Here is a 57,671-nt window from a genome sequence, read left to right as displayed (position 1 = left end):
ATGGGGAAGATGCGAATGAAAAAGAGTTTTCACCGCAAGTTGATTATTGGCTATATTGTGCTGCTGTTCGTCGTGGTGATAGCGGCAGAGATTATGGAAAAGAAATATGATCGGCAGCCGCCTCCTAAAGCACCGGAAAGTGCCATGGGATTTGATTTGAGATATGCGATTGAGCAGAGATCTGCAATACCTGAAAGGCTTGTCGAAGCAAAAAGAACGCATGAAGTGAAAGGAGAATTCTCAATTCCTAAGTTCTACGAGGGTGCCTATATTCTGATTGAGCGGACATCGGAAGAGAGCAATACAATCGAGGAAACGGTCTATAAACCCGAGCTGTTTGCCGGATATGATACGTCTTATGGGGGGCTCTATGATTTATCAGATCAGCTGAAAATCGAGCTGCCTGTGTGGGATGATCACTCGATGCGTGTGCCACGGCAGCCGCAGAATCATATTCAATACACGGTGTATCACGATTCTAATATGCTGAATCAATTCAATCACCCCCACAATAAAAGCAGTAGTTCCAGTGCCGGCGTGACAACCGGCATGACGTCCGGCATGATGACGATTCACCTAGTCATACCTGAATCCATTCAGCTGGAAATTCCCGAAACTGGTGATGAGTATGAGCAGTATATAGAATTACTGTAAATGAAAAAGCTGTCCTAAAAATTCAGGACAGCTTTTTAGATCTCGGCCCACCGCGCGGCGCTCCAAACAAGCGGCCCACCGCACCAAAAAGCTTCACAAGCGAGCCAAAGACTGCGGCGACCGCGCATTTAACCCGCTGATACGCACCAAACCATGTATTGAACGAACCAAACTATGCTTTCACCGCACCTTTCCGTCAGATCCTGCGTAAAAATACACCATATTAAAAGACTGTCTGCAGCTCTGGAAACGAGCTTGCTGACAGTCTTTTGTGTTATCCGCGCTCCACAGGCATTGAGCAGCATCTGAATGAGCCGCCGGATTTAATGATTTCAGAAAAGTCGATTTCGATGACTTCAAAACCATTTGCACGCAGAGCACTGTTTACTTTTTCATTTTGCGGCAGGCTGAATACTTTTCCGTCGCCGATCGATAGAACGTTTGTCCCGAGTGAGAATTGTTCGTCTGCTTCAACTTCAATTAATTCGAATGAAGCCGCCAGTTCGTCCAGTGTTTCCTGATCAAATGCAGGAGGGAAAACCAGTGCCTTCTCAGATGAAAGGATATTGAACACACAATCCAAGTGTAAATAGCGTCCGTCGAAAGGAATCCGTTTGACTGTGTACTCAGGAAGCTTTTTTTCAAGCATTCGGACTGCTTTCGCAGATGTGCGGCTGCTGATCCCAACGTAAATGGTATTTTGATCCACGATCACGTCGCCGCCTTCCATCCGGTCGGTAGCAGACTGGTAGGGGATTTCCTCCTCAGAAAGCCATTCCTTAAGCGGTGCTTCTTCTCCCTTGCGGATGTCAGCCGCCAAATCTGCGACAAACACTTCGTTTCCGATTGTAAAGCCAATATCCCGGGTGAAAACTTGTTCTGGGAATTCTTCAGATGCAGGAAGAGTAATGACATCTACATCGTTTTCCTTTAATAATTTCTCGAACTCTCCATGCTGTTTCATTGCACGTTCTTTATTAATATTCTCATCTTCATATTGTTTTTGAACTTCATTTATCGCTTCATCAATTGCCATGAATTTTGGCGGGCATAGAATAACCCGGCGTAACGTATCGTATTCTGTCATGCACTGTATAGTTGATGGTTTCTGTAGTTGAGCTCCCAATATTCGTGCGCCTCCCATTTTGAAAGTACAGTGTCCTATTCCCTGTATTCATAATAATAAACATCCTTTATTAGCAATATTTTGAGGATTAAGCCGCCGGTTGGGAACGTAAGATAATAGATGATAAACTGATGCAAAATGAAGGGTGGAGGGATTGTAATGAAAGCAATTGTGAAACAGAGTGCCAAACCGAATGATATCATGCTGACAGAAGTACCTGTTCCTGAATTCAATGAGGAAGAGATGCTGATCGAAATACGTGCTGTCGGTGTCGGAATTCATGATGAATATTTTCTTCCCAGTGACATTTCCTATCCTTATCCAATCGGAATTGAAGCGTCAGGAATAGTCCGGAAAGTTGGTTCGGATGTAGCAATTTACAGCCCCGGAGACCGCATTGCGTTTGTTAGCATGATGCAGCAAAAGGGTGGAACCTGGGCAGAATATGCGGTGGTTCATAAAGATTCACTTAGTTTCAGGATTCCTGAGGATATGAGCTTTGAACAGGCGGCGGCTATTCCAGTGGCAGGTAACACGGCGTTGAAAGCAATTGAATCATTGGAACTGGATTCTGGCGATTCATTGTTCATTGCAGGTGCGTCAGGTGCAATCGGGACGTTCTTGATTCAGCTTGCCAAACAAAAAGGCCTGCATGTCGCTGCTTCAGCTTCAACGAAAAATCATGAATACATGAAGACGCTTGGGGCGGACTATACAGTCGATTATCATGATGCAGACTGGCAGAAAGATGTTGGGAATTGGGTGGCAGGCGGAGTGAATGCGGCAATTGCGGTTCAGCCGAACACTGCTGCAGACAGTATGAATACAGTAAAGAACGGCGGGATGATCATCAGTATTTCGGGTGATCAGGTCAATGGGGAACGCCAAATATCAGCGCAAATTGTTTCACATCAGCTGGATATTAAGCGTCAATTGGACAAAATGGTAAGCGATATCGCAGATGGTTCCATGGAAGTGGTAATAGAAGAAGTTTATCCATTCATGGAAGGCTTTGAAGCGCTGAAAAAAACGCAGACCCGGCATGCGAGGGGTAAGCTAATTCTTTCGATGGATAAATGAACGGTAAACAGCCGCTACTAAATGGCTGTTTTTTTAAAATTACACATATCGATTCCGTCTCTCTTTAACTATGTTACACTAATAGTATCAGAAAATTCTTGAATAGGGAGAGGATTTCATGTCGTTGTTGAGAAGGACGGGAATGTGGCTTGTCATCATGCTATTGGCTTTATCAGGATTATCTTTCGGACAAAATGTAAGCGCATCCAATCCACAGGAAGTGACGCGGGGAGAGTTTACAAAAGCCATTGTTGAAGCACTGGATTATGAGCTGGGTGACGGGACAAGTCATGCGTTTACGGATGTGGACAAAAGTCTTGCATCGTTTGTAGAAGCTGCTCAAAAACATGGACTGGTAAAAGGCACAACAGCCACTACGTTTAAACCGAATCAAAAACTCACTCGTGAACATGCATTTTTGATTGCATCAAGAGCAGTAGATTCAGACGAGTCTTATCCAGTCAGTTTGTTGGACAAGTTTAAGGATAAAAAAGCATTTAAAACAAATGAATCGCAAGAACTCGCAAAGAGTGTAGGGTTAAATATTTTCCGTGGTTATCAAGACGGTACCGCGAAACCTCAAAAAGTTATTATTAAAGGACAAGTAAAGAAAATTATCGACCGTGTGCTCGAAGTACAGAGCCAGCATCCAGGCACACCGTCGGATGACACGGTAGACTTACGAATTATGGGGACTTCTGATATTCATACAAATTTTGTGAATTACGATTATTATCAAGATGCTCCGATGCAGGAATACGGGCTGGCTAAAACGGCGCTGCTGATTGAGGAAGCGCGGAAAGAAAACCCGAATAACGTCCTGCTTGATAACGGAGACTTGATTCAAGGAACACCGCTTGGAGCGTATAAAGTAAACGTTGATCCGCTAAAAGACGGGGAAATGCATCCTGCGTTCGCGGCGTTCAATATATTAAAATATGATGCCATGTCTTTAGGGAATCACGAATTCAATTACGGCCTCGAATATTTGCAGCGTGTGATTGACGGTGCAGAAATGCCGGTCATCAATGCAACGGTGCTGGATGCAGAAACAAAGGAAAATAAATTCGAGCCTTATGTGATGCTTGATCGCAAAGTAAAAGATGCTCAGGGACAGTCACATGACTTGAAAATCGGTGTGATCGGTGTAGTAACACCAGGTATTATGGGCTGGGATAAATCGCATCTCGGAGGAAAAGTGATTGCGGAAGACCCTGTTGTTTCAGTGAATAAATTCCTGCCCAAAGTGAAGAAAGAAGGCGCGGACATTGTAGTAGTTATTTCTCACTCAGGAATAGGTGATGAGACATACACACCGGGAGAGGAAAATGTCACGTATCAGCTGTCGGAAATCGATGGCGTCGATGCTATTTTGACAGGGCATGACCACGGTTTGTTCCCTGGTAAAGACTATGCGCAGTTAAAGAATGTTGATTTGGAACAAGGTAAGATTAACGGCACTCCTGTCGTCATGCCCGGCAAGTTCGGCAGCCATCTGGGAATCATTGATTTGCAGCTTGAAAAGGCAGGAGATGATTGGAAAGTGGCCGGCGGTAAGGGCTTCTTGCGGGAAATCGACAAGGAGTCGGATAAGGTGGATCAACGTGTGATCGATGCGGTGAAGGAAGCGCACGAAGGAACGATCGAGTATGTGCGCAGTCCGGTCGGTGAAACGAAATCCCATATTACAAGCTATTTTGCACAAGTTCAGGATGACCCTTCTGTGGAAGTGTTGACACAGGCACAGACGTGGTATGTAAAGAACGAACTGAAAGGAACGGAATTCGAGAAGCTTCCATTGTTGTCTGTAGGGGCTCCATTTAAAGCGGGCGGACGCAATGGCTCCAACTATTATACAGATATTCCTAAAGGAGAAATCGCTATCAAGAACGTGGCGGATCTGTATGTACACGACAACACAATCGTCGCGCTGGTCATGACGGGGGCAGATGTGAAAGAGTGGCTGGAAATGTCAGCAGGCCAGTTTAATCAAATTGATCCGGCTTCAAGTAAGGAACAGGTATTAGTCAATGATGATTACCGTTCATATAATTTCGATGTTATTGACGGTGTGACATATGAAGTGGATGTAACAAAGCCTGCAAAGTATGATCCAAGCGGTAAAACTTTAAATGAAGAAGCCTCACGTATTGTCAATTTTAAATATGAAGGGAATCCGGTGGACCCGGATCAGAAATTTGTGCTTGTAACGAATAATTACCGTTCAAACGGTAACTTCCCGGGTGTGCGCAATGCTTCGGAAACAATAGAGTATGCGTATGAAAACCGTGAAGCGATCATGGATTATTTAATCGAACAGAAAACTATCGATCCTACGGCAGACAATAACTGGACATTCGTGCCGATTGACGGCACACCGAATACAGTTTTCATCTCAGCGGAAAAAGCGAAGAATTTCATTACAGAAGGAAGCGGGATTAAATATATCGCACCTACTCAGGATGGTTTCGCAAAGTACTCGATTAAATTGAAGTAAGCACAGTTAAAGTGACGGGAGCCTTCCGGGGTTCTCGTCACTTATTTTCATTTCCTGTATGGTAAAATATATTCTATATGAGTGTGTTGCTGAAAGGTGAGAAATGAAATGAAGATAAAAGAACTTGAAATATTTGCGATTAGATTACCTTTGATCGAACCCTTTGTCATCAGTTATGGAACATACCATGATATGCCATCTATTATTGTGAAACTGACAACGGATACGGGGCACATCGGCTACGGCGAAGCTGTGGCGGACGATCACGTAACAGGTGAAAGCTGGGAGAGTACATTTGCTGTGATTCAGCACACGCTAGCCCCCCGTCTAATTGGTGCGGACCCCAGCCGTTTTGAATTCATTCATGAACTGATGGATCAGGCGATTTATGGTGTTCCGACAGCGAAGGCGGCTGTCGATATCGCTTGTTTTGACGCTGTCGGAAAGGCGTATGGAGTGCCAGCGTACAATCTGCTCGGGGGAAGATACCATGAGAAATTTCCAATCACGCATGTATTGAGCATTGCCTCTCCTGAACATATGGCGCAGGAAGCTGCGGAACGAGTCGAAGAGGGCTACGGTTCATTGAAGATGAAAGTCGGCACGAATGTGGCGGAAGATGTAGAACGGATTCAAGCTGTGCGTAAATGTGTTGGAGACGATATCGCAATTCGTGTGGACGTCAATCAAGGATGGATCAACAGCGCGAATACACTGCAGGCGATGAAGCAACTGGAAGCCTGTGGACTCGATTGGCTGGAGCAACCGGTGAAAGCGGATGATATTGATGCAATGGTGGAAATTAAAGCGAAGACATCAACACCTATGATGATCGACGAAGGCTTGCGCGGAGTTCGGGAAATGCGGGAAATCATTGCGAAACGTGCAGCGGACAAAGTGAATATCAAGCTGATGAAATGCGGAGGGATGTACCCTGCGATGAAGCTTGCACATATGGCTGAAATGGCAGGAATCGAGTGTCAGGTCGGTTCGATGGTCGAGTCGTCTGTCGGTTCTGCAGCTGGATTCCACGTGGCATTTTCGAAAAAAACGATGACGAGTGTTGAGCTCACAGGCCCGTTGAAATTCAGCAAAGATATCGGTAATCTGCAATATGACGTTCCTTTTATTCACCTAAATGAACAGCCTGGACTCGGGGTGGACGTGGACGAAGAGGTGCTGGACGAATTGACGGTTCGCAAAGTGAAGGTAACGGGATGACTTCATTGCAGACAGATATTAGCTTTCTGACGGAAGAGCAGTTGCCGGACATTATGGTGCTGCAGGACAAAGTGATTGCCGTTTTGGAGAAACCGGAATTTCTGCAGCCGTTAACAGAGGACGAGTTTTTGAATATTTTACGCGGCAATGGCATGATGGCTGGTGCTTTTGTGGAAGGTCGGCTAATTGCATTCCGGGCGATGTTGGATCCGGGAGATGATGAGGAACATTTAGGAGTGGATGCGGGTATTCCTAAAAATGAGCTATCCAGCGTTCTATATTCAGAGGTTTCATGTGTGGATCCAAAGTTTAGGGGAAATGGGTTGCAAACAACACTCGGTAAATGGTTGTTGGAACGGGTGGATACGGAACACTATCGTTATATCTGTTCAACGGTTGCGCCGCTTAACATACCAAGTCTGAAAGATAAGTTTGCACTTGGTTTGCGAATTGGAGCACTGAAAATCAAATATGGCGAAAAGCTGCGCTATATATTGTTCAGGGATTTGCGTGCAACTGTTCAGACTGATCAACCCGTTGCATCCACTGTAGTTTTAATGAACGAAATTGTAGAACAGCAACAGTTGCTTAAGGAAGGCTGGATCGGTTCGAAAATGGAGCGGCGTGGTAACAACTGGTACGCCGTGTATGTAAAGTAACATAGCAGAAAAGACTGTGGGGCAAGTTTACAGTCTTTTTGCTGATTAGAACAGACAAGGGCTGAATTCATATGAACTCAATAGTTTATGGTAAAATTAATTCACTACAAATGAAAGGTTGATTTCCTTTATGCGAAATTCTTCTGTTAAATTGACATCATTATCTTCAAAGGGAGGTTGTGGCTGTAAAATTGGCCCCGCCGACCTTGCTGAAGTTTTACATACATTGCCTCCTGGCCTATCTGATCCTAACTTGCTTGTCGGTCTTGACACGAGCGATGACGCCGGAGTGTACAAGCTTAGCGACACAATGGCCATCGTACAGACGTTGGACTTTTTCACGCCGATTGTTAACGACCCGTATGATTTTGGACAAGTAGCAGCAGCGAACGCAATCAGTGATGTATACGCGATGGGCGGCAAGCCGATCACTGGATTGAATATTGTAGCCTTCCCGATTCACACGCTAGACCGCAATATCTTGACTGAAATTTTGCGCGGTGCCGGTGATAAGCTGAAGGAAGCTGGTGCAGTACTTGTCGGAGGCCACTCGATTGACGATCAGGAGCCGAAATTCGGTATGCAAGTTACAGGAACAGTACATCCTGATAAAATTCGTACGAATGCAGGAGCTAAGCCGGGAGATCGTTTGATTTTGACAAAACCGATCGGCGTAGGCATCATGACAACTTCATTGAAAAATGAGTTGCTGACAGAAGAAGAAATTACCCTTGTCACGAAGGTGATGACGACGCTCAATAAAACAGCTGCTGAAGTGATGAATGATTACAGCATTCATGCATCTACGGACGTAACAGGTTTTGGCCTGCTTGGTCATGCATCTGAAATGGCTAAAGGAAGTGGCGTCTGCCTGCGCATCGATAGTGAGAAGGTGCCTGTCTTGCCGCGCACAAGAGAGTTGGCAGAAGCAGGTTCAGTACCGGGTGGCACAAAAAACAACCACGCGCATTTGGAAGGTGACGTCGATTATCCAGAGTCGATGGATCAGATTGGGCAATGGATTTTATGTGATGCCGTGACTTCGGGCGGCCTTCTTGTGGCAGTCGCAGGAGAAGAGGCTGAACGTCTTCTTGCTCAATTACGTGATCAAGGCGTCGACGCACACATAATTGGAGAAGTAACAGAAGAGCAGGACGGAAGAATTATTGTGCAGTAAATCAGGGAGATGGTGAACGAAATGGTTCGAGAATTAACATTGATAGATGCATTAGAACTGCAGAAAACGAAATCACATACGCTAGTCGATGTCCGCTCTCCTAAAGAGTTTGAAGAAGCAACGATTCCTGGCAGTCTCAACATTCCGGTCTTTTCGAATGAAGAGCGGGCGGAAATCGGTACGTTATATAAACAAGTCGGCAAGCAGGAAGCAATGGACAGAGGACTTGAGATTTTCTCTGCGAAGCTGCCTGCGTTCATTGCAGAGTTCAGAAAGATTGATACGCCCATTACGGTCTACTGCTGGCGTGGCGGCATGCGAAGTAAAACAGCAGTGACAGTGCTTGAATTGATGGGTATCCGCACTAATCGTATAAGCGGCGGAATTCATACTTACAGAAAGTGGGTCATCCAGCGTCTTGAAGAGCCCTTCAAACCGGAGCTGATCGTGCTGAACGGTTATACAGGAAGCGGCAAGACGAAAATTCTGCACAAGCTGATGGAAGACGGCTATCCTGTGATCGATTTAGAAGGAATGGCAGGCCATCGTGGTTCAATTTTCGGTCAGATCGGTGTGAAGCCTAATAATCAAAAGAAATTCGAGATACTGCTGGCGGAAAAGTTAGATCGGTATGCAGATGAACCGTATGTGTTCATTGAAGGAGAAAGCAAGCGTATAGGACAAGTGCATATGCCGCCTCTTTTGTTTGAGCAAAAAGAGAAAAGTCCGCAGTGGATTATACAGCTGCCGACTAAAGTCCGTGTCGATGAAATTATGTCTGAATATGAACCGACAGAGCGCCCTGAACAGTTTTTGGAGGCATTCAAGCTGATCAAGAAGCGAGTTCATCAGCCGATTGCTGCAGAAATTGAAAGTGATTTGGAAAACGGACGATTTGCTGAAGCTGTCGAACAGCTGCTGACAAACTACTACGACCCGCAGTATGAATACTCTGTTGCACGCTTTGCTGTTACAGGAGAGCACGTTATTCAGGTGGAAACTGTGCAAGAAGCTTATGAAGAATGTTTGCGCAGATATAAGGAATTAAAGAAGTAGCGCAGCGTGGCTGTCGGAATCCCTTACTGTTGGGGATTTGCCGGCAGCCATCTTTATTGATAGCACGATGATCATTAATGTTGCCCAGATGCTCATGAATCCCATCCACCGCTCATGCACAACGGACGGCCGCTCATTAGCTCTCCCTACATGATCAATCGGGACAGCCGCACGCTCGTACAGCTGTCCTGCGTGATCATAACACTCCGCGTCGCATATCCACCAGGTTTTGCAGCCAGATAACTGGGGTATGCCTAGATATATATTCAACTAGATAAACAACGAGAAAAACTGCCTAAGAAAAGAGGGGCGAGCCATGATTGAATTAAAAACTACTATGCCAGGCAAAAAAGCATTATTCGGTGATGCGTGTAAAGTTCTTGAGGAACATGGAGTGATCATCGGGGGGAACTGGGACTTTGACCGGGGGAACTTTGATACGATATTGAATCAGGACGGCGGCGAGTCCGTTTATTTACGACTGCCTTTCGATGTAGTCGACGGTGTAATGGATGAAGACAGTGCAATGATTTCATTCGGTACACCATTCATTATTAAGCATGTAGTGAATATTGGATTGGACGATGACGACAGTCCGGTTTTGGCGGCTGCGGGCCTAGACCAGTTCCAAACGCCGCAGGATAAAGATGCACCGATTGTATACGATGAAAAGTGGGTGCATGAAGGGCAAGATCTAATTGCAAGATTTTCCGATCATCCTATTTTTATCGCACCGTTAGTATAAGTGCATATACAGACGCAGAATGAAAGCAATCCCTTGTACTAGGGATTGCTTTTTTCTATGCGTGCTAAATAAAGATTCTGCTGTAGGTGCCATGAGATATGATAAGATGGATGGAATGTTAGTGCATCAAGCCTACAGCTAAATAGACAGACTAGAGAGGATGGACAAACGAATGGCAAGACAGCGAGATTACTCACAATACATTCAATCAGAAGATGCACAGGAACAATTATATAAGCGATCTTTGATTGTGGTCATGATGTCTCAAATTTTTGGTGGAGCTGGAATTGCAGCGGGAATAACGGTAGGAGCATTGTTGATTCAGCAGATGACCGGGAATGAAAGTTTGGCAGGTATGCCGATTGCACTCGCTACATTCGGTTCGGCTTTCTCAGCCTATCTGGTCGGAAGAATTTCACAGCGATATGGTCGCAGACTTGGCTTAGGGGCAGGCTTTATTTCGGGAGGCATCGGCGCGCTTGGCGTGATTATCGCCGTTATTATAGGAAATCTTACGGTGTTATTCATTTTCCTGTTCATTTATGGAGCGGGCACGTCGACCAACCTTCAGGCACGCTACGCAGGAACCGATTTGGCTAACAAAAAACAACGTGCCACTGCAGTCAGTATGGCTCTTGTTTTTACTACGGTGGGCGCTGTTGCGGGGCCTAACTTGGTTATACCGATGGGGCATGTGGCGGACTACATCGGAATCCCAACGTTAACAGGCGTATTTTTATTAGCAGGAGTGTCATATATCCTGGCAGGTCTCATATTTCTTATTTTCTTGCGTCCAGATCCACTCCTGGCGGCACGGGCAATCGAATTGGCTAAGACAACGACAAAAGAGCATGCAAATGAAGGGGAGTTTATTCATGAGCATAAAGCCAGCCGAATGGGTATTTGGACAGGCGCGATTGTCTTAGTACTGTCCCATGCAATTATGGTTGCTATCATGACGATGACACCAGTTCATATGCAGCATCACGGTGCTTCATTGGAAGGCATTGGTTTGGTGATTGGCCTTCATATTGCAGGTATGTATCTGCCGTCAATCTTTACTGGTATCTTGGTGGATAAAGTAGGCCGGCCGGTTATGGTAGTGGCGTCTGGCGTGACATTAGCGCTGTCAGGTATTCTTGCGGCATATGTGGCGGGCGGATCAGTTTTCTGGATGTCTGTGTCGTTAATTTTGCTCGGAATAGGCTGGAACTTCGGATTGATCAGCGGGACAGCAATTGTTATTGATTCAACAGATGTTCTGACACGTGCTAAAACACAAGGTAGTATTGATGTGTTTGTGGCGCTTGCAGGTACTGTGGGGGGTCTCGCGTCAGGCTTGGTCGTTGCATTCTCGGGTTTCGCGATGCTTGGCCTTCTGGGAACGTATATCGCTCTGCTGCTCATTCCGCTGATTATCTGGGTGCGCTTGAAAGAGAAGAAGTCGTCTGTAAAAGTCTCATAAACCCTATAAAGCAGTAATGGATTATTTCCGGGGAAATACTGCTTAATTCTGTATAAAACGACATTTCAAAATCAGGGACCATATTTCATTTCTTTGCATAGATTGATATCGAGTAAAGAAATGGAGGAATCGATGTATGAACCCACAGCGTGAAGAGAATTCTTATTGGGTAAATCACTGGCAGCATCCGCAGTACCGTAGAATTTCTATGGAAGAGGCAAATGAAATTGCATTAAAAAGAGTTCCGGGACAAGTAGTAAAATCGGAACTGGATTTTGATGATGGCCAGTTGCTGTATGAAATTGATATTCGCACGGAAGAAGGTCAGAAATTTGAAGTGAAAGTGGATGCTGTTACAGGGGAAATCCTACGGGTGAAATTGGACTGACAAGCAATCAGACGGGAGCTCGTTTGCTTTTCCTAAGCTGTGATTCTGTGTAGAATAAAGTTAAAATCTTACACAGAAAGCAGGTAATCATATGTTCACTGCAACGGACTATTCAAGCAACCCAAAAGAAAAATACACACAGCTTGCTTCACAGCTGAATGCGTTAATTTCAGATGAACCGAATGTGTATGCCAACTTAAGCAATGCATCTGCTTTACTGAATCAATTTTTCGACCGCATTAACTGGGTCGGATTTTATTTGATGGACAACACAGAATTAGTGCTCGGTCCTTTCCAAGGATTGCCGGCATGCATTCGTATTCCGCTTGGAAGAGGCGTCTGCGGAACAGTAGCGCAGACAAAAAAAGGATTGGTCGTTCCCGACGTCAATGCATTTCCGGGCCATATTGCGTGTGATGCGGCTTCCCGTTCAGAAGTTGTGGTACCGTTGGTAAAAGACGGCGAAGTGTTCGGGGTGCTCGATATAGACAGCCCAGAATTGAATCGATTCACGGACGAGGATCTTGCAGGACTTACAGTAGTCGCAGATGTTCTGATGAAGCATATAAATTAAAAGAGCGGCCTTGAAAGTACATCTACTTTCAAGGCCGCTCTTCTCATGAAATTAGTTTTTTCTGCATAGCTACGCGCCAGTCAAGTCGTCAACGGCACCAAAAATCTCACGAACGAACCAAAGAAAGCCGCTGCCGAACTTACACCAGCCGTAGCGCACCATACTTCATACGCTGAGAAAGACTGCGAATTTACATACCCAATATCCAGGTGATAAAGATGACCACAATTGCGATGGGTGCAAAATAACGGACGATTACTTTCCACAGGGAATGAATGGCAGGATTCATCTGTAATTCTTCCGCTGTATCTTCTTTAGTCAGTATAAAACCGACAAATAGTGAAACCGCCAGAGCACCAAGAGGCATTGCAATTCTACTTGTCAGGATATCGGCAAAATCAAAAATGGAATTGCCGAATATCTGAACATCAGATAATAAACCGAACGATAAGGCACTTGGTATACCGACTAAGAAAATCAGCCCTCCAAATACCCATGAAGCGCGTCTTCTGCGGTCATGCTTTTTGCGAATTCCTGTCGAAACGACAATTTCTAGCATGGCAATCGCTGAAGTCAGCGTCGCGAACAGCATCAAGATAAAGAAAATAATCAAAAACACACTGCCAAACGGAATTTCATTGAAAATTGCTGGCAGAATGACGAAAATCAATCCCGGCCCAGCTTCAGGAGAATGTCCAAGTGCGAAAACTGCAGGGAAAATGACTAGTCCTGCAAGAATAGAAATTCCGATGTTAAGTATCGATACGTTAAATGCAGATTGACCCAGCTTTTCTTCTTTTGAAAGGTATGAAGCGTACGTCATCATCGCTGTCACTCCAACACTTAGGGAAAAGAATGCCTGCCCGAGTGCGACAAGAAAAGTAGTTCCGTTGAAATAGCTCCAGTCCGGAACGAATAAGAATCGGACACCTTCCATTGCGCCGTCGAGTGTCAGCGAACGGATTGCCAGAATGATAAACGACAGAAATAATAGAGGCATCATCCATCGGCTCGCGCGTTCAATTCCACCCCGTATCCCGCTCTGCACGATGAATACCGTCAATGTCATAAATAACGCCTGCGCAATTAGCACTTCCCATGGATTTGCAATCGTCGTGTTGAACAGTTCACCATAATCCATTCCACTAAGTTTAAACGTAAAGGCTCTCGCCAAATACGATAAAATCCAACCTCCCACCACGCTGTAGAAAGACAGGATGATAAAGGAAGAAGCAAGCCCCATCCAGCCAACCCATGCCCAGTTTCGACCGCCCGAAAGCTTATTTAAGGAAGTGACCGCATCAGCCTGTCCGCGTCGCCCAATGACGAACTCCGCCAATAAAATCGGCAGTCCGATCAGTAAAGTACAAATTATAAATAACAGCACAAACACGCTGCCGCCGTTTGTTCCCGCCATATAAGGAAATTTCCAGATCGCGCCTAATCCGATTGCACTGCCGGCAGCTGCCAGTATAAAACCGATCTTGGAAGTCCATTGTTCACGCTGTTTCATATACATCCTCGTTTCGTTTACATAATCATAAATTTACTAAATACTATCATGATTTTGGAAAAAAAGCGATGCCTATAAGGTGTTTGATAGTTTCGAAAATATAGTTGACTATTTTTTGCTTTGGTGTAATATTACACCTATAGATATAAAATGTAACCATGAGGTGAGTGTGTGAATCAGCAAGAATTAACAGATTTGATATCGCTTAAGCTGAGGGTTGTGCGTTTGGAAAAAGAGTATTCTCAGCAGAAGATGGCTGATGTATTGGGACTTTCAAAAAAGACATTGATCCAGATTGAAAAAGGTCGGACAGCAGCGAGCTGGACGGCTGTCATTGCTGTATGCGCGCTGTTCCGTGACAGTGATGTCCTGCAGGCGACGGTAGGCGGCGATCCACTCGAAGTTTTGGAGACGATTGCACATGACGGAATAGACCAGCCGATTGATCAGTCGATGGGCGGGAAAGTATGGTGGCGGGAAATCGAGAAAAATGGCCGGTTCCGCCTCCAGCAAAATGTAATTAGCCAGCATTTTCGTATTTTAGATGAAGAGCATTATCGCTGGTACAGTTCATTTGACGAAGAAGAAGCGAGGCACCGTTTAAGTGAGTTGAAATAGGAAGGGGAGAGCGATTTGGCAGCAACAATAATATTTACTGTGGTTTTTCTGATTGCGCTTTTATTTTTCGGCGGATTTGGCTTGCTCTATCTGCTGTTTACCGGTCAGTTTCATTATATTCCGCTGATGATTGCGGCGTTTGTTGTTTTATATGTCTGGATTGTAATGATGATCAATCATTCCTTCCATACGAAACAGCGAAAAAAGGTATTTGGCATTTCTGCAGCCGTAATTTTGGTCTGTGCATCGGTATGGCCGATTTATCAGGCATATAAAGACAGCATTCCTACAATGAGTGCAGAAGTTGATATTTATTATTATGAACCGTTTGGAGACGATTCGCAGATTGCTGAGCTAGACGAACCAGCGACACTGCAGCTTCAGGATCAATTACCAAGAGTTGACGGAGCGACGGCGCTTTATCCGCTGTATGCCTCTTTCGTTCAGGCAGTCTATCCCGAAAAGGAATATAATCCGTATGACAGTGAAGTAATGGTCAATAAAACACCGGAAGCATACAAAAATTTAATTGATGGAAACGTGGATATGATTGTTGCGCTTGGTCCATCTGACTGGCAGATCAGAATGGCTGAGCAAAAGGGGCTGAAACTGGAATTAACGCCTATTGGCAGGGAAGCATTTGTTTTCTTTGTCAATCAAAAAAATCCGGTAAACAGTCTGGAACTTGAACAAATTCAAAATATCTATGCTGGAAAGATTACGAACTGGAAAGAAGTCGGCGGGAAAGATGAATCGATCCGCGCATTCCAGCGGCCTGCCGACAGCGGCAGTCAAACAGCCCTCGAAAGACTGATGGGAGATATACCAATTATGGAGGCGCCGGAAGAAAACGTGCCTGAGGGAATGGGCGGCATCATCAAAGAAGTATCAAAGTATCGAAATTATAAAAATGCGATCGGCTATACATTCCGCTATTACTCAACGGAGATGGTAGGGAATGATCAGATTAAACTGTTGGCAGTTGACGGAGTGGAACCGACAAAGGAAACAATCCGCTCCGATGAATATCCAATTTCATCTGAATTCTATGTGGTGACAGCCGGAACGAAAAATCCGAATGTCGAGAGGTTCATTGAGTGGATCGTCTCTGCGCAAGGTCAGGAATTAGTGGAGAAGGTTGGCTATGTGCCGGTGAAGCAGCCATGACGAAAAGTGGGATTTCGATCGCCGTCTGCATGCTGACAGCCACTGTTTTAGGGGTATACGGTCAGTGGATTGCCCGGTTTTTGACGGACGAACCAATGAAGGCCCTGTATTATCTGACCGCCTGCACCGTAATCAGCATGATTTTATATACGGTCAGCTATATTTTTGCGTTTGTATGGCTAAAGAATAACCAGATGAATGTATGGAAAATGACAGGTGTTTTCTTAGTCATCGTTATCATTGCTGTGCCGGTTTCGATGTTTTCCTTTTTGGCAACGGTTATGTGGTGGGGATAGGACGATAGCGTATGAAATGAGGTACTGGAGATGAAGAAGAAACCGTTGCTGGCCATCTTGTTAGTTGTCAGCCTGGGGCTGAATGTGTATCTTGGGATATCAGGTTTTCTGAAAAGCACGTACAGTACGGATATAGATGATCAAGAAATTTTGGGGGAAATGACAGTGATGATGCTGCAGAATGAAGAGTATCAAAACATAGCAAAAAAAGAAACAGTCCATTCTATTACCCAGCGCGTCAACCGTTTTAATGTCGCTGATCCTTCATCTGTCGTTCATTATGAGGTGCATGTTTCTACTGATCAGCAAACCTATACGTTTTATTGTGAAGATGAGGCTTGTACAAATGTTTCATTGGGAGGCTGGTCGTACTCCCGCTATAAAGAAGAACAGCCTTTATTGCCTTTGAAAAAATAAAATTATAATGTAAAACGGCGTACCCGGATTATCCAGGCACGCCGTTTTTCTTACTTACTGCTAATCTCATATGTCTTTTCAACATCAATACAGCCCATCACTGACTGCAGCATGGAACAGTTTTTCTCAGTAAGATTCATAATTCTTGGCATTTTTTCTTCCGTAATGTCAGAGCCGATGACAGTGAAATGGAGGTGAATTTTCATAATCCGGCTTGCATCATCGTCTGAACGTACGACTTCTTTTACTTCAATCGCGATATCGTCAGCGGGCATGCGCATTTTATCGAGTATCTTTCGCATGACGCCGCCTCCGCAAGCTGCAATGGATGCGACCATCAGCTGGTAGGGACGAAATCCTTTTTCTTCATTGGAGGCAATGTGTAATGTGCCAAATTCTGTTTCGGTATCAAAACCGTGTTCTGTCATGTGAAATTGCATATGATCAGCTCCTTATGCAGTCAGTATACGTGGTTTTTAGTGAAAAGCAGAAGATCTTGCCTCTATTCCGCCAATATTTCTTCCAAGAAATTTTGTACATGCTCTTCGTACTCCATCGTGATGTTATCGTATGCTTTCGTGTGTCCGGCATCGGTCACAATCCACAATTCCTTTTCGCCGCCCGCTGCGTCATAAATTTGCTGCGCCATTTTAGTTGGAACCAAGTCATCTGCGTCACCGTGAATAATTAATAATGGACGTGTGTTTTTCTTCACCTGATCGACAACAGATGCTTCTTCAAATGTATAACCTGCACGGATTTTGGTCACCATACTCGTTACATTCAGCAATGGAAATGCGGGCAGATTGTAAATATGTTTCAGCTGATGCGCCAGTTCCTCTTTGACACTGCTGTACGAACTGTCCGCAATAATTCCTTTTACATTGTCAGGCAGCTCTTCACCGCTTGTCATAAGCACAGCGGCGGCACCCATCGAATTACCGTGCAGGATAATCTGCTTATCCCCGTAATAAGTTAAGAAATCAATCCATCTTTTATAATCCAGCCGGTCATGCCAGCCAAAACCAATGTAGTCACCGCCGCTTTCCCCGTGACCTCGTGAATCAGGCAGTAGCACGTCAAAACCCTGATCATAATAGAATTTTGCAAGCTTTCCCATATCTTCACCTGTATTGCGGAAACCATGCGCTAAAATGACACCTTTGCCCTGTGGTTGCTCCTGTGCAATGAATTGTGCTTTTACTTCGATTCCTTCTTTGGTCTCGAAATCAACTACTTCTCGTTCCTGCTTGGAAAACCAGTCTTTTGCCGCCTGCAAATGCTGCTGATCTTCTTCACTGGCAAGCGCGTTGATGGAAGTGGACTCTGTATGTAAAACAACTTCAGTGCCGCGCTTGACTGCTTGATTGTAGAAGTAGTTTCCTGCCAGCACCAGCGCAACTACGATGACCGCAAGCAGTGCTGCAATCGATATTCCTATTTTTTTCTTCATTTTGACACCCCTTGTATGCTAGTTTCCTATCTTCATAGTAGTGTACTTTGAATGAAGAGTAAATATTAGGAATTAACGCCGACTGTCTGCCTGTGTTTAATTTTTACGATCCGTGGAAGACTGTAAATAAGACAGAAAGGAGTGTTGATACATGAGCGAAAATAAACAGCCGCACAAAACACTGACAGATAAAAACAACGGCCTTTCATCTACCCAGGAAGTCTTATACGCAAAAGACTTTAAGAAGGCAGACAAAGCGACTGAGCAAGACAGCAGTCAGAACCCGAATAAGTAATCCTAACCAAAAGCCCCAACAGATGTTTTTATCTGTTGGGGCTTTTCTCGTGAAATTGTCATAAACAAAACTTGGTTTTCATTGTATAATAAGTAAAAGTGTTCATACAGAGAAAACGAGGGAAATGAATATGAGAAAAATGGGCTGGAAGAAGTTACTGGTTTTTATTATTGCTTTCTTTATAGTCTTTCAAATAGCAGGCAGTTTCTTCTTTTATAATTTGGCAATCAAGCGGGGGCCAAAGGATTTTCTAACAGGAAATGCGGATCTCAAAGTGTCTGCTGAAACGATGGAAGTATTTCTGAACGGTGACTGGAGGCTGTGGGTGGAAGAACAAGAATACGAAGAAATGAAGCTGACATCCAGAGACGGTCTCGAACTGATGGGCTACTATCTGCCGGCAAAACAGCCGTCCGATAAGCTGGTGATCCTGACGCATGGCTACCTGGGTCATGCAAAACAGATGGGGCTGTATGGGCGGTATTATTATGAAGAACTGGGATTTAATATTTTTATGCCGAACGCACGGGGACATGGCAGAAGCGGCGGTGATTATTATGGCTTTGGCTGGCCTGATCGCCTGGATTTAATCGATTGGACAAACTTGTTGGAAGAGAAACTTGGTGCGAAGACGGAAGTGGTATATCACGGACTTTCTATGGGTGCAGCGACAGTTTTGATGGCTAGCGGTGGAGACGAGCTGCCAAAACAAGTGAAAGCAATTGTAGCAGATAGCCCGTATCAATCCGTTTATCAGCTCTTTGCTTATCAGATGAATCGCATGTTTCATTTGCCGGCGTATCCACTGCTCGATAATATGAGTTTACTGACGAAAGCGAAGGCCGGTTATTCATTGAAAGAAGCGAATGCGCTGAATGAAGTCAAAAAAACCGAGGTCCCGATCCTGTATATTCACGGCAAGGCAGATACATTTGTGCCGACCGATATGACGAAGGAATTATATGAAGAGACGAAAAGTGAGGCGGAGCTATTTTTAGTGGATGGTGCCAATCACGGCGAAGCGTTTGTGATGGATGAGGATGGTTATAAAGCAGTGGTTTCAGACTTTTTGCAAGCTAATCTATCTACCTTGAAGGATTGACCTGACAAAAAATCAGCACTATACTGATTTTACAAACTGGGGGAAGTAGTATTTCCTCGAAGCGAGGTCGTGGTAGGTTGGTTAAGGCAACAGTGGAACAACTGTGTAAGCAGCATACAGAGTTGACTGATAAAGATATAAAGATTCTACAGGAATTAGCATTTAGTCTGCAGACCTATGCAGATTTATCTGGGGATTATATGTTTATAGACTGCAAATTAAAGCCACATAATCAAGCGATAGTTGTAGCAGAGGCATTTCCTATAGGCTGCAAGCCGCTGTATGATAATTCGGTTATAGGTAAAATTGTTTTTGAATCATTTGAGCCGGGTGTGTTTTATTCGTATCGGAATGGAAAAAAGTCCATTATACGCCATGCGGTGACACAGGAAGGAATCGTTGTCGATCAGACCGTGGTGCCAATCAAGAATACATGTCATCAGGTGATTGGAGTGCTGATTCAAGAAAAAGAAATTTCATCCTCATTTTCTGATCAACCGCTGCAGAAATTTTCGGTCATCACAGAAACTGCAGAGGATCAGCTGACTAATTCCGGACTGGGTGTAGTTTCAGACTTATTGATGGAGATGCTAATCTTAACAGACGCATCCAATCGGCTTGTTTATGCCAACCCATCTGGTTTGAAACTGATATCTGAATTGAGTAACCATGACGATGTGCTTAATCGCAATTTATTGGAAATGCTGCCGTTTTTACTGCCGGTTTACGAGCAGAAGGAAGATGTATTTGTATTTGAAATGACTATTGAGCGTAAAAGTCTCATTGTGAAAAAAATAAAAATGCGTGATAAAAATAAATCTCAAGAGACCTTGCTCATTGTTCAGGATATCACCGAACTTCGAACGAAAGAAAAAGAATTGATGATGAAGTCAGTTGTCATAAAAGAAATTCATCATCGTGTCAAAAATAATCTTCAGACAGTGGCAAGCTTGCTTCGGCTGCAAATGCGCAATGGCGTAACAGCTGAAAGCCGCGCAGCATTTGAAGAAACACTGAACAGAATTTATAGTATTTCTTCTGTTTATGAAATTATTCTTGCAAAGGAACATGCGGACGATGATGACGTAAACATTATTAATTTAACGAGAAAAATCTGTTCTACTATGGTATTAAATGAATATAATTTAAAAGTAGACTTGATTATTGAGCCGAATGGCAATAAAATAATAACAACATCTAAGAAAGCGGTTTCAATCGCGCTGATTATCAACGAGCTCATACAGAATTCCTTGAAACATGCGTTCCGAGGTAGAGAACAAGGGATTATTGATGTAGAATTTACCGTAGTTAATGATTTTGTAGAACTTCACGTTTCCGACAACGGCGTTGGAATGAAGGATCCTCAGACTTCATTAGGGACGGAAATCATCCATAACCTTGTGATCAATGACCTAAATGGTGAATTCCTGTACGTGCCTAGAGACATTGGAACTCATGCACTGATCATTTTTCCAATAGGTGCGGAGGTGGAAATCTTTGGTGAGTAAACGGATTGTCATAGCGGAAGATGAATCGATTATTCGAATGGACCTGAAAATGACCTTGCAAGACCATGGCTATGAAGTGGTGGGGGAAGCTGGGGACGGAGACAGGGCCATTGAACTGGCTTTTCTGCATAAACCGGATTTAATATTAATGGATATCAAGATGCCAAAGGTGAACGGGTTGAAGGCAAGTCGTATTATCGGAGAGCAGCTGGATTTACCAATATTAATTCTAACCGCATACAGTCAAAAGGAATTTGTGGAAAAAGCACAGCAGGATAATATAGTAGGTTATTTGGTTAAACCTATATTGGAATCCAATTTAATTCCAGCTGTAGAGGTTGCGCTTCATCAATCAGATAAAGCGAAGCGGCTGAAGGAAAGTGTCCGGCAGGCAAAACAGGAAGTCGAAAAACGAAAAATCATAGAGCGGGCAAAAGGTATGTTAATGGACGCTGAGAAGTTAACCGAACAGCAGGCGTTCAAACAGATGCGGGATACGAGTATGTCGCGGCAAATGACAATGGAGTCACTGGCCTATGAGATTATTAATTTGAACAAGTAAATAGAGATAAGCAAAGGCGCTTAAAGAGCTACATTCTTTAAGCGTCTTTTCGTTTTCTTTTTAACCTATTATTTGTCGATTAATCCAATAAAAAGGTGGTGGTTTGTTAGTTTTGGTGATGAAAACAGTAACAAAATATAATCATAAAAGGGGATAGCCTATATGGAAATGATAGGTACGGTAATCGTATATATTATTATGGCCTGTGCGATCGCAGGGGCGTTTGCATCAATTAAAAACGCGGACGAAGGACTAGGTAAGGAATTCATGGCGGGTATACACACAGTAGGACATATCTTTGTTCCAGCAGCAGGTATCATGGCGTCCATACCGTATTTGACGTGGTTTATCAGTAAATTTATTGGACCGGTTTTTAATACAATCGGTGCAGATCCAGCGATTGCTGCTACAACAATTTTGGCATCCGATATGGGTGGCTATCAGTTGGCAGAAGCGTTAAAAGTAACAAATGAAGGATGGGTTATGGCTCTGATCGTCGGATTTATGTCCGGTGCTACCATTGTATTCTCCATTCCTATGGGACTTGCCATGTTAGACAAGCGAGACCATAAGTACATGGCGCTTGGTATTATGTCAGGCGTACTAACGATCCCGATTGGCGCATTTATTGCATCTGTTTTAGTCGTTATTTTTAATACGGATGTGCGTGACGTGATCAGCACGACGGCTACATCTAACTACGAGTTTGCTATTAGTTATTTACAGATTTTTATCAATTTATTGCCTCTATTAATCTTCGTTGTCTTAATAGCCTTGGGGTTGAAGTTCTTACCGGGGATGATGATTAATGGATTTATGATTTTCGGACGAGTGATGGACGCGGCCATTAAGCTTGTGTTAGTGTTCTCCATTGTAGAAATCTTTACAGGCATTTTCACTAAGATCTTCGGTATCTGGGGCTTTGATCCGATTATGGCTGATGAGGCCGACCAGTTCCGTGCGCTTGAAACGGCTGGATATATAGGAATTATGTTAGCGGGGGCCTTCCCGATGATTTATTTGATTCGTAAGTATTTGGCAGGCCCTCTAGAAGCACTTGGTAAAAAGATTGGACTATCTCCTGAAGGTAGTGCGGGTCTTCTTGCCACTGTAGCCAATATTTTGGCGATGTTCTCGTTAGTTCGATACATGCGTCCAAAAGATAAAGTCATCAATATTGCATTCGCAGTTTGTGCTGCATTCTTGCTTGGCGATCATCTATCATTCACGGCGAACTTCCAGCCGAATATTATTTTACCGGTTATTCTTGGTAAATTAAGTGCAGGGATCATTGCGATCATTATTGCATATAAACTTTCAGTTCCGACTGCGTTGAAGTTGGAAAAGCAGGATCGTGAAGCGGGAGTTATCCGTTCTGGTGAGTATGAAGAAAAAACAGATGCTCCTTCTGCAAAGGCATAAGGAAGCGGCAGTTAAATTAGGGAGTGAATCTAGAATGAGTGAAGAGAAGAAACGGTTTATACAGGAATTTGTTCCAGGAAAACAGCTGACACTCAGCCACTTGATCGCAAATCCTGATCCCGATATGTTTCAAAAATTAGGCATACAAGAAGCGGGAGCATTGGGTATTCTAACTTGCACACCCAGCGAAACCGTTATTATCGCAGGGGATTTAGCGACAAAAGCTGCAAACGTCCGTATTGGTTTCTTGGACAGGTTTACAGGAAGTCTAGTAATTGTCGGAAGCGTGTCAGAAGTGGAAATGGCGATGCAGGAAATCAATCGGTTCTTATCTGAAAAGCTGGGTTATACACCGGCTGCCATTACGAAGTCTTAAGGAGTGGTGAGGATGCAAAACAAGGCGATGCTAGTCGGTGCGGTACGGGCAGGAAAGTCCACGTTAACGAATGCCTTGTTAGGCCGAGAAGTGAAAGCTGTTAAAACACAAACACTCAATTATTTTGATTGGATTGTCGATACTCCGGGAGAGTACACGGAAAATCCGATGTTTTATAAAAATATTATGGCGACGGCTCTAGAAGTAACACATGTGTTTTATTTGCAAGATTCAACGAGTGAAAGGCTGATCTTTCCTCCCGGCTTCAGCATGGGTGTTCCAAAATTGCCGATAGGCGTTATTACAAAGTGTGACCGTCCTGACGCTGATACTGAACGAGCGCTCAATATGCTGAAGATGGTCATGAATCAAGGACCGATCGTCATCACCTCCTCTGTAACAGGGGTGGGCATCGATCATTTGAAAGAGTTAACCAAACTTAATGACCTGACATCCATGCGTCAATACGTCGAACAAATGGACGATGAACGCTTACTATTCCTAGGATAATACCCTTTACACCTATCACAGAATTTGATATAGTAAAGCTCATACAAGTGAATAAAAACGGCAATGACGCCTTTACATCTCGTGGACTATCCACGGGTCTGTAAAGGCGTCTTTTTTTATATTCAAAAGCGGAAAGCGCCGTTTAGCCTCGACAGGCGTTGTAGGGCTTGCTATAAAGGCGCTTTTTGCCTTTCTGGCAGGACCGAAACGACCCGAGAGGCTGGCGCTTGCAGCTGGATGAAACCAAAAGTGGAAAGCAAGTCGGAAAAGGCAGGGTGCCGCGCCAAAACGATGAAGGGCCGCGCCAAAAACTACTGAAACCGCTCCAAAGTGATGTAGAAGCGCGCCAAACGCAGGGGGAACCGAACCAAAACGATGAACTACCGAACCAAAAGCACAAGGCACCGCACCAATCGCGCCGAAAACAAGTGCAGAGTAATAAATAGGTACAAAAAATCCATTGGAAGATAATTCAGAAAGAGGTGTGGGCGTGAGCAATTTCAATAAGCACGAGACAATCATCAGTGCAGGCATTGATATTGGCACAAGCACGACGAAGCTGATTATCAGTCGGTTCTCTTTGCGAAACGTTGCAGGAGCAGCGCATGTGCCGAGAATTGAAATAACGGACAAAGAAGTATTATATAAAAGCCCGGTCTTCCGAACACCATTGCAAGATGCGGTAACAATTAACGTAGCAGGTGTTCAGGAGATCATTCGCTCAGAATATGACAAGGCAGGAATTCAGCCTTCTCAAATTGCGACAGGCGCCGTAATTATTACAGGCGAAACAGCCACCAAAAGAAATGCCAGTGAGATGCTTCATCAGCTGTCGGACGAAGCGGGAGATTTTCTTGTGGCAACGGCAGGACCAGATTTAGAGGGAATTATCGCAGCAAAAGGCTCGGGTAGTTATGAGGAGTCAGGCAATAAGAGCAGCCGCGTCATTGCCAATATTGACATTGGCGGGGGCACAGCAAATATTGCAGTCTTTCAAAATAAACAGTTGCTTGGCACGTGCACGATGCATATTGGTGGTCGATTAATCGAATTTGAAGACGGTAAAGTTCGAACGATTTCACCACCTGTAGAGCAATTGCTAAAAGATCAAGGTTACTCGCTGCAACCAGGCGATCCGCAACGTGCACCGGCAGTCCAATTTGTTACGAGCTACATGGCGGAAGCGATGGCTCGCATCTTGAAAAAAGAAGTACATGCGCAGGATCAAGTGCTACTACTGGGTCATGAACCAAACTGGTCGCAGCCTATCGATACGATTGTATTTTCAGGTGGTATCTCTGAATGTATGTACCGTCATTCATCAGATGAAGAGCAAGCGGCGCAGTACGATGACATTGGAATTCAACTTGCCGATGCATTATTACACAATCAATTGCTGCAGCATTTTACCTGGCAGGAGCCTGTTGAAACGGTTCGTGCGACAGTATTGGGTGCTGGAACACAAACGACAGAAATAAGTGGAGCAACTATCCAAGTTGCGCCTCATGAACTGCCATTAAAAAATATACCAATCTACCAATACGATTTTGAAGCAGATTTGGAAGTTGGATTATCTCATTTCGAAGATGCCGTTCACCAAGCAGTTACCTTATATGATTCTGCAAAAGAAGGGCAAAACTTTGCGCTCTATCTTTCCAATCTGCCGTATCTCGGTTTTCGTGATGTGCAGACATTAGCGAAAGCAATTGTGCAGATCATGAATCAAAGGCCAAGACCGGAACAGCCGATCATTCTGGTTATCCAGTCTGATCATGCCAAAGTACTTGGTCAGACATTAGCGGCGTTACAAGTAAAGCAAAGCGTAATATGCATAGATCAAATTAACGTGGAGACAGGCGATTACATCGATATTGGAAAGATATTAGCCTCAGGCGTTGTGCCTGTCGTAGTAAAAACCTTAACTTTCCACACAACGTAAAGGAGGCATCGCACGTGAATTTATCTGCTATATTAGGCGGCGAACGATACGTGTTCCACGACCTAAAAGAAGTGCTTGCAAAAGCAAACGAGGAGAAGTCCGGTGACCGCCTCGCAGGAATTGCGGCGGAAACCGTGCAGGAACGAATTGCTGCTAAAACAGTCGTCAGTGAACTATTAGTCAGTGATATCCGTAATAATCCATTGATTCCAATCGAAGACGATGAAGTCTCGTTGATTATCGAAAATGATATCAATGAAAGAGTGTATGGCGAAATTCAAAATTGGAGTATTGCGGAGCTGCGTGAATATATTCTAAGCAATGAAGTCGGCGACCGCGAGCTAAAACGTCTGAGCCGCGGATTGACCTCGGAAGTAATCGCGGCGGTAACGAAGCTGATGTCCAATCTGGACTTAGTGCATGCAGCGAATAAAATGGAAATCCTGTCGACGTGTAATATTACGATTGGCCGTAAAGGAACATTGTCTTCGCGTTTGCAGCCAAACCATCCGACAGATAATATCGACGGCATCATCACGTCGTTGAAAGAAGGGCTTTCTTACGGAATTGGCGATGCGGTTATCGGGATCAATCCGGTAGACGACTCCGTAGAAAGTGTAAAGCGCGTGCTGCATGCGACAAAGGACTTCATGAATGATTGGGAAATTCCTACGCAAAACTGCGTACTTGCACACGTGACAACACAAATGAAAGCGATTGAGCAAGGAGCTCCTGCCGATATGATTTTCCAAAGTATCGCAGGAACAGAAAAGGCTCACCGTTCATTCGGAATTTCGGCGGAATTGATTGCGGAAGCGAAAGATCTATCACTGAAACATGGTACGGGTACAGGCCCGCAAACATTGTATTTCGAAACAGGGCAAGGCTCTGAGTTATCTGCAGAAGCACATTACGGTGTGGACCAAGTAACGATGGAAGCGCGGAACTATGGTTTCGCAAGACACTATGATCCGTTCATCGTCAACACAGTAGTCGGTTTCATTGGACCGGAGTATTTATATAACAACAAGCAAGTTATTCGCGCAGGTCTTGAAGATCATTTCATGGGTAAGCTTCACGGACTGCCGATGGGCGTAGATATTTGCTATACGAATCATATTAAAGCGGATCAAAACGACATTGAAGATTTGAGTATATTGCTGACCGCAGCCGGTGTGAATTTCATCATTGCTGCACCAATGGGCGATGACGTCATGTTGAATTACCAGTCCATGAGTTATCACGATGTGGCGACGGTTATTCAAACATTAGGCAAAACACCGGCACCTGAATATTTACAGTGGCTCGAAAAAATGGGGATCTATGAAAACGGCAAATTGAGCAAGCGTGCCGGAGACCTCACCATGTTCAATCGATAGGAGGTGGATGGATTTGAATGAAGTATTAATTCAACAAATCACTAAAATGGTTGTGGAAAAACTGGAAGCGGTGAGCGGCGGACAAACGACACAGCAGCCAGCCAGCGAACAAAAAGTTCAGTTATTTTCACAGCAGCCGGTTGGTCATTTGGCAGCTGAAGCACAGCACGCTTCACCAAGCGGCGCAGTAACATTCCACGGCACGACAGAGGAAGTAAAGCCGCAGCGCAATATCGCGACAGTCAAACCGAAACCAACTACTGCATTTGGCAAACCGAAAGCTGAAACAAAGCAGACGGAAGAAGATCACTTGGCCGAGTATCGCAAAAAGACTCCTGCACGTGTAGGGGTCGGTCGAGCAGGGTCGCGTCCTAAAACAGATACGTGGCTAAAGTTTCGTCTGGATCATGCGGCAGCTGTCGATGCAGTATTCGGAGAAGTACCGGATAACGTGCTCGAAGGTTTGGGATTATTTCAAGTCCAGTCCAAAGTGATGGATAAGGAAGAATATATCCGACGCCCTGATCTTGGCCGAAAGCTTTCCGATGAAGCAAAGGCAACGATTCAAGAGCGTTGTAAAAAATCACCGGTTGTTCAAATTGTTGCGTCTAACGGTCTGAGTGCAAAAGCAATCGAAGAAAACTTGGAAGATGTCTATCTATCACTCGAGCAGTCTCTAAATAACCTGAATATCGAGATGGGCACTACGTTTTATGTAGATAAAGGCAGAGTGGCCGTGATGGATGATATCGGTGAATTACTGAAACCGGATGTTGTCGTCATGTTGATCGGCGAACGTCCCGGACTCGTTTCGGCGGAATCACTCAGCGCGTATCTTTGCTATCAGCCGAGACACGGCACGATTGAGGCAGATCGTATGGTCATTTCCAATATTCATAAAGGCGGAATCCCGCCAGTTGAAGCCGGTGCTTTTCTTGGTACGGTTATTCAGAAAATTTTAAAATATGGAGCAAGCGGCGTAACGCTTGTTCGAAAAGAAGGATAAGGAGGAGATGGACGTATGAAGATTTTTGCGGATATCCTGTCGATGCAAGTCATTCCGAACATCAGCCCTGAGCTTGCTGAAAAGTTTCAACTGAAGCCCTATCAGCGAAGCTTAGGTCTAGTGACAACTACGGTTGACGACATAGGCTATACGGCAGTAGATGCAGCTACCAAACATACGGATGTGGAAGTCGTCTACGCAAAAAGTTTTTACGCAGGCGCTGCGCATTCATCCGGCCCATTGTCAGGTGAGTTCATTGGAATTATCGCAGGACCTTCTCCGGATGAAGTGAAAAGCGGTCTGGATTCTATTCGGATCACCATCGAGAATGAAGCCTATTTCGAAGCGATCAATGGAAATCCTGACCACGCATTCTATGCGCATACCATCTCCAGCAGCGGCAGCTACTTGGCAGAAATGGCAGGCATACCGGTCGGTCAATCACTGGCCTACTTGATTGCACCGCCTGTCGAAGCAATTATCGGCTTAGATGCTGCTTTAAAAGCCGCAGATGTCACGCTATGCGAACTATACGCGCCTCCCTCCGAAACAAACTTCGGCGGCGGTCTGCTGACAGGAAGCCAATCCTCCTGCCAAGCCGCAGCCGACGCCTTCCGGGAAGCCGTACAGAACATGGCAAATGAACCGCTGAGCTATTGAGCTTAAAAGTAACTGGAAAGGAGTGTGTAGACTTGGTTCAATTAGTAGATAACGATTTATTGGCCCTGCAGCAAATGCGCACGGCCGTTCAAACAGCGAAAGAAGCACAAGAAATATTCATGGGCTATACCCAGCAACAAGTCGATAAAATCGTCAAAGCCGTTGCGGATGCAGCATTTGAACAATCCGGTCGTCTCGCCCAATTGGCAGTAGAAGAAACGGGCATGGGGGTAGCGGCTCACAAGAAAATTAAGAATGAAGTCGGCTCTCGTGATGTATACGAAAGTATTAAAGATGTAAAAACGGTCGGTATCATCAAAGAAGACCATTTGAATAAAGTCGTGGAAATCGCAGCTCCATTTGGTGTGGTTGCAGCCATTATCCCGACAACAAATCCAACGTCCACTGCGTTCTTCAAAACATTGATTTCATTGAAAACACGCAATGCGATCGTTGTCAGTCCTCATCCGTACGCAGTGAAATGTACGAATGAAGCACTCAAGGTTTGTGATGCTGCGGCAGTTGCAGCAGGCGCTCCTGAAGGGTTGATCCAATGTTTGACGCTGGCTTCAATGGAAGCGACACAGCAATTGATGTCCCATAAAGACATCAATCTGATCGTAGCGACAGGCGGCGGTGCGCTCGTGAAAGCGGCGTATAGCTCAGGAAAACCGGCTTATGGTGTAGGTCCTGGTAATGTTCCTGTCTATATCGAGCGTTCTGCAAAGATTGAGAAGGCGGTAAAAGACATCGTCGACAGCAAGTCTTTCGATTACGGTACGATCTGTGCAACCGAGCAAGCGATTGTGGTGGATAAGCATGTTGTCGATCTTGTCACACGCGAGCTGAAGAAAAACGGTGCCTATATTCTTTCAGATGAAGAAAAGAAGGTCATGGAAGGGGTTATTTCGCCAGTACCTGGCAAAGTCAATCCAAAAGTGGTAGGCAAGAGTCCGCAATTTATTGCGAAGCTTGCAGGAATCTCACTTCCAGAAGGTACACGTGTAATTATCGGTTTGGAAACGGAAGTCGGCAAAAATGTTCCATTTTCATTGGAAAAATTATCACCGATTTTTGCGATGTATACGGTGGACGGCGTGAAGCATGCGAAGAAAGTATGTCTCGACTTGCTGAATCTCGGCGGGCGCGGACACAGCTTGTCGCTTCATACTGAAATTGATGCAGTAGCACGTGAGTTTGTGATGGAAATGCCGGTATCACGTATTTTAGTTAATACGATGTCTTCTGTTGGAGCAGTTGGTGGAACGACAGGCTTGATGCCGTCATTCACGTTAGGTTGCGGAACATTCGGCGGCAACATCACATCCGACAACGTGACAGCTAAACATTTGCTGAACATTAAACGGATGGCATACGGCACGAAGGAAGTTCAGCTGCCGAAGCATTCAGAGCCTGTATCCCAATCAAATGAACAGCTTGTATCGAGTGTAATGGACAATGTATCATCTGCAACAAACAGCAATATCGATCCGGCATTAGTACAAAACTTAGTTAGTGAAATTGTTAAACAACTTACAAAATAAAACAATAGTAGGAGGAAAAAATTATGAACAGAGAAGGTACAGCATTAGGAATGGTAGAAACTAAAGGGTTAATCGGTGCAATTGAAGCAGCAGACGCAATGGTAAAAGCAGCAAGCGTAAACTTAGTCGGTAAAGTACATGTCGGCGGCGGAATCGTAACAGTAATGGTACGCGGTGATGTAGGTGCAGTTAAAGCAGCAACAGACGCAGGTGCAGCCTCTGCTCAGCGTGTGGGCGAATTGCTGTCAGTTCACGTCATCCCAAGACCACATAACGAACTAGAAATGATCTTGCCAAAAAGCGAATAATTTCACACTGCAAGGCAATAGAAAGGCGTGAACTAAATGAATCAGCAATTGATTGAACAGATTGTCGGGGAAATTCTCGGGCAGTTAGGAAAAGAATCTACTCAATTGCCGGAGCGAGCGGTTCCCATTGCGGTTTCCGCCCGTCACGTACATTTACAGCCTGATCATGTGGAAGTACTATTTGGCGCAGGGTACGAATTGACGCAGCGGTCCGAGCTATCACAGCCGGGCCAATTCGCCGCCAATGAAACGGTGATGATTGCGGGACCTAAAAGCAGTATTGAACGCGTGCGGATTTTAGGGCCTGTCCGGAAAGCGACTCAAGTCGAGGTTAGCTTTACGGATGCCATGAAACTTGGTGTCAAGCCTCCACTTCGGGAATCCGGCAATATTGAAGGATCAGCTCCAATTACGTTAATCGGACCAAAGGGAAGTGTGCATATTGAGAAGGGTCTCATTATCGCGCAGTCCCATATCCACATGGCTCCCTCCGATGCAGCACGTTTCGGCGTGCAGGACGGGGAGTATATAACAGTAGAAGCAGACGGAATCCGGCCCATTTCATTCCGCAATGTGCGCATTCGGGTGAATGAACGCTATCGTCTGGAAATGCACATTGATACGGATGAAGCAAATGCAGGCTTTATTACACAAGGAACAATCGGACGTCTCGTCAAGCCGAATGAAGCAGCAGAAACAGTAACTGCTCAATCGGTAGCAATTCAGAGTGCTCCTTCTGCTTCGATAATAAAGGCGGCTGCTCCGCAGTCATTTGAATTTACCAAGAAGCTGCTGTCCACTGAAGACCTTGCGTTGATTTCAGAAGAAGAAATTATCATCGCAAAAGGTACGATTGTCACAGCACTTGCAAAAGATACAGCACGGGAACTCGGTAAAACGATAACCATCAGAAAGTAGAAAAAGGTGATTACGCATGAGAATGGGCAGAGTGATCGGTAATGTGTGGGCAACCCGCAAAGAAGATGGGCTGGCAGGTCTGAAGCTATTAATTGTCCAGCCGATTGATGCACACGGCAATAGTATACAAAGCCATATGGTCGCAGCAGATCGGATCGGGGCAGGAATTGGTGACGAGGTGCTCATTACGAGCGGTGGTTCCTCACGTTTCATTTTGCCGAAAGAAAACCCGATTCCCATTGACGCGGTCATTATTGGCATTATCGATTCAACAGAAGTGAAGAGAGGTGATCTACATGAGTCAAGCGATCGGAATGATTGAAACAAAAGGTCTAATTGGATCAATTGAAGCAGCAGATGCCATGGTTAAAGCATCGAATGTGGAATTAGTATCACAGGAGATGGTGGACGGCGGGATTGTCACAGTCATCGTACAAGGTGATGTAGGGGCAGTTCAAGCAGCAGTTGACGCTGGCCGTGACGCCGCTGCACGAGTGGGCGAATTGCTGGGGGCGCATGTAATCCCGCGTCCTGATGATTCAGTGTATGAAATGGTGAAGCCGCCTGAGCCGGTTGTACCTGAAGTGCAGAAGCCAGCAGAAGTAAAGGCGAAGGCACCGAAGAAAGACTGACTTGGTGCGTGAGTTATGAGCGCGAATGCGTTATATATGAGCGGTTGTGGTATGCGTATGAGCCTGTTTACAACGTGAATGAGCACTAGCAGAGTCTCAATGAGCGGATTTTCGTTTTGTATGAGCGCTTGCGATGACTCTATGAGCATACGGCTATACAACTGCAAAAATGAATTCTATAGAAAGGAGTTGTTTCCATGGCTTTCAAAAGACATAAGATTGCGGTCATCGGAGCAGGTCACACGGGTTCGACCGTTGCATTGATGGCAGCTCAAAGAGAACTCGGTGACATCGTCTTAGTTGATATTCCGGACCTCTCTAACCCGACCAAAGGCAAAGCATTGGATCTTCTCCAAACAAGTCCTGTCCAGCAGTTCAACTCCCGGATTACCGGGACGTCGAATTACGAGGATATAGAAGGCGCTGCGATGGTCATCATTACAGCTGGTGTTGCGCGTAAGCCTGGCATGAGCCGGGATGATCTCGTTGCGACGAACGCTAAAATCATGCAATCTGTTTCTGAACAGGTAAAACGTTATGCACCTGACAGTACGGTTTTGATTTTAAGTAATCCGGTAGATGCGATGACGTATGTTTGTTATAAGACAACGGGCTTCCCGAAAAATCGTGTGATTGGTCAATCGGGCGTACTCGATACGGCACGTTTTAACGCATTCGTTTCAGAAGAACTGAACATTTCCGTCGAGGATATTTCAGGCTTCGTTTTAGGCGGACATGGCGATGATATGGTTCCGCTTGTCCGGTATTCCTATGCTGGCGGCATTCCATTGGATAAAATCATCTCTGAAGACCGGCTTGAAGCGATTGTTGAACGCACCCGAAAAGGCGGCGGCGAAATCGTCTCATTGCTTGGAAATGGCAGTGCGTACTATGCGCCTGCAGCGGCTCTCGTTGAAATGGCGGAAGCGATCATTAAAGATAAAAAACGAATCCTGCCTTCCATCGCTTATTTAGAAGGCGAATACGGTTATCAAAATATTTATCTAGGTGTTCCAACTGTCCTTGGAGGAAATGGTATTGAAAGTGTTATTGAGCTTCCGCTGACAGATGATGAACAAAAAGCACTGGACAAATCTGCAAGTTCTGTAAAGGCAGTTATTGAAATTTGTGAGCGACAAACGTCGTGACAAATTGACAATAGACATCTCTCTAGGTCTAGATTGAGACTTAGGGAGATATTTTTGCGTAATGTCTAGTACTTTTTTCAGTTTTAATGAAAGTAAGGATGAAGAACTAAAGAACGAAAAATCGGGAGGTACCACTAGTTGTCAAAATTAAAAAGTATTGCTTGGAAGTTGTCAGGAATTATCATTGGACTATTTTTACTTTTATTCGTCATCTACACAGTCAGTACGAGTTCAATTTTGCATAAGCAAAGTATGTCAGATGCCGAAGATTATGCGGTGGAGAACACACAGTTAAACGCCAAAAAGTTGAGTGAGCGATTTAACAAAACGAATGAAATGCTGCATACGACGAAGCATATTTTCGAGACGCTGCAGTCTCAAGGTAATTTATCGACAGAAGAAATTATCTCTGTCATTCAAAACAATTTAGAAAAAAATATGGATGCAACCGGAATGGCTGCGATTTTTGAAAAAGGGTTTGTACCGTTAGACGACAACGTAGATAAAAATCTGGTCGATCCTACGAAACGTTTCATTCCATACTTATATAAAGAGGGAAGCAGTGTAAATGTTGAAGCGCTTAGTGAGTACGATACACCAGGTGAGGGCGATTGGTACTTGATTCCGAAATCGGAAAAACGTGCAATCATGACTGAACCATATGAATACGATGCTGGTGGTCAAATTGTGCTGATGACAACATTATCTGTACCGTTAATTAGCAAAAACGATGAGTTTTTTGGTGTGTTGACTACGGACTTATCCATCGATTTCTTAAATGAAATTGTGAAAGATATTGAACCGGAAGGCGGCTATGCTTCTATCATTACAGACGCTGGCAGTTTAACAGCCAACAGTCTGAAGGAAGAAATGAACGGCACGAATATGGCGCAGGCAATCAACTGGGGGCCTGTTAAACAGCAAATTAATAATTTAGAGACTAGTACACTATATGTAGATTCAAAGTCATTGAATGAAGAAGCATTTAATACATTTGCACCCATCGTACTTGATCAGATTGATGAAAAATGGTCTGTGCAAACAGTTGTCCCGAAATCCAAAATCCTTGAGACATTCAATGCGATTTTGTGGATCACGATCATTGCAGCAGTCGTGATGGTCATCTTAATGACTGTAGTCACTGCAGGATTTATCTTCAAGCAGTTGAAGCCGTTATCATCTTTACAGCAATCGATAGAGGCGGCTGCAAAAGGTGACATGACACAGAGTGTGGAAGAAAAGTTAATCCACAATGATGAAATCGGAGCTGTTTCGATGGCTTATAACAATATGCTCGTTCAAACAAATCACGCCATTTATTCAGTGCGCGATGCAGCAACTCGTTTAAACGAATCGTCTGCGCATGTCCACCAGGCATTTGAAGAGATTGTGGCGGCAAGCGAAGAAGTTTCATTGGCTACAACGGAAATTGCACATGGAGCATCCAAGCAGTCCGAAGATACGGAAGAAACAAGTAACCGTATGGCTGAATTGGCGGATCAAATCAATGCATTATCTGAGCTGTCGGGCAGTATGAATCAGCTGTCGAAGCAAACCGTTTCTTCTACAGAGACAGGTATGAATGAAGTGAAAAAGCTTCGTGAGCATAATGCATCTGCCAATGAAATGACAGAAAAAGTTCAATCGCAAATGGAAACTTTGTCTGCTAAAATAGGGGCCATAAATCAGGTCATCACGTCTATTCACGACATTACGGCACAAACGAACCTGCTGGCGTTAAATGCTAGTATTGAAGCTGCTAGAGCGGGTGAGCATGGTAAAGGGTTCGCCGTAGTAGCGGAGGAAGTACGAAATCTTGCAGAACAATCACAGAAAGAAACGAGCGTCATTTCAGAAATTGTCAAAGAAATTGTTGCCGAATCAAAACAAACGACAGAAGTAATTGCGTCAAATATGCAGGTGATGGAGGAGCAAAATCAATCTGTTTCCAGCACGGAAGAATCTTTCTCGCAAAATGTGGAATTGACCAATCAAATGCGTCAAGCCATCATGGAACTGACAGCCGAGCTCGAAGAAATGCTTGTACACAAAGACCAGGCAATGCTTGCGATCCAAAGTGTATCGGCAGTATCTGAAGAAACGGCCGCTTCCGCTGAACAAGTGAGCGCGTCATCTGAAGCACAGCAAAGTGAAGTAGAGCGTGTGGCGGAATCTACAACCCGAATGAAAGAAATTGCCGGGGAATTGCAGGATGTAGTCAACCGTTTCCGATTAGAATAGAAATCAAAGCAGAAAAACTTCTACTGTCTATTCTGGCAGTAGAAGTTTTTTTATAGATACATAATCCGTTCCGATTAATTATCGATTTCAAAACAATGTGTTGCACTAGTCGAAATGTTCGTGTATAATAGACTGAATAGGAAGAAATGAAAAACATGTATGAAGTATATACGGGTAGAATTCAGAGGGAATCCTTATACCTTTATTCTCCTATGTAAGCGCTTCCATTTAATGTCTAATAAAAGAAAGGCTTTTAGTAGGCCGGCGCTACATAATGAAAAATAGAAGAATAGGTTTCTAAATTCTCTATTCCGGCATATACTGTGCAAACACTAAAAAACAGGAGGTCATTTCTATGAAAAACAATACCTATCAAAACAATTCAGCACTACCAGAGCAAAATGAGCAATTCTATTTAATTACAGGATACTCGGAAAATGGCTTTATCCATGGTATTACATGGGAAGAAGCTTATGTACAGGGATTGGTGGAGTGCGGCTGTCTATGCGAACAACAAGTAATGTAATCGGCGAAGAAAACTCGATACAGGGTGCCTAGCAAGAAACAATTGTGTACATCATCACATTTGTTTTGTGCATAGGCACCCTGTTTTGTTATGTCGTTATTCTTTTGGTTCTGCCTCTTTCTTCCCTACTGTGTATCCGAGGAAAACGCCGAAGAACAGATAGATTAAATAATCAATGCTGAAATCCTTGGTGAAAATACCAATAACAAACCAGGCAGCCAGTATTCCAAGAACTAAGAAAATCATATTTTTAGACATGCACGCAACTCCTTTACTTATAGGTAACTGATTAAAATCTTATAGTGAGACCCTTACCTTAACAAGAGGATTATGTAACTTTATCCACTTTTGATAGTCTAAGTGGGAAGGGGGGCATACGATATGAAAAAAAGTGGATGGTTAATCAGTTTGATCTTCGTATTATTCAGTTTACTGGGGTGCGGGCAGAATGAGCAAGCGGGGGAAAAGCCGGGAACACAGGTTTTAGAAGAAGTGACAAATCAATCTGATGTGACTGAAGATGACTTTGTCTATCGACTAGTTTCAGAAAAAAAGCAGTATCAAATAAGTGAACCAATAAAAGTTTATGCGGAATTAGAATATACGGGAGATCAGGATGAAGTCGAAATTACACATGCTACTTCGCCATTTTACTTTCCCATTACCGAAACAACGAGAGAATATGATATTGAATACTCCATGGATATGCCTTTAGAGCGAACCGCATTAAAAAAAGGGGAACCACTTCGTATGGATTATGAATCCAGCGGCAGTTTTTTTGATAGTGATACGGAAGAGTACAAAGCATTTATGTGGCAAGTGATGAATGGAAGTTTCCCGGCAGGACAATATGTCGTGAACGGAAACGTCGATTTCAATTTAATTGATGCTGAAGAGAAAAAGTATCAAATAGAGACGCAGGTGAAATTTCAGGTTGCTGGCGGAATAGAAAAAGTTAACATATCCAAGTTTAAAAGTTTCGGCTCGTTAAATAAAAACACTTCTGTAGAAATTGAGGAAAAAGAAAAGCTGGTAGTAATTCAGAATGCAATTCAACATGCTGAGAAACAGCCCGGCATAGTCGATATGGCTGCTTCTGATTATGACATGGAAGTAACCTATGAAGATGGCGGAACACAAGGGTATCATTTGTGGCTTGGTGAAAAGGGGAAGAAGAGTACGATTATGCGGGTTGATGATACACATAGAATTTACATTGTTTCAAAAGAAATGACGGAGCTGTTGCTAACGAGTTTAGAAAGATAGTTGCTGTGATTTTCTTCTCCTGTCACAGATCATACCCTACCACCTTCTCCTTCATCCGTGGTAAAATGGAACAAACTAAATAAATGAGTTTGCACGATGCGCCGGTACCTATCAAGGTATAAAAGGGAATTCGAAAATCGAAGCTGTCCCCGCAACTGTACACACGGACGACCGCCAGAATTAGCCACTATGGAGACATGGGAAGGCTTGGCGGAAGGATGAAGTGAAGCCAGGAGACCTGCCACGTATCGTCAAAGCGACACTTTCTTCGGGGGTTGAGAGGTGGAGGCAAAAAAGTCTCTGACAATCATGCCGTTTGCATGGTTACTTTAGAGTTGCTTATTTTTGTTTCCTCATTCACAACTATTGCAATCATACTGCCGAAGAGGCGGAATGATTGTTTTTTGTTGTACGAAAGGAGACGGCGAGATGAAGGTATTGGAACAAATAGAAGAGCGGCCGCATGAGCGTGCGTTACTCGATATTTTATACAGACAAGCGGAACAATTGCGTGGGAAGCCGGCATATGAAGGGTTTCATCACATCGTTCGAAAACTGATGAGCGCAGGATTGTACGGAAACTGGATCCATCATTATTCCGCCAATGAAATTAAATGGTTGGGCCTGCAAATTGTACCTGAAAGCGATCAGCTTCTTTCCATTGGACAGCTCCGTCAATATATGAATGAATTTGTCACATGCAATCATTACGATTGGCCAATGGGACTTCCGCAAGAACGGCTGATGCTGATTGCGATGGCAGCGATGCAGAATGAAACGGTGCACCGTCTGCAAAAAGTCCAGGAGACCTATTGGGTATTGAGCAAGGGATATGTGACGCTTCCTGACGAGGTGATGGCATTCCTTGGTAAGACATTTAGCCGGCGTCAGTCTACAAGCGGCCCGCATTCGATGGATCTTCTGGATATGCGAATCCAATCGTATTTATCCGGCAAGGTGAAGGAAAAGCATATTCGAATTCCCCATACATTTATGGAACAAGTGAAGGCATGTGGTTCATGGCTGGTATTTGATACGGAGGAAGTTCAGCGTGTGTTGAATTGTTCTCTTCACGACGTCGACAGTGATACGTTTCGTCAGGCTGTTGCCCACCCGGCAATCACGCATAAAAAGCTTTCGGCCATTGGTCTTATGAAACAACTGCTGTCCAGTGACGGTGTCGTGTTTCATTTTGAAGATGAATTTCAGACTGAAATAACAGGGTTACGTTCCTCCATTCAACTGCCGCATGTGATGCGCAATAACGTTTTGGCGCGGGTCTGTTCCATACAAGTCCGTTTGCTCAACGGTATATTGGACTTTTGGGAGAGAGAAGACAGCGGACGAGATTTGCATATTGAAGCGACATGCTGGGAGGAACTGCTTGCGGATCAACGAATCGGCCTGCATTCCGAACAGGCCCTGTCCTTTATTGAAAAGCTGTCTGAACAAGTGAGTTTTCATGTAATCAAAGCTTCATTACAGCTGGCGAAAGAGCATGGTCCTTACCTACAATTTGAAGGCTCAGATTGGCAAAATGGAAGTTATTTTGAACAGCGGGGCTATATTTCGGAAGCATGGCAAGAAGTCAGCAATGAAATCGAACTGCACGGTGTGCGAAACGGCACATTACGAAAGGCTTCGGATACTGTGAATTTATCCGGACATCCGCTGACAAAGCATCAGCAGTTCGCGATGATTAACAGGCTCGCCGCACAGCAGCGACACACGGAGACTAGCGGTTCAATTATATTAGAGAAGTCTTCATTAATAGAAAACGCGGAATTATTACAGTTGCTGATGAATGCTTGGAGTTGTGGGATTAGGGAAGTTCGGATCAAGTAAAGACCTTCACCCATTGTGATGGAAACTGAAGTGGCGTAAGATAACACTAACTAGCAGTTTCCATCAGGGGTGAAGCGATTGTTTCAGTTTGATAAGTTGGGACAAGAAATGGTTAAAGAAATATCAAATTTAATTCAGCAGCAAGTCATTTTGACGGACCGACGCGGCTTTATTCAGGCGAGCACGGAAGAGGATCGGATCAATCAATTCCATGAAGGAGCGTTATTGAGCATACGGCAGAAAGAAGTGCTCTATATGGGAAACGAAGAAGTCGAGCGGCTGCAGGGTGTGCGAAAAGGGATTGTGCTGCCGATTATTATTGACGGCGAACCGATTGCTGCACTCGGCATTACCGGCGAACCGGAGAAGATCAGACCACAGGCGCAGCTAATTTTGCGTGTGGCGGAGCTTTTCATTCAAGATTCCATGAAACGAAAACAGAAGGCTGAAAAAGTACGTGATTTGGAGTTCTTCGTGTTCGACTGGCTGACGGGAATGAGGAAAGACGAGCGATTTGTGGAGAGGGGCACGTTGCTCGGAATTGACGTGACGCAATATCGGCAAGTGGCGGTCATTGAAGTGATGGATTTATTGGAACAGTTCTCAATCGAGGAAGTGGATATATTTACTTCGATTCAAAATATTCACAGCTCCATGAAAATGATTCGCTGGGCGGAGAACAAAATAGTACTGTTGCTTCCCGAAATGAATCAGGAAACACTTGCACATGAATTAAAATTCTTGCTGCTTCATATGAAACGGCGTAAAAAAGTGAAGGTCGTTGCGGGTATAGGTGCACCGACAGACTACTTCGACCTGGCGAAATCGTATGGACAGGCGGAGCAAGCAGTCAGTGCCTCAAAAAGATCGGGTGAGATCGTATTTGAGCATGAGCTACGTCTTGAGGTTATATTACAGAGTATCCCAGAAGCCGTGCGTGCTGATTTCCTAAGCCGGACTGTAGCTCCTCTTATAAAAGAAGAAGAGCTAATGAACAACCTGAAGGTATGGTTTTCTGAAAATCAGTCTATGCAAAATACCGCACAGCGCTTGCATATTCATAAAAATACGCTGTCTTACCGCTTGCAAAAGATTGAGCAATTAACGGGGCTATCAGTATCTAGCACGCATGATGTGTTTCTGCTGTACTTGGCATTGTCTTTGCTGGAAGAACAAACGAATAAGTAACAACTTGCTTCGCTTCCTATAATGGAAACGGGGCTTTTCTTGTTGAATGGGAAACAGATCATTTTTGTAAATCCTGCGTCCTATTCATGGTAGGCTTAAACAGTGTCTTATCCTAAGAGTGTCAGGAGGATTTATTTTGAATAGAATCAGGAACATCACAACTTTGCAATGGATCATGTTTTTGATCCTGGCACTTAGCTGTATCGTTTCCATTGTGTTTATAAATCATAATTATTCATTTTATGACCGCCCGATCGCTGAAGTGGTCGATATAACAATAGAAGAGGCAATCGATGTAACAGATATGCACGGCAATGAAGACACGCTGTTTATTCAGAACATCACAGCTGCATTAAAAAACGGAGAGGATAAAGGCCGGCAGATTCATTTGACCAATCAGTATTCCACTTCGGGTGCATATGATCAGCAATACCATATAGGAAACGAACTGTTTGTTTCCATTGATTCAGAAACAGATGGAGATCTGGCAGGGACCATTACAGACGTAAAGCGTGATAAATATGTGCTGGTTGTCGCCTGGATATTCATCTTTACCTTATTACTTGTCGGACATAAGCAAGGGTTGCTCGCGATCGTCAGTTTTGTGATCAATGTTCTGCTTCTGTCTTTTGCTTTAGATGTCTACGTGAATTACTCAAACGTCAGTCTGCTGCTTGTCTGTGGGATATGTATTCTGTTATTTACCGCGATTTCACTGTTGCTGGTCAGCGGATTTAATGAAAAAACATACGCGGCGATTGCTGCGACGCTCATCGCAACAGTTGCATCGCTGTCTATCACCTCCCTGGTCATCTGGCTCACTTCGGGGAATGGTCTGCGTTATGAGGAAATGCAGTTTTTGACGCGTCCTTATCATACCGTGTTTATGGCGGGCTTGTTCATTGGATCATTAGGCGCCATCATGGACGTTGCCATCACGATGTCTTCGTCTATTTTTGCCTTATATGAAAGGGACCGGACGATCTCCATAAAAGCGCTGAGAGCATCAGGGATAGGGATCGGGAAAGATATCATGGGTACGATCACAAGTATTTTGTTCTTTGCCTATATCAGCGGCTCGATTCCGATGCTGATTCTTTATTTGAAAAATGCTTCTCCTGTAGGATTTGCGCTTTCGATGAATCTGTCACTGGAACTGGCCCGCGCATTAGCTGGCGGGATCGGCATTGTGCTGACGATTCCGATTGGTCTGTATACGGCGATATTTTTCATTGAGCGAAAGAGGGCGAGAGTATGAATGTATTAGTATGGCTCGCAGGAATTTTACTCGTATTGATGATAATGGTTGGCGGAAAGAGCGGAGCTAGGTCTTTCTTTTCGCTGTTCTTAAACTTTGGCGTCATCTTCTTTACAATGTTTTTTATGCTCGATCCATCTGCCAATCCCATTCTGATCACGTTCATCGCAAGTACGCTGATTGGATGTATCAGTCTTTTCTATATTAATGAAGTAAACAGTAAAACAATAATTGCTTTTATTTCCACGATCATCACCATTGTGATTTTATTATCTTTCATTGTCATTGTTTCTGATAAGCTGATGATACAAGGGTTTGGTGAAGAGGAGGAAGAAGCGATTGCGGGACTGTCTTTGTATATTGGTGTGGACTTCATGAAAATAGGAGCTTCTGTCATTATTATGAGTACGATTGGTGCGATTATGGATGTCGCAATCTCTATTGCATCTACCATGCATGAAGTATTTAAGCATAATCCTGTACTCAGCAAGAAGGAATTATTTAAAACAGGTGTCAGCATTGGCCGGGATATTTTAGGAACAGATACAAATACATTGTTTTTTGCCTTTTTTGGCGGTTACTTGGCGTTGCTTATTTGGTTCAAGGATCTCGAGTATTCTATTGGTGAAATCGTCAATTCAAAGATATTCAGTTCCGAAATGATTTTGATTCTTTGTGCCGGAATGGGTATTGCTTTAGTCATTCCGATTGCTTCGTGGATTAATGCAAACTTTTTAGTTAGGACGACCAAAAAAACCGAAAAAATATAGAGAAGAGCATCCAGCTCTTCTCTTTTTTCTGTTGAAAGTAAGATCATAAATGTAAGCGTTTACTATTATGCTAGTATAATAGGTTGTATTTTAGGTCTTTATACTCTGCAATTTGTCTATTCATACAAAAATGCGAAAAAATCGACATGTAATCTTGTGTGATTGTCCATATGAATTAAATAGTTAGACTATTAGAATTAGACTAATTAATCAAACTGTTAGAAAGGAGGAACTTCATGGATGCTCAAGTACTTGAACGGTTAGTTGCGATTACGGGAACTGCCCATGCGAAAACAACAGTTGCACAGAAGCTTGCGTATTCCTATGACGCAACAGCCAATTTTCAAGCGATGCCGGATGTCGTCCTGTCGCCTTCTTCCATTGAAGAAATACAGGTAATAGTCAAAGTGTGTGCAGAGTTCCAGATTCCGATTGTTTCGAGGGGGTCAGGAACGAATTTAGCAGCAGGTACAACGCCGACGTCGGGCGGTGTAGTCTTACTTTTCAACCGAATGAACAAAATTTTGGAGCTGGATGAAGAAAACTTAACGATTACGGTGGAACCCGGTGTCATTACACAGACAATCAATGAAAAGGTTGCAGCAAGCGGGCTGTTCTATCCACCTGATCCGAGCTCAATGAGTATATCGACAATCGGCGGCAACGTCAGCGAAAATTCAGGCGGGCTGCGGGGATTGAAATACGGGGTGACACGGGATTACGTCAAAGCGTTGAAAGTTGTCATGCCGTCGGGCGAAGTGATTACAACGGGCGGCAAACTGGCCAAGGACGTGGCGGGCTATGATCTGACCAGTCTGTACGTCGGCTCGGAAGGGACACTTGGCGTCATTGCAGAAATCACGCTTGGTTTAATTCCGGAACCGAAAACGAAGAAGACACTGCTCGCTTTCTACAATGAACTAGAAGAAGCGGCCGAAACGGTTTCTTCCATTATTGCGGCGAAGATTGTACCGGCTACGCTCGAGTTCATGGATAAAGGAACGATTCAGGCAGTGGAAGATTTCATGCATATCGGATTGCCTACAGATTGTGAAGCGATGCTGCTGATTGAGCAGGACGGCGATGAAGCGGTGGTCGATAAAGATATGGCGCTCGTTCATCAGCTTTGCATGGAACATGGTGCGACATCTGTACAAATGGCGAAGTCAGCAGATGAGGCGGCACAGCTCAGCATTGCAAGGCGTGTTGCGTTATCGGCACTGGCACGTTTAAGGCCGACGACCATCCTGGAAGATGCGACGGTTCCGCGGTCGGAAATTGCCAACATGGTGAAAACCATTCAAAAGATTGCAGTCAAATATGATTTGCTCATTTGTACATTTGGACATGCCGGCGACGGTAACCTGCATCCGACCATTTTGACAGATGAACGCGATGAAGAAGAAATGAGCCGCGTCGAAGCTGCATTCGCAGAAATTTTCGATCGTGCCATTCAACTGGGCGGCACCATTACCGGAGAACACGGCGTCGGCGAAATGAAGTCTCCTTATCTGGAGTGGAAAATTGGACCTGAAGGAATGGCGGTCATGAAAAGTATCAAGCAGGCAATCGATCCGCTCAACATCATGAATCCGGGGAAGATGTTTGCGAAGGATACGAAGAAAAGGATTGTGGTGCAGCATGAGTAATGTGCAAACGGAAGCCATTCGCAAGGCGTTCGTCACGCATGTCGATGAAAACAGATTGATGGACTGCATGCGCTGTGGGTTCTGTTTACCCGCCTGTCCCACATATATTCAATCAGGCTATGACGAAACACAGTCTCCCCGTGGACGTATCGCCTTAATGAAAGCCGTGAGAGACGGTGTGGTGGAATGGGACGGGTCAATCGAAGAAGCATTCGATTTGTGCCTCGGCTGCCGGGCGTGCGAACCGGCCTGTCCTGCAGGCGTACAGTATGGAACACTGATTGAAGAAACCAGGGATGCAATCGTTTCGGCAAAACAGCTATCTGTAAAAGAGAAGGTCATTCGAAAAGGGGCCTTCGATCACTTATTCGCCGATCAGAAGCGAATGAAGCAGGCAGTCGGTCTCGTGCGGTTCTATCAAAAGTCGGGTCTGCAGAAGGTGGTCAGGAAAGTTGGCTTTTTGGACTTGTTCCCTGCGGTTATGCGGGATATGGAAAAGGTTCTGCCAGATCCGCCGAAGCGCCGAAACGTGCTAATTCATTCAGAAGCAAAGAAAACGAAAGTAGCGTTCTTCACTGGCTGTCTGATGGACACGATGTTCCAAGAAACGAATCGCAATACTATTGATTTGCTGGAGTTCCTTGGGTGTGAAATCATCCTTCCGAAAAACCAGCAATGTTGCGGTGCTCTCCAGGGCCATAGCGGAGAAATGGACCGTGCGACCCGCAATGCCAAAGCCAATTTGGAAGCATTTGATGCCGGAAATGTGGACTTTATCGTCAACAACGCAGGCGGCTGCGGCGCATTTTTAGCCGAATATGACCGTTTATTCGAAAAGGACGAAACACTCTCAGCAAAAGCAAAACACTTTGTTGAGAAGCAAATTGATATCTCTTCATTGCTCGTTCAGCTGGGCATTGTCGAGAAACTCGCTGCACGTCCGAGTTCTGACATAAAAGAATTAATCACTTACCAGGATTCCTGTCACTTGCGCAACGTCAACGGCGTCATCAACGAACCCAGAGCAATTCTTCACGCCATGAACGACGCCGTATTCGTAGAATTACCCGGCGCCCGCCTATGCTGCGGATCCGCCGGTATCTATAACTTGCTGCAGCCCGAAATGGCCATGGCCATTCTCGACGCCAAGATGGAAGAGGTGCAAGACATACAAGCAACCACCATCGTCACCACCAACCCGGGCTGTCTGCTGCAAATGAAAGTAGGTGTAGAAAGGGAGGGACTCTCACAAACATCACGAGCCGTGCATATCGTTGACCTGATTCATGAAAAGTTGTTTTAGTAAGATCTACTCTATATTGATGAGAATGAACTTTCTGGATGGGTTGAGTTAAAGTTGTGAAATTTGAAGGTAAGCGTTGTAAGTACTACTTAGTTGATTGGAGTGCAAGGCAGTCTAAGTTCGCCGCGTCCTGCGGCACCGACTGCATGACTCACTTCGTGTGAGCCCGCGGCAAAAGAACTCTGGGAGGATCAGCCCGACAGGTGAGACAACTTAGGGGAGCGAAGCGAAAAGAGTTGTAGTACATACTCTGTATTGCCTTAATTTCTGTGAAGTACACAGAAATACGGCCAAGCGAACACTTCGCTGTTCGCTTGGCTCACCGCGGGTCCGCAAGACACGCGTCCGCCTGGAACGGAAATCAACGGTGCTAAAACTACAATACTTAGACAAAAAACTGGAGGGAAATAAAGATGAAAATGAAAAAGAAGAGTGTACTAGGGGCAATTGGATTATCGGCAATGCTAATGCTGGCGGCTTGTTCGTCAGACAAGGAAGGCGCTGCATCTGCTGAAGGCGATAAAGCGGGATCAGATGAAAAATCCTACAATCTGAAAATGTCCGTAACCGTCAATGACTCATCCACATGGTACCAAGCAGCAGACAAACTGGCGCAGGATCTCAAAGAAGAAACGGACGGCCGGATCAACATCGAAGTCTTCCCGAACGAGCAACTTTCCAACGGTGACCAGGGGAAAGGAGTAGAGCTCCTGACAAAAGGACAAACGGATCTCAGCCTTCACTCCACAATCATCTACTCGATTCTCGATGACCGCTTTGGTGTAGCAAGTGCGCCATTCCTGTTTAAAGATAAAGACGGAGTGGACAAAGTATTCAACGGCGCAGGCGGAGAAGCTATCGCTGAAATATTAAATGAAAAGAACGTAGAACTCCTTGGATTCGGGGAAAACGGTTTCCGTCAAGTGACGAACAGTAAAAAAGAAATCAAGTCTCCTGAAGAGATGAAAGGTCTGAAAGTACGTATCCCGGGAATCACGATGTATACGGATTTGTACCGCGCACTAGGTGCTGACCCGACGACAATGGCTTTCTCTGAAGTATTTACATCACTGCAGCAAGGTACAATTGATGGTCAGGAAAACCCAATTGACGTTATTCATTCCTCTAAGCTGAATGAAGTACAAGATTACTTGACGACTTGGAACTACTCGTATGACCCATTGGTGTTAGGAATCAACAAAAAGTTGTTTGATTCGATGAGTGTAGAAGACCAAGAGTTAGTGAAGAAGTTAGGTAAAGAAGCAGCAGCGTTCCAAGTTAAAATGGCGCGAGAAAAAGAAGCAGAGCAGATCCAAGAACTGAAAGATGCAGGAATGCAGTTCTACGCACCTACTGATGAAGAACTTGCACAATTCACTGAAGCTGTACAGCCGGTCTATGACAAATACGAAGAAATCTGGGGCAAGGATCTGTTAGACAAGTTCCGCGACCAATAAAATCTGGAGGGTGGATAGATGGGAAAAGTACTCAATAGATTAGAAGAGTGGATTGTTGTTGTCGTGTTGTCCATCATGTCCACCATTGCATTCGTAAACGTGCTGTCCAGAGGATTTGCCAATTATTCATTTTCTTTCACGGAGGAAATCACAGTTAATTTGTTTGTCATGTTAACATTTGTCGGAACAGCCATTGGTGTGCGTCAGTACGCACACCTTGGCTTTACCTTGATTTATGACAGAGGCAATAAGTTGCTGAAGAATATGATTACAATCTTGGTTGGTTTGATGATGGCACTGCTGTTTTTTGTTTTACTTTATTATGGATTTAAAATGGTTCAGTATCAAATGGATATGGGGCAGAAAACACCTTCGCTGGGATGGCCGCAATGGTGGTTCTCGATGTCGATGCCAATTGGCGCACTGTTTTGTTTGATTCGTTCCGTTCAAGTGACGATTGCTGAATTCCGTCAGCAAAATGGGAAGGGAGAGCAGCCATTATGACAGCTATCATTTTATTCGGCTTATTTTTTGTACTTGTTATGCTTCGAATGCCGATTGCTGTGGCACTTGCGATCTCGTCCATTGTTGTACTCTTTACGGGCAGCGGGCTGTTTGGATTAGAACTAGTCGCGGACATCATGTATACGAGTGTAGCGAAGTTTACGTTGCTGGCAATTCCGTTTTTTATCTTGGCGGGCGTCATTATGGAGCACGCAGGAATTTCTAAACGACTGATTGATTTTGCGCAGGCGCTGGTCGGTCACCGGAAAAGTGGCATTATTTTTGTAACCGTTATGACAGCGATTTTCTTCGCGGCGATTTCAGGTTCTGGTCCTGCGACCGTGGCTGCAATCGGTGGAATTCTGATTCCAGGTATGGTGAAGAACGGGTACAAGACAGAAACTGCGGCAGGCCTAGTTGCGAGTTCAGGTGCAATCGGGATTATCATTCCACCCAGTATTGCGTTCATCGTCTTTGCGGTTGTAGCGGGTGACCAGATTCCAGTTTCCATCGGCCGGATGTTTATGGCGGGCGTGATTCCAGGATTATTATTGGGTGTTGGTTTCATTCTGGCAGCAATGTTCGTCAGACGCCGGCACGAAAAACGCGAGGGACCAGTGGAAGCTCAGAAACAAACCGAGCCTGCAACAGGTAAAGAACGCTTTCAGGCGTTTACAAGTGCCGTTTGGGGACTACTCATTCCGGTCATTATTTTAGGTGGAATCTACGGTGGGTTTTTCACACCGACAGAAGCAGCAGTTGTCGCTGTATTCTACAGTCTGTTCATTGGATTCTTCATTCACCGCGAATTAACGTTGAAAAAGCTCTATGACATTTTGGTAGCAGCTGGCATTCAGACGGCAGTTGTCATGTTTATCGTCAGTGCAGCTAGTGTTTACGCGTATATCATTACGACGGAGCAAATTGCAACGCAGGTGTCTGATGTCATGCTGAGTATTTCAGGAAATAAAATGATTATCCTGCTGCTGATCAATATAATTCTGTTGATTGCAGGTATGTTTATCGATGCCATTTCTGCTTATTACATTTTTATTCCCATTTTATTGCCGATTGTCTTAATGTTCGATGTAGATCCGACCGTATTCGGTGTGTTTATGACGGTCAACTTAGCTATCGGACTCTTTACGCCGCCTGTAGGTCTCAACTTGTTTGTGGCTGCCGGGATATCGAATACATCGATTGGGCAAATATCCAGGGGGGTGTTTCCTTTTGTTGTCTCCTCGGTGATTATCTTGCTTCTCCTAACATACGTCCCACAAATTTCCACGTTTTTACCGGACTTATTGAATATTAAATAGTTGTAAGGAGGGGTGCTTTTGAAACTGAAAGGACAGACGGCGATCGTCACAGGGGCTGCTAGTGGCATTGGCGCCCAGACGGCCTTGCTTCTCTCGCAAGAAGGGGCGAATCTGGTGCTGGTGGATTTAAACAGCTGCGGTAATACTCTTTCTACCATTAAGGAATCGCGTGAGGAAGCTGCTGTTTTAGAGTGTCTCGGAGATATCCGTGATGCGGAATTTGTAAACGCCGTCATTGCGCGGGCGTCAGATACATTTGGTGAACTGCATATTTTGATCAACAATGCAGGAACTTGCAGCAGACTCAATTTAGAAACGATGACGCTTGATATGTGGGACCGTGACATGGATACAAATGCAAAAGCGGCGTTCCTGTTTACACAGGCAGCAGTCTATCCTCATATGATGGATCAGAAATATGGACGCATCATCAATATCAGTTCGATTTCAGGATTGAACGGCGGAGTTGTTTCCGGTGGTTCTAAAGACGGCAGGTCAGGACCGGCCTACTCGGCTTCCAAGGGGGCGATTATTGCGCTGACCAAGTGGGTAGCGAAAGAACTTGGAGAGCACGGTATCACTTGTAATTCAGTAGCGCCCGGTGCAACAGCAAGTGCAATTACTGCCGGCATTGAATACGACATCAGTGACCAAGCAATTAAACGCATTGGGACACCTGTTGATATTGCCCAGGCGGTATTATATTTTGCATCACCCGAATCAAGCTACACGACAGGACAAATTCTGAAAGTAGATGGAGGGTACAGTTTTGGATAATCGTATTCAAGCGGTGTATGACAGTACTACGAATCGTATCATCGGACGTTTGAAGAAAGACATCGATTTATTCGAAGGGATTATTGAAATATGTAAGCAGTACAGTGTGAAAGCAGCTCAATTTCAATGTATGGGTTCGCTTGCACATGCCACATTCGTACAGCCTAATCAAAATGAAGACAAGAGTTTACAGTATTCCAATCAAATTGTCACCGACACGCCGGTTGAACTGCTGACGGGTACAGGGTTTGTCGGTCACAGTGCTGAAGGGGAGCTTGAGGTACATTTTCATGGATTATTCATAGATTGCCATAAGAATATCAATGGCGGTCATTTTATCGGGGGCAAAAATCCGATAGCCATTACCGTAGAGTTCATTATTTTTCCGCTGCTGGATGTAACCATGCAGCGACGCCCGGATGAAATATCAGGTATTCCTGTATTCCACTTTGTAGAGAAGGAGTGAAGGTATTTGGAGGCAATTGGAAAACTGGCCATGAAATCAGCAGCTGCGTATCCGAATAAAATTGCGGTAAAAGACGGACAGCGTTCATTTACATACCGTGAAATGATGGCTCGGGCATTCGCACTGACAGCTTATTTTAAGAAGATCGGACTGAAAAAGGGAGACCGTTTCGGAATCCTCATGTCTAACCGCCTGGAACATATTGAACTGGATGTGGCGGCTGCTATTTCAGGAGTCATCAAAGTACCGCTGAATTATAGGCTTCATCCGAAAGAACATGTCTACATGCTGGAAGATGCAGATGTGAAACTGGTGATTGGCGAAGAGCAGTTGATCAAACCGATCAATATGAAACTACAGGCTCTTCCAATCGGAGAGGCATATGAAATGGCCATCGAAAGCTGCAAAGGTGAACATGCGGTTGCAGAGATTGACGAAGATGATATTTTTGCGATTATGTATACATCCGGCACGACAGGCAATCCAAAAGGTGTCATGCTGAGTCACCGCAATATTATTTCGGGTGCGCTGTCGCTTGCTCTTGTTTGTGAAACGGGTTACGACGATGTGATCGGCCACGTTGCGCCATTGACACACGGCAGTAATTTCTTGTCGCATGTTGCCTGGTTATATGGATTAACGCAAGTAGTATTCAGTAAATTTGAACCGGAAGAATTTGTGCTTGATTTGAAGCGTGAAAATATTACGATCATTTTCCTCGTACCGACAATGGTCAATCTGATGATTCAGCACCCAAAATTTGATCCGAAAAACTTATCCACGCTGAAAGCAATTAACATGGCAGGATCAGCAATTGCGGCAAGTAAGCTCGAGCAAGCGCTCGCTCTGACAGGACCAATTTTCGCGCAAACATTCGGACAAGTGGAAGCACCGATGTGTATTACGATGATGCCGAAGCGCGAACTTGGAGATCACTTAGAGTCATGCGGACGTGTAGGACCTTTCGTCGATGTGAAAATCGTTGATGAACAAGGAATAGAACTTCCTGCTGGAGAAGTCGGGGAAATTGTCTGCAAAGGTTCGCTTGTTATGAAAGGCTATTGGAATAATGAAAAAGCCACAAATGAAACGCTTATTGACGGATGGCTGCAGACAGGCGATCTTGGCTGGAAAAGTGAAGAAGGCTATGTGCACATCGTAGATCGGAAAAAAGATGTCATCATTTCCGGCGGCGTTAATATTTATCCAAGAGAAGTCGAAGAAGTGCTGAATAAACATCAAGGGGTCAAAGAGACCTGTGTAATTGGCGTGCCTGACGAGAAGTGGGGAGAGAACGTCATAGCGTATGTGGTACCAAACGGGACTGTAAAGGTGACGAAGGAAGAGTTGATTGAACTGTGTCTGGATCACATGGCGAGTTTCAAAAAGCCGAAAGAAATTCATATCGTAGATGAACTGCCAAAAAGCTCATACGGCAAAATACTGAAGCGTGAACTGCGCAGTGAACATGAGGGGGTACAGTCATGACGAATGTTTATATTGAAGGAATCGGCATGACAAAGTTCGGGAAGTTTGTTGATCGATCCATGAAGCAACTTCTGTTGGATGCATCGATTCAAGCGCTGGAAGATGCGGGAAATCCAAAAATTGATGCCGTTTTCGTCGGCAACTTCATGGGTGGATCCATCTCCAATCAGGAAATCCTCGGTGCACTGGTAGCAAACGAACTCGGTCTAGGCTATGTTCCAACGGCTAAAGTAGAAGGAGCCTGTGCGTCCGGCGGTATTGCACTGCGCCAGGGCATCATGGGAATTCTGAGCGGTGAGTACGATACAGTTCTCGTGGCGGGTGTTGAAAAGATGAAACACGCCTCGACTGCAGACGTCACGCAGGCGATCAATGCTGCGATGGATACCGACTCCAATGAAAAACAGGCGGGGCTGACGTTTCCTGGATTTTTCGGCGTGCTGGCAAATCGTTACTTTTATGAGACAGATGCAACGAAAGAGCATTTGGCTATGATTGCGTTGAAGAACCGTGAAAATGCTTTGAATAATCCGTTGGCGCAGTTCCAGAAGCCGACGACGATGGAGGAAATTATGGGTGCGCGGATTATTACATCCCCGCTTGGCCTCTTTGATTGTTCACCGACAACTGACGGGGCAGCAGCTTTAGTTATTTCCAGGACAAAAGGAGATATCCATATCCGTTCATCCGCACAAAGTTCAGGTCCTACGCAAATGCAGGATGCGGATGATCTGCTTTCATTACCTGCAGTCAGGGAATCAGGACGCCTGGCGTATGAAAAAGCGGGAGTCGGTCCGGAAGACATCGATGTCGTAGAAATTCATGACTGCTTCTCGATGACAGAAATGATTGCAATTGAAGAGCTGGGCTTCTTCAATAAACGGGAAGGCTGGCTCGCGATTGAGCAGGGTCGTACGAAAGCAAATGGCGATAAACCGGTCAATACAAGCGGTGGCCTGCTGTCACGTGGACATCCGATCGGTGCAACCGGCGTTGCTCAGATTTATCAGCTCGTTCAGCAGCTTCGCGGCACCGCTCCTAATCAGGTGGAAGGTGCACGGCTGGCACTGGCACAGAATCTAGGCGGAACAGGTTCGTATTCTACCGTTCATATTTTGGAAAGGTTGTGAAGAGATGAAAGTCTATCAATGTGATAACTGTGAGTATGCCAGTGTGTCGAAGAAATATAGATGTGCTAGCTGCCACACAGGTCAGCTGCAGGAACAAACAGTTTCTTCAAAAGGCAATGTCTACAGCTATACCGATATTCATATTGCTCCTGCAGAGTTCGCACATCTCGCACCTTACACAATCGCGCTGGTGCAGCTGAATGAAACGCGAGCAAAAGTAGCCGTGCGAATGAATACAGAAGTCTCTATTGGCGACGCGGTGGATTTCGATCGTATGGAAGGCGGAGCGTATATTTACAGCAAGTGCTAAGGCGTGGCCGCTAATAGAAGTCCGCTGAGCGCTCATATCTGACGTGTACGTGCTCATACATCCTGCGCGGCCGCTCATAGACAGCTGATACGCGACCATCCGTGATCATACGCGACAGTTTGGTGCTCATAAACACTATGGCCACGCTCATAGAAAATTCCAATAAAGTGTTAACAGCTTGTGCAGGGCATGATGTACTCATGCCTAGTACAAGTTTTGCTGGTTAGGGAGAGTTGTGTGTGAAAACAGTACAGACGATATCCAAAATTATTTCTAAATACTTGCCGATCTGGATTGTGCTTATATCCATCATTGCGTATGCCATTCCGGATGCGTTTCTATCGATCCGCCAGCTGACAGGATTTGGACTGGGGACAATCTTCTTTCTGATGGGACTGTCGCTGTCGTCCGATAAATTGCTGGAAGTCATTAAAAATCCGAAGTATGCACTGCTCGGTGTGCTGCTGAAATGGACGATTATGGTCGGTGTATCGATTGGTGTTGCCTATGTATTTTTCGCAGACCAGGCGGAAATTGCGACTGGTGTTATTTTAGCAGGAACGGTTCCAAGTGGGACATCTGCGAATATTTATACATTTATTGCAGGCGGGGAGGTGGCACTCAGTATTACGATGGCGACATTGGACACTTTCATTTCGCCGGTGCTGACGCCGGTGCTGCTGCAGGTGTTTGCCGGCCGCTTCATTCCGATTGAGTTTTGGCCTTTATTTCTAAATATTATTCAGGTCGTATTCCTGCCTTTGCTTGCAGGGCTATTTGTGCAGTGGAAATGGCAGCAACAGGTGGAAACGGTGAAGCCTTATACGCCGGTTCTGTCGCAGCTTGCGCTTTTCATTGTTATTCTTTCCGTCATTTCAAACGCGCAAGAGGCATTGAGTTCGAATCTTTCAGTGCTGCCGCTAGTTTTTGTGGCAGTCACGCTGCAAGTCTGTATTCCGATGCTGTCGGGGTATTTCATTGCCAGAGGGCTCGGTGTGCCGGAGCGTAATGCACGGGCTATTTTATTCCATACCGGCATCTGTAATTCTGCGCTGGCTGCGACGCTTGCCATGGAACATTTCGGCTCACTCGCCGCCGTGCCGGCCGTAGCCAACATGGTGATGAACCTGACCATCGGCGCACTGATGGCCAGTTTGTTTGAAAACAGGTTTCGTATCAAAGAAGATGAAGTGAAGGCATGACCAAGAAGGTTGTCCGGGAAGGTTCCGTGACAGCCTTTTCTAATGAAATCTTATGTGACAGCGGGTGAGTGCGCGAAAGCAGGGCGTATCCGCACCAAAAAACTCTTCAAACGAGCGAAAGCCTGCCTCTGCCGCACCATTTCCGGACTGCGCCGCGCGAAACACGCAGTTGATCGCACCAATCTAGCCTACCGCCGCACCATTGCGCAGCCACTTCGCTGTCAGCGTATCTGCCTTCAGCATTTCTTCAGGCGTCCCTTCGAAAATAATATGTCCGCCTTTTTTTCCGCCTTCCGGCCCCATCTCCATCACCCAGTCACTTGCCGCAATAAAGTCAAGATTATGTTCGACGATAATGACAGAGTTTCCTTTGTTTACGAGGCTTTGAAACACATCCAGCAATTTGTCGTTATCTTTTGTATGCAAACCGAGAGACGGCTCATCCAGCAGATAAATCTGCCCTTCATTCTTTAAGTAGCTGGCCAGTTTAAGCCGCTGCACTTCTCCGCCGCTCAGAGAGCTTGTTGTCTGGCCCATTGTCAGATATTCCAGTCCCACATCTTTCAGTGTATCTACTTTTTTTACGATCTTCGGCAGTGTAAAATAATCATTTGCTTCATCTATCGTTAAATCCAGGATTTCTACTATATTTTTACCTTCATACGTGTAGGATAGGGCTTCATCCGAATAACGCGTACCTCCGCAGGCTTCACAAGTAACTGAAACGGGATCAGCAAAGGCTACGTCCGGCGTAGTGACCCCTTTACCGTCACAGACAGGGCATGCCCCGAGTGAATTAAAGCTGAATAAACCCGCCGGCTGTCCGGTAGCTTTGGCAAAGATTTTTCGGATGTCATCCATGATGCCCATATAAGTAGCGAGTGTTGAACGGCTGGATGTACCAATGCTGCCCTGGCCGACCGCAATTGTTTCAGGGTATTTATCTGTGAATTCGCCGAACAGCAGTGAACTTTTTCCTGAGCCTGAAACCCCGCATACTGAAACGAGAACATTCATCGGGATTTCTGTACTGACGTTTTTTAAGTTATTCCTGTTTGTCCGTTTTATGGTGAAATCATCACCGCTGTTTCTCGGATTTTCATTTATCTTCAATTGGTGATTCAGGTTGGTCAATGAAGCAGAGTTTTTTAGTCCATCCAATCCACCTTGATAAACCACCTGGCCCCCATGAACACCCGCCCCTGGTCCCATCTCTATTATTTCATCCGCTGTTTTAATGACAGATAAGTCGTGTTCAATGACGACTATGGTATTATGGTTCGCTTTTAAGCTCTGCAGTATCTGGATCAGCCTATCTACTTCTTCGGGATGGAGTCCGGCACTTGGCTCGTCGAAGATATACGTGATGTTATTTAGGCTGCTTCCTAAATGACGGGCTATTTTTACCCGTTGTGCTTCACCGCCGGAAAGCGTACCCATTTTTCTCGACAGGCTTAGATAACCAAGTCCTAAATCGACCAGCTGCTTTACACTCGGGCTTGCCTGCTGTGCAATAGATGTCCCGATTGGATCATCTATCTTCTTCAGTTCGTCCAACAGTTCGGTGAGTTCCAATTGATCGTATTCGGCAATATTAAAGCCGTTAATTTTACATTTCAACACTTCAGGATTCAGGCCGGAGCCTTCGCAAGTTGGACATAATGTATGTGTCGATACAGCCAGCACATCATCTTGAGAGGTTTGCTTTAATTTCGAAACATCTCTATTGATATAAAGACGCGTAAATCTTGGCAGCAGCCCGTCCCATTCATGATCATGCGGACCGTCTTTCGTATGAAACGGTGCAAAGACTCGTTCACCTTCAGGGGGTCCATAAATCAGCGAATCAAATGTTTCTTTCGGATAATCCTTAATCGGCAAATCGGGTTCGAACAAGCCGCCGGTCATCATCCAATTGCCCTGCCAGCCGGAAGGGGAGAGCGGCTTAAACTGCACCGCATATTCCCGCAGTGATTTTTCCAAGTCGATAATTTTATTCAAATCGGGCGCAATAACCTCTCCATAGCCATTACATTCCGGACATTTACCGAATGAACTCTGACTGGAAAAATCGGTGGCGGATCCTATCGACGGACTGCCAATCCGTGAGAACAGCAACCGAATTAACGGATGAATGTCCATATAGGTGCCGACTGTAGAACGCGAATTGCCACTTGCGGGTTTCTGCTCTACCACTACAACGGGACTTAAATGCTGCATCAGATCAGCGTGTGGGCGTTCGTATCGAGGCATTTGATTACGGACATAGAATGGATAGTTCATCGTCATTTGCCTTCTGCTCTCGGTGGCCAATGTATCAAAGACAACCGAGCTTTTTCCGGAGCCTGAAAGCCCTGTGAAAACGGTGATTTTTTCTTTTTGTATGTTCAAGTCAATATTTTTTAAATTGTTTTCACGAAGTCCTCTTAACATGATTTCATCTTTTATGTCTGCCATTTTGTAGTCCTCCCTTACGTTTACAAAGTCACTTTTGTGATGAATGCAAATGTTCATATAGTAAAGGAGTTCCCCGTTTTTGAAGAATGTACACTACATGATATGATAGAAAAAATAGAGGACAGACAAGGAGCGGAAACATTGAGGTTGAATCAATATATTAGTTCTTCGGGATTCTGTTCCAGAAGGCAGGCGGAGCGGTATATTACTGCTGAAAAAGTTCTGGTGAATGGTGAGATTGCGCCTCATGTATATTTTGTCGAGGATCATGATGAAGTTGAAGTAGACGGGCATAAAATTACACATGCATCCCAAGCCATTTATATCATGCTCAATAAACCGAGCGGAATTACTTGCACAGCCTCTCCTGACATTACGGATAATATTATAGACTTTGTATCCCATCCTGAACGGATATTTCCAGTTGGGCGTCTGGATAAGGAAACGGAAGGTCTAATTTTATTAACAAATGATGGCAGTATAGTGAATGATTTAATGAAGGAAGAAAACAAGCAGGAAAAAGAATATATCGTAACAGTCGATAAAAACATCACAGAAGCTTTCATTGCAGATTTATCAAACGGTGTAGATATTTACAATCCACGAAAAAAGGGGTATTCAAGAACAAATCCCTGCCCGATAATTCAGTTGGATGATGATACATTTCGCATCACACTTTCACAGGGGCTGAACCGACAGATCCGCAGAATGTGCCGGCGTTTTCAGTATACGGTTACGCATTTGGAGAGAGTCCGAATCAAGCATATTGAGCTCGGGTCATTGGAAAGAGGGCAGTGGCGTAACTTGACGAGTGAGGAAATTGAAGGGCTGAAGGGAAAGTAGTTAGATAGCGGTTTGAAACCGTTGATCTGCGCTGCAGCCAAGCAAACAGCGAAGGGTTCGCTTTGCCTTAGTTTCTGCGTCTTTTTGCAGAAATTAAGGCAGGACTTTATGGTGCATTCAAATCCAGTTCATCCTCCCAGAGCATTCCTGTTTGGTTAGTGGAGCCCTATTGAAATAGAAAAGTCCCCTTGGTATGATTCGGGGGTGTCAAGGCATCGACTACTTGACCCCTAATAATAACCAAGGAGGACTCACAT

59 protein-coding genes and 1 riboswitch (1 of these 60 running past the window's edge) are annotated in these 57,671 nt (G+C 44.8%); of the genes, 51 read left to right on the top strand and 8 right to left on the bottom strand.

Annotation, left to right across the window (positions count from 1 at the left end; translation table 11 throughout):
- A protein-coding gene (locus Q1J64_RS11180) for a hypothetical protein (RefSeq protein ID WP_301109145.1) crosses the window boundary here: on the top strand, positions 1 to 654 show its 3' portion. 75 nt of this gene lie to the left of the window's left edge; 654 of the gene's 729 nt are visible here — the last part of the coding sequence; the start codon falls outside the window, past its left edge; it ends in the stop codon at positions 652 to 654.
- A gap of 274 nt (positions 655 to 928) precedes the next feature.
- On the opposite strand, the gene Q1J64_RS11175 is transcribed toward Q1J64_RS11180, so the two are convergent.
- Complete coding sequence (locus Q1J64_RS11175) at positions 929 to 1,798, bottom strand: dimethylarginine dimethylaminohydrolase family protein (RefSeq protein ID WP_301109144.1); 870 nt, start codon at positions 1,796 to 1,798, stop codon at positions 929 to 931.
- 141 nt (positions 1,799 to 1,939) lie between these two features.
- Here Q1J64_RS11175 and Q1J64_RS11170 point away from each other — a divergent pair, with 141 nt between their 5' ends.
- The 6 genes from Q1J64_RS11170 (at position 1,940) to mnmH (ending at position 9,470) form a co-directional block, all read left to right on the top strand.
- Positions 1,940 to 2,860 (top strand): NADP-dependent oxidoreductase, encoded by a 921-nt coding sequence (locus Q1J64_RS11170; RefSeq protein ID WP_301109143.1) that lies wholly within the window; start codon positions 1,940 to 1,942, stop codon positions 2,858 to 2,860.
- Positions 2,861 to 2,978: 118 nt separating this feature from the next.
- Positions 2,979 to 5,357 carry a bifunctional 2',3'-cyclic-nucleotide 2'-phosphodiesterase/3'-nucleotidase gene (locus tag Q1J64_RS11165; RefSeq protein ID WP_301109142.1) on the top strand — a complete coding sequence of 793 codons (2,379 nt, stop codon included), beginning with the start codon at positions 2,979 to 2,981 and terminating at the stop codon, positions 5,355 to 5,357.
- A gap of 108 nt (positions 5,358 to 5,465) precedes the next feature.
- Positions 5,466 to 6,578, top strand: coding sequence for a mandelate racemase/muconate lactonizing enzyme family protein (locus Q1J64_RS11160; RefSeq protein ID WP_301109141.1), 1,113 nt, complete (start codon positions 5,466 to 5,468; stop codon positions 6,576 to 6,578).
- Complete coding sequence (locus Q1J64_RS11155) at positions 6,575 to 7,237, top strand: GNAT family protein (protein WP_301109140.1); 663 nt, start codon at positions 6,575 to 6,577, stop codon at positions 7,235 to 7,237. Before Q1J64_RS11160 ends, Q1J64_RS11155 begins: the two co-directional genes overlap by 4 nt.
- 130 nt (positions 7,238 to 7,367) lie before the next feature.
- Positions 7,368 to 8,414, top strand: coding sequence for a selenide, water dikinase SelD (selD, locus tag Q1J64_RS11150; RefSeq protein WP_301109139.1), 1,047 nt, complete (start codon positions 7,368 to 7,370; stop codon positions 8,412 to 8,414).
- Positions 8,415 to 8,435: 21 nt separating this feature from the next.
- Positions 8,436 to 9,470, top strand: coding sequence for a tRNA 2-selenouridine(34) synthase MnmH (mnmH, locus tag Q1J64_RS11145; RefSeq protein ID WP_301109138.1), 1,035 nt, complete (start codon positions 8,436 to 8,438; stop codon positions 9,468 to 9,470).
- Here the strand turns inward: mnmH and Q1J64_RS11140 are convergent.
- Complete coding sequence (locus Q1J64_RS11140) at positions 9,459 to 9,740, bottom strand: hypothetical protein (protein WP_301109137.1); 282 nt, start codon at positions 9,738 to 9,740, stop codon at positions 9,459 to 9,461. The two genes, mnmH and Q1J64_RS11140, sit on opposite strands and share 12 nt — an antisense overlap.
- Before the next feature lie 46 nt (positions 9,741 to 9,786).
- On the opposite strand from Q1J64_RS11140, the gene Q1J64_RS11135 reads away from it, so the two are divergent.
- The 4 genes from Q1J64_RS11135 (at position 9,787) to Q1J64_RS11120 (ending at position 12,642) form a co-directional block, all read left to right on the top strand.
- A complete protein-coding gene (locus tag Q1J64_RS11135; RefSeq protein WP_301109136.1) occupies positions 9,787 to 10,215 on the top strand; it encodes a YugN family protein in 429 nt (142 codons plus the stop codon).
- Positions 10,216 to 10,387: 172 nt separating this feature from the next.
- The gene (locus Q1J64_RS11130) at positions 10,388 to 11,680 is read left to right on the top strand and encodes an MFS transporter (RefSeq protein ID WP_301109135.1); all 1,293 of its coding nucleotides are present in this window, start codon (positions 10,388 to 10,390) and stop codon (positions 11,678 to 11,680) included.
- A 136-nt stretch (positions 11,681 to 11,816) separates the two neighbouring features.
- On the top strand, positions 11,817 to 12,068 hold the full coding sequence (locus Q1J64_RS11125) for a PepSY domain-containing protein (protein ID WP_301109134.1): 252 nt from the start codon (positions 11,817 to 11,819) through the stop codon (positions 12,066 to 12,068).
- A 91-nt stretch (positions 12,069 to 12,159) separates the two neighbouring features.
- Positions 12,160 to 12,642: a free L-methionine (R)-S-oxide reductase MsrC gene (locus Q1J64_RS11120; RefSeq protein WP_301109133.1), complete on the top strand. Its 483-nt coding sequence runs from the start codon at positions 12,160 to 12,162 to the stop codon at positions 12,640 to 12,642.
- A gap of 190 nt (positions 12,643 to 12,832) precedes the next feature.
- Here the strand turns inward: Q1J64_RS11120 and Q1J64_RS11115 are convergent, their stop codons facing one another.
- A complete protein-coding gene (locus Q1J64_RS11115) occupies positions 12,833 to 14,155 on the bottom strand; it encodes a sodium-dependent transporter (protein ID WP_301109132.1) in 1,323 nt (440 codons plus the stop codon).
- Between the two features lie 171 nt (positions 14,156 to 14,326).
- Between Q1J64_RS11115 and Q1J64_RS11110 the strand changes: the two genes are divergently transcribed.
- From Q1J64_RS11110 to Q1J64_RS11095, 4 genes are read left to right on the top strand one after another with little or no spacing between them, the layout of a single operon-like run.
- On the top strand, positions 14,327 to 14,773 hold the full coding sequence (locus Q1J64_RS11110) for a helix-turn-helix transcriptional regulator (RefSeq protein WP_301109131.1): 447 nt from the start codon (positions 14,327 to 14,329) through the stop codon (positions 14,771 to 14,773).
- 15 nt (positions 14,774 to 14,788) lie between these two features.
- Complete coding sequence (locus Q1J64_RS11105) at positions 14,789 to 15,940, top strand: PstS family phosphate ABC transporter substrate-binding protein (protein ID WP_301109130.1); 1,152 nt, start codon at positions 14,789 to 14,791, stop codon at positions 15,938 to 15,940.
- A complete protein-coding gene (locus Q1J64_RS11100; RefSeq protein WP_301109129.1) occupies positions 15,937 to 16,236 on the top strand; it encodes a hypothetical protein in 300 nt (99 codons plus the stop codon). The genes Q1J64_RS11105 and Q1J64_RS11100 overlap by 4 nt, the downstream gene beginning before the upstream one ends.
- 30 nt (positions 16,237 to 16,266) lie before the next feature.
- Positions 16,267 to 16,653, top strand: coding sequence for a hypothetical protein (locus Q1J64_RS11095; RefSeq protein WP_301109128.1), 387 nt, complete (start codon positions 16,267 to 16,269; stop codon positions 16,651 to 16,653).
- 50 nt (positions 16,654 to 16,703) lie between these two features.
- Here Q1J64_RS11095 and Q1J64_RS11090 read toward each other — a convergent pair whose 3' ends face one another.
- Both Q1J64_RS11090 and Q1J64_RS11085 read right to left on the bottom strand, forming a co-directional pair.
- Entirely contained in the window at positions 16,704 to 17,093 is a 390-nt protein-coding gene (locus Q1J64_RS11090) for an OsmC family protein (RefSeq protein ID WP_301109127.1), read from the bottom strand.
- A 62-nt stretch (positions 17,094 to 17,155) separates the two neighbouring features.
- Complete coding sequence (locus Q1J64_RS11085) at positions 17,156 to 18,106, bottom strand: alpha/beta hydrolase (RefSeq protein ID WP_301109126.1); 951 nt, start codon at positions 18,104 to 18,106, stop codon at positions 17,156 to 17,158.
- A 151-nt stretch (positions 18,107 to 18,257) separates the two neighbouring features.
- Between Q1J64_RS11085 and Q1J64_RS11080 the strand changes: the two genes are divergently transcribed.
- From Q1J64_RS11080 to Q1J64_RS11050, 7 genes are all read left to right on the top strand, one after another.
- A complete protein-coding gene (locus Q1J64_RS11080) occupies positions 18,258 to 18,401 on the top strand; it encodes a YfhE family protein (RefSeq protein WP_301109125.1) in 144 nt (47 codons plus the stop codon).
- Between the two features lie 130 nt (positions 18,402 to 18,531).
- Complete coding sequence (locus tag Q1J64_RS11075) at positions 18,532 to 19,503, top strand: alpha/beta hydrolase (protein ID WP_367183459.1); 972 nt, start codon at positions 18,532 to 18,534, stop codon at positions 19,501 to 19,503.
- A 77-nt stretch (positions 19,504 to 19,580) separates the two neighbouring features.
- Positions 19,581 to 21,011 (top strand): GAF domain-containing sensor histidine kinase, encoded by a 1,431-nt coding sequence (locus tag Q1J64_RS11070; RefSeq protein WP_301109123.1) that lies wholly within the window; start codon positions 19,581 to 19,583, stop codon positions 21,009 to 21,011.
- A complete protein-coding gene (locus tag Q1J64_RS11065; protein WP_301109122.1) occupies positions 21,004 to 21,573 on the top strand; it encodes an ANTAR domain-containing response regulator in 570 nt (189 codons plus the stop codon). Before Q1J64_RS11070 ends, Q1J64_RS11065 begins: the two co-directional genes overlap by 8 nt.
- A gap of 162 nt (positions 21,574 to 21,735) precedes the next feature.
- The gene (gene eutH / locus Q1J64_RS11060) at positions 21,736 to 22,995 is read left to right on the top strand and encodes an ethanolamine utilization protein EutH (protein ID WP_301109121.1); all 1,260 of its coding nucleotides are present in this window, start codon (positions 21,736 to 21,738) and stop codon (positions 22,993 to 22,995) included.
- A gap of 34 nt (positions 22,996 to 23,029) precedes the next feature.
- Positions 23,030 to 23,371: an ethanolamine utilization microcompartment protein EutS gene (gene eutS / locus Q1J64_RS11055; RefSeq protein WP_153721679.1), complete on the top strand. Its 342-nt coding sequence runs from the start codon at positions 23,030 to 23,032 to the stop codon at positions 23,369 to 23,371.
- 12 nt (positions 23,372 to 23,383) lie between these two features.
- Positions 23,384 to 23,881 (top strand): EutP/PduV family microcompartment system protein, encoded by a 498-nt coding sequence (locus Q1J64_RS11050; protein WP_301109120.1) that lies wholly within the window; start codon positions 23,384 to 23,386, stop codon positions 23,879 to 23,881.
- A gap of 72 nt (positions 23,882 to 23,953) precedes the next feature.
- Here Q1J64_RS11050 and Q1J64_RS11045 read toward each other — a convergent pair whose 3' ends face one another.
- Positions 23,954 to 24,385: a hypothetical protein gene (locus Q1J64_RS11045; RefSeq protein ID WP_301109119.1), complete on the bottom strand. Its 432-nt coding sequence runs from the start codon at positions 24,383 to 24,385 to the stop codon at positions 23,954 to 23,956.
- Between Q1J64_RS11045 and Q1J64_RS11040 the strand changes: the two genes are divergently transcribed.
- The 12 genes from Q1J64_RS11040 (at position 24,372) to Q1J64_RS10985 (ending at position 36,182) form a co-directional block, all read left to right on the top strand.
- A complete protein-coding gene (locus Q1J64_RS11040; RefSeq protein ID WP_301109118.1) occupies positions 24,372 to 25,820 on the top strand; it encodes an ethanolamine ammonia-lyase reactivating factor EutA in 1,449 nt (482 codons plus the stop codon). The genes Q1J64_RS11045 and Q1J64_RS11040 overlap by 14 nt on opposite strands.
- A 14-nt stretch (positions 25,821 to 25,834) precedes the next feature.
- A complete protein-coding gene (locus Q1J64_RS11035) occupies positions 25,835 to 27,199 on the top strand; it encodes an ethanolamine ammonia-lyase subunit EutB (RefSeq protein ID WP_301109117.1) in 1,365 nt (454 codons plus the stop codon).
- Between the two features lie 7 nt (positions 27,200 to 27,206).
- On the top strand, positions 27,207 to 28,205 hold the full coding sequence (gene eutC, locus Q1J64_RS11030; RefSeq protein ID WP_483315974.1) for an ethanolamine ammonia-lyase subunit EutC: 999 nt from the start codon (positions 27,207 to 27,209) through the stop codon (positions 28,203 to 28,205).
- 15 nt (positions 28,206 to 28,220) lie between these two features.
- On the top strand, positions 28,221 to 28,865 hold the full coding sequence (gene eutL, locus Q1J64_RS11025) for an ethanolamine utilization microcompartment protein EutL (RefSeq protein ID WP_301109115.1): 645 nt from the start codon (positions 28,221 to 28,223) through the stop codon (positions 28,863 to 28,865).
- Positions 28,866 to 28,939: 74 nt separating this feature from the next.
- A complete protein-coding gene (locus Q1J64_RS11020; protein ID WP_301109158.1) occupies positions 28,940 to 30,409 on the top strand; it encodes an aldehyde dehydrogenase family protein in 1,470 nt (489 codons plus the stop codon).
- Positions 30,410 to 30,432: 23 nt separating this feature from the next.
- Entirely contained in the window at positions 30,433 to 30,717 is a 285-nt protein-coding gene (locus Q1J64_RS11015; protein WP_099688497.1) for a BMC domain-containing protein, read from the top strand.
- A 36-nt stretch (positions 30,718 to 30,753) separates the two neighbouring features.
- Complete coding sequence (gene pduL / locus Q1J64_RS11010) at positions 30,754 to 31,635, top strand: phosphate propanoyltransferase (protein WP_301109114.1); 882 nt, start codon at positions 30,754 to 30,756, stop codon at positions 31,633 to 31,635.
- Positions 31,636 to 31,651: 16 nt separating this feature from the next.
- Positions 31,652 to 31,957: a EutN/CcmL family microcompartment protein gene (locus tag Q1J64_RS11005; RefSeq protein WP_153721687.1), complete on the top strand. Its 306-nt coding sequence runs from the start codon at positions 31,652 to 31,654 to the stop codon at positions 31,955 to 31,957.
- A complete protein-coding gene (locus tag Q1J64_RS11000; RefSeq protein ID WP_301109113.1) occupies positions 31,932 to 32,267 on the top strand; it encodes a BMC domain-containing protein in 336 nt (111 codons plus the stop codon). Before Q1J64_RS11005 ends, Q1J64_RS11000 begins: the two co-directional genes overlap by 26 nt.
- Before the next feature lie 197 nt (positions 32,268 to 32,464).
- Positions 32,465 to 33,415 (top strand): malate dehydrogenase, encoded by a 951-nt coding sequence (gene mdh / locus Q1J64_RS10995; RefSeq protein WP_301109112.1) that lies wholly within the window; start codon positions 32,465 to 32,467, stop codon positions 33,413 to 33,415.
- 138 nt (positions 33,416 to 33,553) lie between these two features.
- Entirely contained in the window at positions 33,554 to 35,656 is a 2,103-nt protein-coding gene (locus Q1J64_RS10990; protein WP_301109111.1) for a methyl-accepting chemotaxis protein, read from the top strand.
- A gap of 355 nt (positions 35,657 to 36,011) precedes the next feature.
- Entirely contained in the window at positions 36,012 to 36,182 is a 171-nt protein-coding gene (locus tag Q1J64_RS10985) for a hypothetical protein (RefSeq protein WP_301109110.1), read from the top strand.
- A 96-nt stretch (positions 36,183 to 36,278) separates the two neighbouring features.
- Here Q1J64_RS10985 and Q1J64_RS10980 read toward each other — a convergent pair whose 3' ends face one another.
- Positions 36,279 to 36,440 carry a hypothetical protein gene (locus Q1J64_RS10980; RefSeq protein ID WP_301109109.1) on the bottom strand — a complete coding sequence of 54 codons (162 nt, stop codon included), beginning with the start codon at positions 36,438 to 36,440 and terminating at the stop codon, positions 36,279 to 36,281.
- 123 nt (positions 36,441 to 36,563) lie between these two features.
- On the opposite strand from Q1J64_RS10980, the gene Q1J64_RS10975 reads away from it, so the two are divergent.
- The 16 genes from Q1J64_RS10975 to Q1J64_RS10900 all read left to right on the top strand — a co-directional run bounded on the left by Q1J64_RS10975 (position 36,564) and on the right by Q1J64_RS10900 (position 54,114).
- Positions 36,564 to 37,448, top strand: coding sequence for a YhfM domain-containing protein (locus Q1J64_RS10975; RefSeq protein ID WP_301109108.1), 885 nt, complete (start codon positions 36,564 to 36,566; stop codon positions 37,446 to 37,448).
- Between the two features lie 84 nt (positions 37,449 to 37,532).
- A riboswitch (cobalamin riboswitch) is annotated at positions 37,533 to 37,708 on the top strand.
- Between the two features lie 169 nt (positions 37,709 to 37,877).
- Positions 37,878 to 39,293 carry a ribonucleotide reductase barrel domain-containing protein gene (locus Q1J64_RS10970; RefSeq protein WP_301109107.1) on the top strand — a complete coding sequence of 472 codons (1,416 nt, stop codon included), beginning with the start codon at positions 37,878 to 37,880 and terminating at the stop codon, positions 39,291 to 39,293.
- Positions 39,294 to 39,371: 78 nt separating this feature from the next.
- On the top strand, positions 39,372 to 40,481 hold the full coding sequence (locus Q1J64_RS10965; protein ID WP_301109106.1) for a CdaR family transcriptional regulator: 1,110 nt from the start codon (positions 39,372 to 39,374) through the stop codon (positions 40,479 to 40,481).
- A gap of 175 nt (positions 40,482 to 40,656) precedes the next feature.
- Complete coding sequence (locus Q1J64_RS10960) at positions 40,657 to 41,739, top strand: YibE/F family protein (protein ID WP_301109157.1); 1,083 nt, start codon at positions 40,657 to 40,659, stop codon at positions 41,737 to 41,739.
- Positions 41,736 to 42,509, top strand: coding sequence for a YibE/F family protein (locus Q1J64_RS10955; RefSeq protein ID WP_301109105.1), 774 nt, complete (start codon positions 41,736 to 41,738; stop codon positions 42,507 to 42,509). Before Q1J64_RS10960 ends, Q1J64_RS10955 begins: the two co-directional genes overlap by 4 nt.
- 236 nt (positions 42,510 to 42,745) lie before the next feature.
- Positions 42,746 to 44,158 carry an FAD-linked oxidase C-terminal domain-containing protein gene (locus Q1J64_RS10950; protein WP_301109104.1) on the top strand — a complete coding sequence of 471 codons (1,413 nt, stop codon included), beginning with the start codon at positions 42,746 to 42,748 and terminating at the stop codon, positions 44,156 to 44,158.
- A complete protein-coding gene (locus tag Q1J64_RS10945) occupies positions 44,151 to 45,461 on the top strand; it encodes a (Fe-S)-binding protein (protein WP_301109103.1) in 1,311 nt (436 codons plus the stop codon). Before Q1J64_RS10950 ends, Q1J64_RS10945 begins: the two co-directional genes overlap by 8 nt.
- Before the next feature lie 413 nt (positions 45,462 to 45,874).
- Positions 45,875 to 46,918, top strand: coding sequence for a DctP family TRAP transporter solute-binding subunit (locus Q1J64_RS10940; RefSeq protein ID WP_301109102.1), 1,044 nt, complete (start codon positions 45,875 to 45,877; stop codon positions 46,916 to 46,918).
- Positions 46,919 to 46,936: 18 nt separating this feature from the next.
- Complete coding sequence (locus Q1J64_RS10935; protein WP_301109101.1) at positions 46,937 to 47,422, top strand: TRAP transporter small permease; 486 nt, start codon at positions 46,937 to 46,939, stop codon at positions 47,420 to 47,422.
- Positions 47,419 to 48,741, top strand: coding sequence for a TRAP transporter large permease (locus tag Q1J64_RS10930; RefSeq protein ID WP_301109100.1), 1,323 nt, complete (start codon positions 47,419 to 47,421; stop codon positions 48,739 to 48,741). The genes Q1J64_RS10935 and Q1J64_RS10930 overlap by 4 nt, the downstream gene beginning before the upstream one ends.
- 12 nt (positions 48,742 to 48,753) lie before the next feature.
- Complete coding sequence (locus tag Q1J64_RS10925; RefSeq protein WP_367183458.1) at positions 48,754 to 49,518, top strand: SDR family NAD(P)-dependent oxidoreductase; 765 nt, start codon at positions 48,754 to 48,756, stop codon at positions 49,516 to 49,518.
- Positions 49,511 to 49,984, top strand: coding sequence for a PPC domain-containing DNA-binding protein (locus Q1J64_RS10920; RefSeq protein ID WP_301109098.1), 474 nt, complete (start codon positions 49,511 to 49,513; stop codon positions 49,982 to 49,984). The genes Q1J64_RS10925 and Q1J64_RS10920 overlap by 8 nt, the downstream gene beginning before the upstream one ends.
- A 6-nt stretch (positions 49,985 to 49,990) precedes the next feature.
- On the top strand, positions 49,991 to 51,472 hold the full coding sequence (locus tag Q1J64_RS10915; protein WP_301109097.1) for a class I adenylate-forming enzyme family protein: 1,482 nt from the start codon (positions 49,991 to 49,993) through the stop codon (positions 51,470 to 51,472).
- Positions 51,469 to 52,602, top strand: coding sequence for a thiolase C-terminal domain-containing protein (locus Q1J64_RS10910; RefSeq protein ID WP_301109096.1), 1,134 nt, complete (start codon positions 51,469 to 51,471; stop codon positions 52,600 to 52,602). The genes Q1J64_RS10915 and Q1J64_RS10910 overlap by 4 nt, the downstream gene beginning before the upstream one ends.
- A 4-nt stretch (positions 52,603 to 52,606) precedes the next feature.
- Entirely contained in the window at positions 52,607 to 52,912 is a 306-nt protein-coding gene (locus Q1J64_RS10905) for a Zn-ribbon domain-containing OB-fold protein (protein ID WP_301109095.1), read from the top strand.
- Between the two features lie 239 nt (positions 52,913 to 53,151).
- A complete protein-coding gene (locus Q1J64_RS10900) occupies positions 53,152 to 54,114 on the top strand; it encodes a bile acid:sodium symporter family protein (protein ID WP_301109094.1) in 963 nt (320 codons plus the stop codon).
- Positions 54,115 to 54,297: 183 nt separating this feature from the next.
- Here the strand turns inward: Q1J64_RS10900 and Q1J64_RS10895 are convergent, their stop codons facing one another.
- Positions 54,298 to 56,571, bottom strand: a complete 2,274-nt coding sequence (locus tag Q1J64_RS10895) for an ATP-binding cassette domain-containing protein (protein WP_301109093.1) — start codon at positions 56,569 to 56,571, stop codon at positions 54,298 to 54,300.
- Positions 56,572 to 56,712: 141 nt separating this feature from the next.
- Between Q1J64_RS10895 and Q1J64_RS10890 the strand changes: the two genes are divergently transcribed.
- Entirely contained in the window at positions 56,713 to 57,414 is a 702-nt protein-coding gene (locus tag Q1J64_RS10890; protein ID WP_301109092.1) for a pseudouridine synthase, read from the top strand.
- The last annotated feature ends 257 nt before the right edge of the window (positions 57,415 to 57,671 follow it).

Origin of the sequence: Sporosarcina sp. (assembly GCF_029257255.1) — a bacterium.
Taxonomy (GTDB): Bacteria; Bacillota; Bacilli; order Bacillales_A; family Planococcaceae; genus Sporosarcina.
The sequence above is the reverse complement of the archived record's forward strand: the minus strand, read 5'-3'. Positions and strand labels throughout refer to the sequence as shown.

Bases quoted from the DNA above. Each gene is read 5' to 3' on its own strand.
- eutC (WP_483315974.1), top strand. From the start codon at position 27,207: ATGGATTTGAATGAAGTATTAATTCAACAAATCACTAAAATGGTTGTG.
- Q1J64_RS10945 (WP_301109103.1), top strand. From the start codon at position 44,151: ATGAGTAATGTGCAAACGGAAGCCATTCGCAAGGCGTTCGTCACGCAT.
- Q1J64_RS11125 (WP_301109134.1), top strand. From the start codon at position 11,817: ATGAACCCACAGCGTGAAGAGAATTCTTATTGGGTAAATCACTGGCAG.
- Q1J64_RS11075 (WP_367183459.1), top strand. From the start codon at position 18,532: ATGAGAAAAATGGGCTGGAAGAAGTTACTGGTTTTTATTATTGCTTTC.
- Q1J64_RS10940 (WP_301109102.1), top strand. From the start codon at position 45,875: ATGAAAATGAAAAAGAAGAGTGTACTAGGGGCAATTGGATTATCGGCA.
- Q1J64_RS10910 (WP_301109096.1), top strand. From the start codon at position 51,469: ATGACGAATGTTTATATTGAAGGAATCGGCATGACAAAGTTCGGGAAG.
- Q1J64_RS11135 (WP_301109136.1), top strand. From the start codon at position 9,787: ATGATTGAATTAAAAACTACTATGCCAGGCAAAAAAGCATTATTCGGT.
- Q1J64_RS11080 (WP_301109125.1), top strand. From the start codon at position 18,258: ATGAGCGAAAATAAACAGCCGCACAAAACACTGACAGATAAAAACAAC.
- Q1J64_RS11095 (WP_301109128.1), top strand. From the start codon at position 16,267: ATGAAGAAGAAACCGTTGCTGGCCATCTTGTTAGTTGTCAGCCTGGGG.
- eutL (WP_301109115.1), top strand. From the start codon at position 28,221: ATGAAGATTTTTGCGGATATCCTGTCGATGCAAGTCATTCCGAACATC.
- eutH (WP_301109121.1), top strand. From the start codon at position 21,736: ATGGAAATGATAGGTACGGTAATCGTATATATTATTATGGCCTGTGCG.
- Q1J64_RS10960 (WP_301109157.1), top strand. From the start codon at position 40,657: ATGTTTTTGATCCTGGCACTTAGCTGTATCGTTTCCATTGTGTTTATA.
- Q1J64_RS11005 (WP_153721687.1), top strand. From the start codon at position 31,652: ATGAGAATGGGCAGAGTGATCGGTAATGTGTGGGCAACCCGCAAAGAA.
- Q1J64_RS11165 (WP_301109142.1), top strand. From the start codon at position 2,979: ATGTCGTTGTTGAGAAGGACGGGAATGTGGCTTGTCATCATGCTATTG.
- Q1J64_RS11120 (WP_301109133.1), top strand. From the start codon at position 12,160: ATGTTCACTGCAACGGACTATTCAAGCAACCCAAAAGAAAAATACACA.
- Q1J64_RS10950 (WP_301109104.1), top strand. From the start codon at position 42,746: ATGGATGCTCAAGTACTTGAACGGTTAGTTGCGATTACGGGAACTGCC.
- selD (WP_301109139.1), top strand. From the start codon at position 7,368: ATGCGAAATTCTTCTGTTAAATTGACATCATTATCTTCAAAGGGAGGT.
- Q1J64_RS11115 (WP_301109132.1), bottom strand. From the start codon at position 14,155: ATGAAACAGCGTGAACAATGGACTTCCAAGATCGGTTTTATACTGGCA.
- Q1J64_RS10980 (WP_301109109.1), bottom strand. From the start codon at position 36,440: ATGTCTAAAAATATGATTTTCTTAGTTCTTGGAATACTGGCTGCCTGG.
- mdh (WP_301109112.1), top strand. From the start codon at position 32,465: ATGGCTTTCAAAAGACATAAGATTGCGGTCATCGGAGCAGGTCACACG.
- Q1J64_RS11085 (WP_301109126.1), bottom strand. From the start codon at position 18,106: ATGAAGAAAAAAATAGGAATATCGATTGCAGCACTGCTTGCGGTCATC.
- Q1J64_RS11170 (WP_301109143.1), top strand. From the start codon at position 1,940: ATGAAAGCAATTGTGAAACAGAGTGCCAAACCGAATGATATCATGCTG.
- Q1J64_RS10975 (WP_301109108.1), top strand. From the start codon at position 36,564: ATGAAAAAAAGTGGATGGTTAATCAGTTTGATCTTCGTATTATTCAGT.
- Q1J64_RS11155 (WP_301109140.1), top strand. From the start codon at position 6,575: ATGACTTCATTGCAGACAGATATTAGCTTTCTGACGGAAGAGCAGTTG.
- Q1J64_RS11020 (WP_301109158.1), top strand. From the start codon at position 28,940: ATGCGCACGGCCGTTCAAACAGCGAAAGAAGCACAAGAAATATTCATG.
- Q1J64_RS11015 (WP_099688497.1), top strand. From the start codon at position 30,433: ATGAACAGAGAAGGTACAGCATTAGGAATGGTAGAAACTAAAGGGTTA.
- Q1J64_RS10955 (WP_301109105.1), top strand. From the start codon at position 41,736: ATGAATGTATTAGTATGGCTCGCAGGAATTTTACTCGTATTGATGATA.
- Q1J64_RS10985 (WP_301109110.1), top strand. From the start codon at position 36,012: ATGAAAAACAATACCTATCAAAACAATTCAGCACTACCAGAGCAAAAT.
- Q1J64_RS11130 (WP_301109135.1), top strand. From the start codon at position 10,388: ATGGCAAGACAGCGAGATTACTCACAATACATTCAATCAGAAGATGCA.
- Q1J64_RS10895 (WP_301109093.1), bottom strand. From the start codon at position 56,571: ATGGCAGACATAAAAGATGAAATCATGTTAAGAGGACTTCGTGAAAAC.
- pduL (WP_301109114.1), top strand. From the start codon at position 30,754: ATGAATCAGCAATTGATTGAACAGATTGTCGGGGAAATTCTCGGGCAG.
- Q1J64_RS11000 (WP_301109113.1), top strand. From the start codon at position 31,932: ATGAGTCAAGCGATCGGAATGATTGAAACAAAAGGTCTAATTGGATCA.
- Q1J64_RS11100 (WP_301109129.1), top strand. From the start codon at position 15,937: ATGACGAAAAGTGGGATTTCGATCGCCGTCTGCATGCTGACAGCCACT.
- Q1J64_RS10905 (WP_301109095.1), top strand. From the start codon at position 52,607: ATGAAAGTCTATCAATGTGATAACTGTGAGTATGCCAGTGTGTCGAAG.
- Q1J64_RS10935 (WP_301109101.1), top strand. From the start codon at position 46,937: ATGGGAAAAGTACTCAATAGATTAGAAGAGTGGATTGTTGTTGTCGTG.
- Q1J64_RS10930 (WP_301109100.1), top strand. From the start codon at position 47,419: ATGACAGCTATCATTTTATTCGGCTTATTTTTTGTACTTGTTATGCTT.
- Q1J64_RS11050 (WP_301109120.1), top strand. From the start codon at position 23,384: ATGCAAAACAAGGCGATGCTAGTCGGTGCGGTACGGGCAGGAAAGTCC.
- eutS (WP_153721679.1), top strand. From the start codon at position 23,030: ATGAGTGAAGAGAAGAAACGGTTTATACAGGAATTTGTTCCAGGAAAA.
- Q1J64_RS11160 (WP_301109141.1), top strand. From the start codon at position 5,466: ATGAAGATAAAAGAACTTGAAATATTTGCGATTAGATTACCTTTGATC.
- Q1J64_RS11175 (WP_301109144.1), bottom strand. From the start codon at position 1,798: ATGGGAGGCGCACGAATATTGGGAGCTCAACTACAGAAACCATCAACT.
- Q1J64_RS11090 (WP_301109127.1), bottom strand. From the start codon at position 17,093: ATGCAATTTCACATGACAGAACACGGTTTTGATACCGAAACAGAATTT.
- Q1J64_RS10970 (WP_301109107.1), top strand. From the start codon at position 37,878: ATGAAGGTATTGGAACAAATAGAAGAGCGGCCGCATGAGCGTGCGTTA.
- mnmH (WP_301109138.1), top strand. From the start codon at position 8,436: ATGGTTCGAGAATTAACATTGATAGATGCATTAGAACTGCAGAAAACG.